This window comes from Bacteroides sp. 51 (genome assembly GCF_010500965.1).
GTDB lineage: Bacteria > Bacteroidota > Bacteroidia > Bacteroidales > Bacteroidaceae > Bacteroides.
In genome coordinates, this window is sequence record NZ_QVMI01000035.1 from 1 (window position 1) to 57671 (window position 57671).

At 45.6% G+C, this 57671-nt stretch carries 45 protein-coding genes and 1 pseudogene (1 of these 46 running past the window's edge); 35 read left to right on the forward strand and 11 right to left on the reverse strand.

Annotated elements, in window-relative coordinates; all coding sequences use genetic code 11:
• The first annotated feature begins 241 nt into the window (after positions 1-241).
• Both D0T87_RS19840 and D0T87_RS19845 read left to right on the forward strand, forming a co-directional pair.
• A complete protein-coding gene (locus D0T87_RS19840; RefSeq protein ID WP_163177342.1) occupies positions 242-1051 on the forward strand; it encodes a hypothetical protein in 810 nt (269 codons plus the stop codon).
• Positions 1052-1166: 115 nt separating this feature from the next.
• Complete coding sequence (locus tag D0T87_RS19845; protein WP_163177344.1) at positions 1167-1496, forward strand: hypothetical protein; 330 nt, start codon at positions 1167-1169, stop codon at positions 1494-1496.
• A 34-nt stretch (positions 1497-1530) separates the two neighbouring features.
• On the opposite strand, the gene D0T87_RS19850 is transcribed toward D0T87_RS19845, so the two are convergent.
• Together D0T87_RS19850 and D0T87_RS19855 are read right to left on the reverse strand one after the other, a co-directional pair.
• On the reverse strand, positions 1531-1803 hold the full coding sequence (locus tag D0T87_RS19850) for a hypothetical protein (RefSeq protein ID WP_163177346.1): 273 nt from the start codon (positions 1801-1803) through the stop codon (positions 1531-1533).
• 321 nt (positions 1804-2124) lie between these two features.
• Entirely contained in the window at positions 2125-2361 is a 237-nt protein-coding gene (locus D0T87_RS19855) for a DUF4248 domain-containing protein (RefSeq protein ID WP_163177348.1), read from the reverse strand.
• A gap of 322 nt (positions 2362-2683) precedes the next feature.
• On the opposite strand from D0T87_RS19855, the gene D0T87_RS19860 reads away from it, so the two are divergent.
• The 11 genes from D0T87_RS19860 to D0T87_RS19910 all read left to right on the forward strand — a co-directional run bounded on the left by D0T87_RS19860 (position 2684) and on the right by D0T87_RS19910 (position 15610).
• Positions 2684-3202: an HU family DNA-binding protein gene (locus tag D0T87_RS19860; RefSeq protein WP_163177350.1), complete on the forward strand. Its 519-nt coding sequence runs from the start codon at positions 2684-2686 to the stop codon at positions 3200-3202.
• Between the two features lie 112 nt (positions 3203-3314).
• Positions 3315-3497 carry a hypothetical protein gene (locus D0T87_RS19865; protein ID WP_163177352.1) on the forward strand — a complete coding sequence of 61 codons (183 nt, stop codon included), beginning with the start codon at positions 3315-3317 and terminating at the stop codon, positions 3495-3497.
• Between the two features lie 252 nt (positions 3498-3749).
• Positions 3750-7223 (forward strand): leucine-rich repeat protein, encoded by a 3474-nt coding sequence (locus D0T87_RS19870; RefSeq protein ID WP_163177354.1) that lies wholly within the window; start codon positions 3750-3752, stop codon positions 7221-7223.
• A gap of 88 nt (positions 7224-7311) precedes the next feature.
• Positions 7312-8334, forward strand: a complete 1023-nt coding sequence (gene pheS / locus D0T87_RS19875; RefSeq protein WP_163177356.1) for a phenylalanine--tRNA ligase subunit alpha — start codon at positions 7312-7314, stop codon at positions 8332-8334.
• 198 nt (positions 8335-8532) lie between these two features.
• A complete protein-coding gene (locus D0T87_RS19880) occupies positions 8533-9726 on the forward strand; it encodes an MFS transporter (protein ID WP_163177426.1) in 1194 nt (397 codons plus the stop codon).
• Positions 9727-9743: 17 nt separating this feature from the next.
• Positions 9744-10379 (forward strand): endonuclease III, encoded by a 636-nt coding sequence (nth, locus tag D0T87_RS19885; RefSeq protein WP_163177358.1) that lies wholly within the window; start codon positions 9744-9746, stop codon positions 10377-10379.
• Positions 10380-10565: 186 nt separating this feature from the next.
• Positions 10566-11825: a phosphoglycerate kinase gene (gene pgk / locus D0T87_RS19890; protein ID WP_163177360.1), complete on the forward strand. Its 1260-nt coding sequence runs from the start codon at positions 10566-10568 to the stop codon at positions 11823-11825.
• Between the two features lie 223 nt (positions 11826-12048).
• Positions 12049-12999 (forward strand): ABC transporter substrate-binding protein, encoded by a 951-nt coding sequence (locus tag D0T87_RS19895; RefSeq protein ID WP_163177362.1) that lies wholly within the window; start codon positions 12049-12051, stop codon positions 12997-12999.
• 21 nt (positions 13000-13020) lie between these two features.
• Complete coding sequence (locus D0T87_RS19900) at positions 13021-13758, forward strand: ATP-binding cassette domain-containing protein (RefSeq protein WP_163177364.1); 738 nt, start codon at positions 13021-13023, stop codon at positions 13756-13758.
• Entirely contained in the window at positions 13755-14507 is a 753-nt protein-coding gene (locus tag D0T87_RS19905; RefSeq protein WP_163177366.1) for an ABC transporter permease, read from the forward strand. The genes D0T87_RS19900 and D0T87_RS19905 overlap by 4 nt, the downstream gene beginning before the upstream one ends.
• Positions 14508-14545: 38 nt before the next feature.
• Positions 14546-15610, forward strand: a complete 1065-nt coding sequence (locus D0T87_RS19910) for a porin (protein ID WP_163177368.1) — start codon at positions 14546-14548, stop codon at positions 15608-15610.
• A gap of 214 nt (positions 15611-15824) precedes the next feature.
• On the opposite strand, the gene D0T87_RS19915 is transcribed toward D0T87_RS19910, so the two are convergent.
• Together D0T87_RS19915 and hcp are read right to left on the reverse strand one after the other, a co-directional pair.
• Positions 15825-16547 carry a phosphatase PAP2 family protein gene (locus tag D0T87_RS19915; RefSeq protein WP_163177370.1) on the reverse strand — a complete coding sequence of 241 codons (723 nt, stop codon included), beginning with the start codon at positions 16545-16547 and terminating at the stop codon, positions 15825-15827.
• 428 nt (positions 16548-16975) lie between these two features.
• Positions 16976-18622 carry a hydroxylamine reductase gene (hcp, locus tag D0T87_RS19920; protein WP_163177372.1) on the reverse strand — a complete coding sequence of 549 codons (1647 nt, stop codon included), beginning with the start codon at positions 18620-18622 and terminating at the stop codon, positions 16976-16978.
• 226 nt (positions 18623-18848) lie between these two features.
• On the opposite strand from hcp, the gene D0T87_RS19925 reads away from it, so the two are divergent.
• From D0T87_RS19925 to D0T87_RS19945, 5 genes are all read left to right on the forward strand, one after another.
• Positions 18849-19958: an efflux RND transporter periplasmic adaptor subunit gene (locus tag D0T87_RS19925; protein ID WP_163177374.1), complete on the forward strand. Its 1110-nt coding sequence runs from the start codon at positions 18849-18851 to the stop codon at positions 19956-19958.
• Between the two features lie 10 nt (positions 19959-19968).
• Positions 19969-23112 (forward strand): efflux RND transporter permease subunit, encoded by a 3144-nt coding sequence (locus D0T87_RS19930; protein ID WP_163177376.1) that lies wholly within the window; start codon positions 19969-19971, stop codon positions 23110-23112.
• Between the two features lie 400 nt (positions 23113-23512).
• On the forward strand, positions 23513-24910 hold the full coding sequence (locus D0T87_RS19935) for an efflux transporter outer membrane subunit (RefSeq protein WP_163177378.1): 1398 nt from the start codon (positions 23513-23515) through the stop codon (positions 24908-24910).
• A 272-nt stretch (positions 24911-25182) separates the two neighbouring features.
• Positions 25183-26370, forward strand: a complete 1188-nt coding sequence (locus D0T87_RS19940) for a DUF418 domain-containing protein (protein WP_163177380.1) — start codon at positions 25183-25185, stop codon at positions 26368-26370.
• Between the two features lie 13 nt (positions 26371-26383).
• Positions 26384-28579, forward strand: a complete 2196-nt coding sequence (locus D0T87_RS19945) for a tetratricopeptide repeat protein (RefSeq protein WP_239063786.1) — start codon at positions 26384-26386, stop codon at positions 28577-28579.
• A gap of 60 nt (positions 28580-28639) precedes the next feature.
• Here D0T87_RS19945 and D0T87_RS19950 read toward each other — a convergent pair whose 3' ends face one another.
• The 4 genes and pseudogenes from D0T87_RS19950 to D0T87_RS19965 form a co-directional block, all read right to left on the reverse strand.
• Entirely contained in the window at positions 28640-29251 is a 612-nt protein-coding gene (locus tag D0T87_RS19950; protein WP_163177382.1) for a Maf-like protein, read from the reverse strand.
• Between the two features lie 40 nt (positions 29252-29291).
• On the reverse strand, positions 29292-29813 hold the full coding sequence (locus D0T87_RS19955) for an HAD family hydrolase (RefSeq protein ID WP_163177384.1): 522 nt from the start codon (positions 29811-29813) through the stop codon (positions 29292-29294).
• A 102-nt stretch (positions 29814-29915) separates the two neighbouring features.
• Positions 29916-30692, reverse strand: a pseudogene (locus D0T87_RS19960) (Rossmann-like and DUF2520 domain-containing protein); the annotation flags it as partial.
• A 40-nt stretch (positions 30693-30732) separates the two neighbouring features.
• On the reverse strand, positions 30733-31269 hold the full coding sequence (locus D0T87_RS19965; protein ID WP_163177388.1) for a nitroreductase family protein: 537 nt from the start codon (positions 31267-31269) through the stop codon (positions 30733-30735).
• Between the two features lie 169 nt (positions 31270-31438).
• Between D0T87_RS19965 and D0T87_RS19970 the strand changes: the two genes are divergently transcribed.
• The 17 genes from D0T87_RS19970 to D0T87_RS20050 all read left to right on the forward strand — a co-directional run bounded on the left by D0T87_RS19970 (position 31439) and on the right by D0T87_RS20050 (position 53057).
• The gene (locus D0T87_RS19970) at positions 31439-31657 is read left to right on the forward strand and encodes a DUF4248 domain-containing protein (protein WP_163177430.1); all 219 of its coding nucleotides are present in this window, start codon (positions 31439-31441) and stop codon (positions 31655-31657) included.
• Positions 31658-31839: 182 nt separating this feature from the next.
• Positions 31840-32208 carry an AraC family transcriptional regulator gene (locus tag D0T87_RS19975; RefSeq protein WP_163177390.1) on the forward strand — a complete coding sequence of 123 codons (369 nt, stop codon included), beginning with the start codon at positions 31840-31842 and terminating at the stop codon, positions 32206-32208.
• 185 nt (positions 32209-32393) lie between these two features.
• On the forward strand, positions 32394-33377 hold the full coding sequence (locus tag D0T87_RS19980; protein ID WP_163177392.1) for a GNAT family N-acetyltransferase: 984 nt from the start codon (positions 32394-32396) through the stop codon (positions 33375-33377).
• 215 nt (positions 33378-33592) lie between these two features.
• Entirely contained in the window at positions 33593-33997 is a 405-nt protein-coding gene (mce, locus tag D0T87_RS19985; protein ID WP_163177394.1) for a methylmalonyl-CoA epimerase, read from the forward strand.
• Between the two features lie 152 nt (positions 33998-34149).
• On the forward strand, positions 34150-35703 hold the full coding sequence (locus D0T87_RS19990) for an acyl-CoA carboxylase subunit beta (protein WP_163177396.1): 1554 nt from the start codon (positions 34150-34152) through the stop codon (positions 35701-35703).
• Between the two features lie 88 nt (positions 35704-35791).
• Entirely contained in the window at positions 35792-36706 is a 915-nt protein-coding gene (locus D0T87_RS19995) for an OadG family transporter subunit (RefSeq protein WP_163177398.1), read from the forward strand.
• A 26-nt stretch (positions 36707-36732) separates the two neighbouring features.
• Complete coding sequence (locus D0T87_RS20000; RefSeq protein WP_163177400.1) at positions 36733-37164, forward strand: biotin/lipoyl-containing protein; 432 nt, start codon at positions 36733-36735, stop codon at positions 37162-37164.
• Positions 37165-37166: 2 nt separating this feature from the next.
• Complete coding sequence (locus tag D0T87_RS20005) at positions 37167-38327, forward strand: sodium ion-translocating decarboxylase subunit beta (RefSeq protein ID WP_163177402.1); 1161 nt, start codon at positions 37167-37169, stop codon at positions 38325-38327.
• Positions 38328-38569: 242 nt separating this feature from the next.
• Positions 38570-39097, forward strand: a complete 528-nt coding sequence (locus D0T87_RS20010; RefSeq protein WP_239063788.1) for an RNA polymerase sigma-70 factor — start codon at positions 38570-38572, stop codon at positions 39095-39097.
• Between the two features lie 328 nt (positions 39098-39425).
• Positions 39426-40397: a FecR family protein gene (locus D0T87_RS20015; protein ID WP_163177406.1), complete on the forward strand. Its 972-nt coding sequence runs from the start codon at positions 39426-39428 to the stop codon at positions 40395-40397.
• Between the two features lie 240 nt (positions 40398-40637).
• Positions 40638-44054, forward strand: a complete 3417-nt coding sequence (locus D0T87_RS20020) for a SusC/RagA family TonB-linked outer membrane protein (RefSeq protein WP_239063790.1) — start codon at positions 40638-40640, stop codon at positions 44052-44054.
• Positions 44055-44072: 18 nt separating this feature from the next.
• Complete coding sequence (locus tag D0T87_RS20025) at positions 44073-45659, forward strand: SusD/RagB family nutrient-binding outer membrane lipoprotein (protein WP_163177408.1); 1587 nt, start codon at positions 44073-44075, stop codon at positions 45657-45659.
• Positions 45660-45686: 27 nt separating this feature from the next.
• Positions 45687-47054, forward strand: a complete 1368-nt coding sequence (locus tag D0T87_RS20030; RefSeq protein WP_163177410.1) for a glycoside hydrolase family 18 protein — start codon at positions 45687-45689, stop codon at positions 47052-47054.
• A gap of 218 nt (positions 47055-47272) precedes the next feature.
• Positions 47273-48340, forward strand: coding sequence for a family 16 glycosylhydrolase (locus tag D0T87_RS20035; RefSeq protein WP_163177412.1), 1068 nt, complete (start codon positions 47273-47275; stop codon positions 48338-48340).
• 21 nt (positions 48341-48361) lie between these two features.
• A complete protein-coding gene (locus D0T87_RS20040; RefSeq protein ID WP_163177414.1) occupies positions 48362-49393 on the forward strand; it encodes a glycosyl hydrolase family 18 protein in 1032 nt (343 codons plus the stop codon).
• A 392-nt stretch (positions 49394-49785) separates the two neighbouring features.
• Positions 49786-51087: a tetratricopeptide repeat protein gene (locus D0T87_RS20045; RefSeq protein WP_163177416.1), complete on the forward strand. Its 1302-nt coding sequence runs from the start codon at positions 49786-49788 to the stop codon at positions 51085-51087.
• Between the two features lie 119 nt (positions 51088-51206).
• Positions 51207-53057, forward strand: a complete 1851-nt coding sequence (locus tag D0T87_RS20050; RefSeq protein WP_163177418.1) for a glycoside hydrolase family 13 protein — start codon at positions 51207-51209, stop codon at positions 53055-53057.
• Positions 53058-53138: 81 nt separating this feature from the next.
• Here the strand turns inward: D0T87_RS20050 and D0T87_RS20055 are convergent, their stop codons facing one another.
• The 3 genes in view from D0T87_RS20055 to D0T87_RS20065 are tightly spaced (at most 37 nt apart) and all read right to left on the reverse strand, a layout consistent with a single transcriptional unit that may run on beyond the window.
• Positions 53139-53912 (reverse strand): DUF3823 domain-containing protein, encoded by a 774-nt coding sequence (locus D0T87_RS20055; protein ID WP_163177420.1) that lies wholly within the window; start codon positions 53910-53912, stop codon positions 53139-53141.
• A 19-nt stretch (positions 53913-53931) separates the two neighbouring features.
• Positions 53932-56061 (reverse strand): RagB/SusD family nutrient uptake outer membrane protein, encoded by a 2130-nt coding sequence (locus D0T87_RS20060; RefSeq protein WP_239063792.1) that lies wholly within the window; start codon positions 56059-56061, stop codon positions 53932-53934.
• Between the two features lie 37 nt (positions 56062-56098).
• Positions 56099-57671, reverse strand: partial view of a TonB-dependent receptor gene (locus D0T87_RS20065; protein ID WP_163177422.1) — the 3' portion only. The gene runs 1628 nt beyond the window's last position; the window shows 1573 of its 3201 coding nt (coding positions 1629-3201); its start codon lies beyond the right edge, outside the window — the gene reads right to left on this strand; the stop codon is at positions 56099-56101.

The following is a 57671-nucleotide window of genomic DNA, read 5'->3' on the forward strand; positions in this document are numbered from 1 at the left end:
CTTCTACGCAACCAACAGGGTGTTGGCCGCAATAGGGAAAGGGCTGAGAATTAACTATGCGCATAATGCTGCTTAATTATGAAAAGTTACTTATATATTATTGTAGTATTCAAATCAAAAGTTTATCTTTGCTTAGTGTTAACTACACCGCAAAGATACTACATAAAATCACTAATACTACGAATGTGGTAGATTTTATTTCGCATTTTAGATTATTTAACAGTAAGCACTACAAAATAATATGGAAGAAAGGAAAGAAAGACTACTAAAAGCGTACGAATACCTTAGAAGTAAAGGTGTTGTTCATACCCAGAACGACGTTGCCGAACGGGTTGGCTCGAACAGAGTGAATGTTTCTAACGCATTCAGAGGGCAACCCAAGTACCTCACCGACAGGTTCCTGAGGCGATTTAATGCCGCTTTCGGAGAAATATTCAACCTGACATGGCTCGTCGACGGCGAAGGCGAAATGCTCAAAGCCGGAGTCGACAGAAACATGGAAAACAATGTGGTAGGCATAAACTTTCCTAAAAAAGCAGGAGAGTTGTATCTTGAAACCAAGAACGGAATGAAGTATTATGAGATTTCGCCGGGCAAATACAAAGTCACCGTTCCGTTGGTTCCGTACAATGCTTATGCAAGATTTGCGAACGACTGCGAACTGCAACTCGACCGCGAAGAGTGGGAAACGGCCGACTTTGAGGTTGACCAGATAGGACATGGCAACTATATGGCATTCGAGGTCAGAGGCGACAGTATGGACGATGGCACGAAGCATGGAATATCGCAGGGCGAAACCCTACTGGTACGCGAACTGGACCGCATTCATTGGATGAGCGGACTAAGATACAAGAAGTTTCCTTTTTGGGTCGTGGCGTTTGACAATTCGATACTGATAAAGGAAATCACGGATCATAATATAGAGACGGGAGATATTACGTGTCACTCGCTGAACCCATCGCCCGAGTACAGAGATTTTACCATAAATCTGGACGACATTCAGCGATTGTTTAATGTAATAAAGATCAAGCCGTTAGAGAGAGACTTCTAATCTGTAGTACATTATACAACATCATACATTCATTATATATATGGACGGATTTATATATTTCGTAGCAATTATTTTCGCTATACTGAATTTAATTTTATTCTTCAAACTCTGGGGAATGACAAACAACATAAAGAAACTCACTAAACGCTTTATGGGACAGGATCATCCCACATTGAAGGACGCAAAGGACCTGTATATTTTAGGTGAGTATGATGCTGCATTTAAAATCTATAAGACGAAGTTTGTTGAACTAATGAAGGATCAGTTCAGCACGCTGCACAACACCTATCGTTTGGACGACAAAGAAAGGGCGGAAGAATACAACAATTATTTTCAAAAGCACCAGGCTGCTTACCAGGAAAGGCTCAATAAATTGGGACCTGAGTACCAGATTGACTTTTCCCGGTATGATAGCTACCAGAAAATGAGTGATTTACACTCCTGAAACAACCGCTATTACCCACAATAAAAGGCAGTCGTTATTCGGCTGCCTTTATTGTTTCGAGTATAATCAATATATTGTTCAAATCGCGCTCCTGAAAGACTCCGTTCTTGTGCACGGGATCGTTTATTAGTTCCTGGTACACCTCGTCCAACTGCCCGAAACTCACCTCATAGCATAGCAGATTAAAGTTTATTTTGAGCGAATCAAGTTCGGGTTTCGTCAGCTGAATAGTCCTGGTTTCATTAGCCGCAGCCCGGCATAAATAGGTAGATAATTGTTTTTGTAGTATTTGAAGTGGTCGTTTCATGCGATCTAAGCTGATATGTTCAGTTTGTTTAACGGATGCAAATATAGAAATTCTTTGGTTATTTTACTGCTCGGAAACAATTAAATATTCGAATAAATTTGAGGCATCATGCATTTTGTATAGTTCGCTGTCATGTTGGCTGTCCATACGGAGGAATTTTCGCAGGATAGCACCCCGAAACAACCAGGGTAGTATGGTAGCACGCGTTGGGTAGTATGGTAGCACAACCAGGGTACTACCCTACGGTTCGTTGGGTGGTATGGTAGCACAACCAGAGTAGTACCCTGCGGTTCACGGGGTGGTATGGTGGGGCAACTTGGGTCAGATGGTATCGAAGGGTTCGCCCAGGTATTCGACAATGAGTCGCACTTGTTTCGGGGTATATTGCCGGTCGGAGGGACTGAGCTGAAGGCTATCCATCCGGGCCTTCAGTTGGGGTTGATGGTTGATCCAACGGCGCATTTTACGCAGGGCGCCTTCATCGCTCATATGCGGATTATAGAGTCGGGCAAGTTCTACTTTGAGGTATGCTTTAATTACAAATTTGTCTTCTTTCATCGGGTTTTATTTTATTAAATTAACTTCTATAAATATAAAGAATATTTCTCGACTAATCAGCGTTAAATTGCGGACAGATGTGACAACGAGAAAGGGGACGGGTTTTATTTTCCGACACCCCGCGAAAGGGCTTATAAATGAACAATCAACGGTTATCTGCGGCAATTTAAGGCAAATTAAAGTCAACAACGAACAAGTACGGTCATTCACGTCAAACCAGTTTTTCAGCGTGTCGTATCTTTGTCATAACGAAAGGGGATCGGCCGAACCATTCGGGAAACAAAGATTATTTTTATTTATTAACTAACAAATATTTTAACTTATGGCAATTGTATTTAAAAAGACATTACGCATGAATCCGGTGCAGCCTTCGGAGCCGGGCAAGTTCTATCCGCAAATCGTAAACGTAGGAAAACGGGTGAACGAGGAAACGATCATTTATGATATGAAGGAGAAGAGTTCGCTGTCGAAAGGCGATATTGAGAGTGTGATTTCGAACTTTATCGAGTCCATGCGCTCGGCTTTGTTCAGCGGGCACACGGTGTCGATCCGTCACTTCGGGTCGTTCAGCCTGTCGGCAAAGGCAGAGGGTGCGGCAACGGAAGATGAATGCACGTCGTCGAAAATCAAATCGGTGAATATTAACTTCCGTCCGGCACCGTACATCCGTCCAAGCCTCACGGCAACACGCGGGGGCGAGAAACTGGAGTTCGTCGACCTGGTAAGCTACCTTAAGGGATTGAGCATGAACGGATTAAGCTTTTCACTGGATGGCAACAACTCCGGCGGAAACAACGACGACGGCGGCGACGACGGAGAAGTTATAGACCCAGGCTTCTAGGCGGGCGGCAAGGTGCCGCTGCCAGTGGCGACAAGCCGCGCTGCGCTGACGGGGGATATCTTGTTTTCCATACTGTAGGGGTGGGCCTTGTGTCCGCCCTTGACGCTACATAATGAAACTAATAACACAGAATCTACAAGCATTATACGACGCCATGCCCGAGGAATCCCGAAAAAGCGAGCTGGCAGAGTCTATCTACCTCAGTCTCAACCAGCCCAAGGTCGTTGGCATTGGCGATGATATGGCGGTTTGTGAAGTAAAACGACATCCCCCTACCCCGTCACAGGCGAGGTAGGGGAAATCACTCACACGGAACACGATATCTCTTAATTTAGAATAATCAAATCCACCTATCGAATTAAATTTGTACCTTTGTGCACAACATATACAACTAGATTAGACCTAATGCACAACAGTATGAATAGCAAATTCTTAATCCTACCGTTACTCTTATTCTTTTTTCTACAGTTGCTCTAAAAGCGATCCCAACGAGCCAGACCCTACCCCTCCGGTAGAAAAAGGCGAGGTAACAATCAATCTTTCTAACATGACATTACCTTCTGATAATTCAGAGAGTAAAACATTCGAAATCACCAGCAATCAATCCTGGACGATCGAATTATCCAATACACGGACAACCCCCGACTGGTTAAACGTATCTCCCCTAAAAGGCGATGCAGGTACCACAACCGTAACAGTGAAAACCCAAAAAGAAAACGAACTATACGACGACCGCGACGCCATTATTCGCGTAAAATCGGGAGATATTCTTAAAACCGTAACAATCACCCAAAAGAAAAAAGAAGCCATACTACTTTCGAGAGATAAGGTAGAACTAGCACCAGACGATAAGTCCTTCAGCATTGAAGTACAAAGTAATATATCCTACGAAATAATCATTCCCGAAGAATCGGCCACCTGGATAAGCAAAAGCGCCACTCCCCCGACTCGTGGATTGTCTACCAAAACAGAATCTTTCACCGTACAGCCGCTAACTGAACAAAAGAACCGGGAAGGAAGTATTATTTTTAAGAAAGGCGATATCACTGAAACCGTCCAGGTATTTCAAACACAAAAAGATGAGTTGGTTCTTCTTAACGACCGTTTCTCCGTCTCAGATGAGGGTGAAGAGGCTTTGGTTGTTGATCTGCGAACCAATATTGAATACGAAATCACCATACCGGAAAAAGATAAATCATGGATATCTATCACCAATCCACCCTTGGTGCGTGCCATAAGAAACGACAAGATATATCTTAAAATAACGCCAAACGAGACGTATGATTCCCGTACCAGCGAACTCATAATCAAAGATAAAAACTCTGACTTATCAAAAACGCTGACCATAACCCAGGTACAGAAAGATGCATTAATCATTTCTGAAAAAGACTTCAATGTAAGCTCAGAAAAACAAGAAATTTCGATTACATTGAAAGCCAACATCACCTATGAAATAGGTATACCCGAAGACGTCAAATGGATAACACAAAAACCTTTATCCCGGGGATTGACAGAGTATAAACACATATTCGTTATTCAGGAAAACGAATCATCCCAGTCCAGACAAGCCACAGTTACATTTACAGACAAGAATACCAAAATCAGTGAAAGTGTTGTTATTACGCAAGCTTTCGAAAAAGTTCTTCTGGTAGAAAAAACATACGAACAAGTATCCATTGATGGTGGAAATGCTAACCTACAGTTTAAAAGTAGCGGCACATACAGCGTATCCATACCAGAGGATGCTACATCGTGGGTATCCAAAACCGACACCAGAGGCTTGGATTCGCACTCGGTTAATTTTATAGTCAAACCGCTAACGTCTCCTGAAGTAATGATCAGGAAAGCTGTCATTGAAATAACAAGCGGCAACAACTTGAAACATCAATTTACTATTGTACAAGCTCGCGGAACCTATGTGCACACAGCAGGTACACTGAGTGAGTTTATAACAAACACAACCAACACAAAAGAACTAACGTTATTTGGAAACATCAACGAAAAAGACCTGAAATATCTTAAAACGTTCAATGTGCTTGAATCTATTGATCTTTCGCATGTAAAACTACAAACCATTCCTTCTGATATATTCAATAGTTCCAAGTTGAGAAGCATCAAGCTACCCGAAGGATTGACACGAATTGAAGACAGAGCATTTATTGGATGCAAAGAACTTACAACAATAAACATTCCCGGGACTGTAGTATATATTGGTGCATCAGCCTTCCAGTTTTGCTCTAAATTGGAAAGCGTAAAAATACCTGCTGCTGTAGAGATACTCAAGAAAGCAACATTCAACCAATGCAGCGCATTAAACAATGTCGAATTCGAAGAATCGTCATTACTGCATACCATAGAAGATGGTTCCTACAATTCTTCCAACGATGGCGTTTTTGAACAATGCACTAATCTTTTACGAATTAAATGTCCCAAAAACCTGAAATATATAGGAATCAGTGCTTTTAGATCATCCGGAATTGCCGATATCACATTCAATCCAGGACTGAAAACAATTGCCGAATTTGCATTTTTTAAATGCAAGAGAATCGCAAAAGTCACCATTCCCGCAAGTGTTGAATCCATTCAGGGAGGTGCATTTTACGAATGCCAACTCTTAACCCATGTCGTTATCGAACAAAACTCTATGCTACGCACGTTGGGCGAGAAAAAGACATCCAATGTGCCTACCTTCGGTGTTTTTGGCAGTTGCCGCAACCTTGTATCAATTAATTTACCCGAAAAACTAACAACTATTGGAGCAAGAGCATTTCATTGGTGTGATGCATTAAAGCTAACACTTCCAGCCTCTTTGGAATATATAGGCAATGAGGCGTTTTCCAGATGCATATTTGAAACAGAACTCACACTTCCTTCCATAAAAGAAATTGGTTCATTGGCATTTGAGCAAACATCCATACCTAAATTAACCTTCCCTAGCAGCTTGGTTACTATGGGAGAATCGGTTTTCTCCGAGTGTAAAAGTCTCAAAACCGTAACCTTTGCAGACAATGGTTTATTAGAAATAATTCCAGCAGGAGCATTCTCCGAATGCACAACATTGGAAACCATCAATATACCTGCAAATATAACAACGATAGGTGGACAGGCATTGAAATCCACTTCCATTTCGAGTTTAACATTTCCGGCAAACAGTCGTCTAAGCGATATTGGGCCTGGAGCATTCCAGGGATCAAATCTCATATCTATCTCTATCCCCAATAACATCACTAAAATTGAGTACGACACATTCTGGGGCTGTAGTAAACTAAACCACATTGATTTACCGAAAGAATTATTAGAAATTAATTCAAGGGCTTTCCTGGAATGCACGAACCTTACTCAGATAGTCATTCCGGAGAAAACAAAAAAAATAGAAGATGAAGCTTTTAGCAAATGTGGAAAACTCACTCAAATTAACCTTCCTGAATCGCTGATTGAGATTGGTGCTCGGGTTTTCGAGAGTAGCGGGATTACAAGTATTCATATTCCCGACAATATAAGAATATTAAAAGGTACATTCTATGAAGCGAGAAACCTTGAAAATGTAACTTTTTCTCCTAATTCTAAACTAGAACGAATTGAATGTTACGCAATTATAAGTTATCGAGAATATGGAACATTTTCCATGTGTACATCTCTGGAAGAGATTGACTTACCCAAATCTTTAAAACATATTGGCGACCGCGCATTTGAAGCCGCTGCACTAAAAGAAATAACGATTCCGGAAAATGTTACGGAACTAGGAAGACTAAGTTTTGGAGCAAATAGTGCTTTAAAAAAGATTACACTAAATAAATCGCTCAATGAAATAAAAACTGAAGTTTTCAGGAACTGTACTTCACTTAAAGAAGTTATTGCGTTATCAGAGTTTCCTCCTATTATTTCGATATTCTCCACTTTTAAAGGAACTCCGGCAGACAAAACATTAAAAGTTCCTGCCGAATATGTTCAAGCTTATAAAACGAACCCTGACTGGACGAGAGAATTTAATAATGGTGAGAGCATCTATCCGCTAAATTAAGATCAACTTTAAGAATAAATTTCTTTATTTAGCGAAAAGACACTATCTTTGCACCACTTTTTATGCATTAAAATTAGAACTCAAGATAATGATAGCTAAAATTGAACAATTGCTACAAGAGGTAAAGGCAGCAACCGCCGCCAGCGCCGAGGAACTGGAAGCGCTACGCATTAAATACCTTAGTAAAAAAGGTGCCATTAATGACCTGATGGCCGACTTTCGCAACGTAGCAGCCGAACAGAAAAAGGAAGTTGGTATGAGACTGAACGAGCTGAAAACCGCCGCGCAGGAGAAGATCAACGTCCTCAAAGAACAATTTGAAAGCAAGGACAGCGGTAACGCCGACCTGGACCTGACACGTTCGGCATATCCGGTGAAGTTAGGCACACGCCACCCGATTACGATTGTCCGCAATGAAGCTATCGACATCTTTGCACGCCTCGGATTCAGCATTGCCGAAGGTCCCGAAATTGAAGATGACTGGCACGTGTTCTCTGCCCTGAACTTTGCAGAAGACCACCCGGCACGCGATATGCAGGACACCTTCTTTATTGAAGCCCGCCCGGATATTGTATTGCGTACGCATACTTCGTCCGTTCAGGTACGTGTGATGGAAAAAGACCCGCAACCACCGATCCGTATCATCTGTCCGGGACGTGTGTACCGCAACGAAGCCATCAGCTATCGTGCGCATGCATTCTTCCACCAGATCGAAGCGCTGTATATCGACAAGAACGTATCCTTCACCGACCTGAAACAAGTACTGTTGCAGTTCGCTAAGGAGATGTTTGGCAATGACACCAAGATCCGTCTGCGTCCGTCGTACTTCCCATTTACAGAGCCTAGCGCCGAAATGGATATCAGTTGTAATATTTGCGGTGGCAAAGGTTGCCCGTTCTGTAAACATACCGGCTGGGTAGAAATCCTGGGCTGTGGTATGGTAGACCCGAACGTGTTGGAAGCATCCGGCATCGACAGCAAAACATATACCGGCTATGCCCTCGGAATGGGTATAGAGCGTATCACCAACCTGAAATACCAGGTGAGTGACCTTCGATTGTTCTCGGAAAACGACGTTCGTTTCCTGAAAGAGTTCGAAGCAGCGCAGTAATTAAGTTGATAGTTGACAGTTGATAGTTGACAGTTGAGCCAATAATCAACTGTCAACTATCAACTGTTTTTTATTAATCACTTTGGCAATAACTCAATTATGAAACCTAAACAAGAAATTAATGATTCAGCAAATAATACAGTTAACTGTCAACCCGACAGCGTAGCCAACCCTCAACTGTCAACTGTCAACTGTCAACTGAAAGACAAACTCGTCACCCCAGGCTATTGTTTTATACTGGCAGCCAACTTTCTCCTGTTCTTTGCCTTCTACCTGATACTACCTGTCCTGCCGTTCTATCTTACTGAAGTATTCCACACAGAGTCTGGCGCTGTGGGACTCATCTTGTCGGCATATACGGTTGCTGCGCTGTGCATTCGTCCGTTCTGCGGCTTCCTGCTCGATACATTCTCCCGCAAACCGCTTTACCTGGTGGCCTATTTTATATTTACCGGCATCTTTGTGGGCTATATGTTGGCGGGAGTACTAACGATATTTATTATGTTCCGCGTGGTACACGGTCTGGCTTTCGGTATGGTAACGGTAGCCGGCAATACGATTGTGATTGATATCACCCCCTCCTCCCGCCGTGGCGAAGCCATCGGTTATTACGGATTAATGAACAATATGGCGATGAGTTTCGGACCTATGGTAGGACTGTTCATGCACGATTACTACTCGTTCCAAACGATCTTTATGTGCTCGCTGATTTCAGGAACGATCGGTTTCATCATGGCTTGCCTGGTAAAAACGCCGAAGAAAGAACCCGTTCCCCGCGAACCGATCTCACTCGACCGCTTTATATTATTAAAAGGTATACCGGCAGGGGCTTCACTCTTGTTGCTCTCCATTCCTTATGGAATGACAACGACCTACGTGGCGATGTACGCCAAAGAGATTGGCATTAGCCTGAGCAGCGGATTGTTCTTCACCTGCATGGCTGTGGGTATGGCTGTATCCCGCATGTTCTCGGGCCGGCAGGTAGACAAAGGGCGCATTACGGAATTAATCAAGTGGGGTATGTACCTGGTATGTATCTGCTATTTCCTGTTGGCCGCCTGCGGAACGCTTATTGGTTATAACCTGATGCTAACCACCGTGTTATTCTTCCTTATCGCTCTGTTGCTAGGTGTAGGATTCGGCACGATGTTCCCGGCATTCAACTCGCTGTTCGTGAACCTTGCACCGCATAACAAACGGGGAACAGCAACCTCTACTTATCTCACTTCGTGGGACTTAGGTATCGGTATCGGGCTAACAGCCGGTGGATATCTGGCGCAATACACCTCTTTTGATATGACGTATTTGTTCGGAGCCTGCCTTACGGTGGTTTCTGCCGTGCTGTTCAGCATGAAGGTGGCGCCGCATTTTCATAAATATAAATTGAGATAACAATAAACCATAAGACCATGACCAAGAAAGAACGCTACGAAAAAGTTATCGCCTGGTTTCAGCAAAACATGCCTGTAGCCGAGACGGAATTGCACTACAACAATGCCTACGAACTACTCGTGGCCGTTATCCTTTCTGCCCAGTGCACCGACAAGCGGGTGAATATGATTACTCCGCCTCTCGTTCACGACTTCCCTACCCCGGAAGCACTGGCTGCTACCACGCCCGAAGTCGTTTTCGAATACATCCGTAGCGTTTCCTACCCTAATAATAAAGCCAAGCACCTGGTAGGTATGGCCAAAATGCTGGTAGAACAGTTCAACAGCCAGGTTCCCGACACATTGGAAGACCTGATTAAGCTACCCGGCGTGGGCCGTAAAACCGCCAATGTTATCCAATCCGTGGTGTATAATAAAGCCGCCATGGCGGTTGATACGCACGTGTTCCGCGTGTCCAACCGTATTGGATTAACAAACAACTCCAAGACTCCGTTGGCCACCGAAAAGGAGTTGGTAAAGCACATTCCGGAGGAACTTATAGCCACCGCACACCACTGGTTAATCCTGCACGGACGCTACATTTGCCAGGCGCGAAAACCCAAATGTGACATCTGTGGTTTGCAAATGATGTGTAAATATTACTTAAGTAGCTAGAAGCTAGAAGTTAGTAGTAAGGTTAAATTTTCACCCATGCGGCATCGGCCCCATTAACCTAGCTCCTAACTTCTATATTCTAGCCCCTAAAAAATAATAAAATCATAGCGAAAGATAGAAATAAATAGTAACTTTGCAGTCTGTGAAATAGAATTGAATAACATATTAATAAACAATTAGCGTATTATGCAAACTATTGACAAGTACAATTTTGCCGGTAAAAGGGCATTCGTCAGAGTGGATTTTAACGTTCCATTGGACGAAAATTTCAACATTACAGATGATACCCGTATGCGTGCGGCTCTTCCTACATTGAAGAAAATCCTGAACGACGGTGGTAGCATCATTATCGGTTCTCACCTGGGCCGTCCGAAGGGTCCGACTGATAAGTTCTCGTTGAAACACATCCTGCCTCACCTGTCAGACCTGTTGGGCGTTGATGTACAGTTTGCTAACGACTGCATGAGCGAAGAGGCTGCCATGAAAGCTGCCGCACTGCAACCAGGCGAAGTTCTGTTGCTCGAAAACCTTCGTTTCTACGCCGAAGAAGAAGGCAAGCCAAGAGGTTTGGCCGATGATGCTTCGGACGAAGAAAAAGCAGCCGCTAAGAAAGCTGTTAAAGAAAGTCAGAAAGAATTCACCAAGAAATTGGCTTCATATGCAGACTGCTACGTGAACGATGCATTTGGTACCGCTCACCGTGCACACGCTTCTACCGCACTGATCGCAGCATACTTCGATGTAGACAGCAAGATGTTCGGTTACCTGATGGAAAAAGAAGTGAAAGCGGTGGATAAAGTAATGAACGACATCCAACGTCCGTTTACTGCTATCATGGGTGGTTCTAAGGTTTCTTCTAAAATCGAAATCATTGAAAACCTGTTGACTAAGGTAGACAACCTCATCATCGCAGGTGGTATGACATACACTTTTACTAAGGCAATGGGCGGACAAATCGGTCTTTCGATCTGCGAAGCAGACAAGTTGGACCTGGCTCTTGACCTGATGAAAAAGGCGAAAGAAAACAACGTGAACCTGGTATTGGCAACCGATGCTAAGATTGCCGACAGTTTCTCTAACGATGCGAACAGCAAGTTCGTTCCGGTGAACGAAATTCCCGACGGATGGGAAGGTCTTGATATCGGTCCTGACTCAGAGAAAGCGTTTGCAGAGGTAATCAAGAATTCAAAAACAATCCTTTGGAATGGTCCTACAGGGGTATTCGAATTCGATAACTTCGCACACGGCTCGCAAGCGGTTGGTGAAGCTATTGTTGAGGCTACCAAGAACGGTGCATTCTCATTGGTAGGCGGTGGCGACTCTGTGGCTTGTGTTAACAAGTTCGGTTTGGCCGATGGTGTTTCTTATGTATCTACCGGTGGTGGAGCGTTGCTCGAAGCTATCGAAGGAAAGAAACTTCCAGGTATCGCTGCAATTGAAGAGTAATTCAACATATAAATAAATAGAAAGAGGTGGTTCTTAGCAATAAGAGCTGCCTCTGTCATTGAAGAGGGTATGCCATAACATCCACCCCCTACCCCCGCCAGCGGGGGATAGGCTGCGCACCACCCGCATGGGAACTTGGGTCAAGCGCCTCGCTTGTCCCCCGCTGGCGGGGGTAGGGGGTGGATGTTACGACACACTATTTCTAATAATATCAAAGCGATCAATGAAGAAAACCATCTGTTTAATCTGCACTGCTCTTTTCCTGCTCGCATCCTGCAAAGCAAAAAAAGAGCAACACGAAATATACACCGATCTTCGGCCATTGAAACTCGGTGCCATGTCGTCTATGGACTATCTGCCTTTCGTTATTGCCGAGAAACAAGGCATTTACGATTCGCTTGGCCTCGATCTGAGCATCGTTAAATTCTTCTCTGCCAACGATCGAGACGCCGCTTTCCAATCAGGAAATATTGACGGAACGGTGATAGATTATACAGGTGCCGCACTGCAACAGGCCAATGGTATTCCCCTCGCCATAGTGATGGAAAACGACGGATACTTCCACCTGATTACCGGACGCAACAGCCAGATCGGCAGCATTGAACAACTGAAAAGCAAAAACATCGCCGTATCACGCAATACGGTTATCGAATACAGTACAGACCAGGTACTGGCCAAAGCCGGATTATCGCCCGGAGAGGTCAACAAGCCGGAGATCAATAAGATTCCCCTACGCCTGGAAATGCTGCAAAACGGGCAGATAGACGCTACGATCCTACCCGACCCATTTGCCACCATAGCCATGCACAACGGGAATAACTCGCTGATAACCACCAAAGACCTGGGCATCTCGGTTACAGGAACCATCTTTAGCCAGAAGGCGCTGACCGACAAACGCCGGGAGATTGAGGTGTTAATCCGTGGGTATAATCTTGGCGTAGAGTACATCAGGAAGCATCCGCAAAGCGAATGGAAAGACATTCTTGTAGATGATGCCGGGGTGCCGAAGTCACTGACAGATGATGTTGTTCTGCCCCAATATAAAGAAGCGAAACTGCCCTCGCCCAAAGACCTGGAATCGACATTGGTCTGGCTCAAAGAGAAGCAACTTATACCGGCGGCATACCAGGGCGAGAACCTGGTGGACACGATTAAGGGCATTAACTACAGGTAGTTCCGAAAAACAATCCCACTTGTGAGTACCGTCCGCATAGAAAACCTGCACGTCACCTTTTCCGGGAAAAACGGAAAAACGGAAGCCTTGAAGAACTTCTCTCTTGAGCTGGCCGATGGGGATATTTATTCGGTGATCGGACCCTCGGGAAGTGGGAAATCGACTTTGCTGTATGTGCTTTCGGGCATACGGACCAATTATACGGGCGAGGTACTGATCGATGGTAAACGTCCCGATCCGAAACACCAATCCATCGGACTGGTACCCCAGAACTACGGACTCTTGCCCTGGAAGCGGGTAAAAGAGAATATCTTCCTGCCGGAACGGATTAAGCGGAAACATGCCGCTACGAACTCCTCAGGCGCAAAACCGTCTTTCGGCGATACGCACGTGCAGGAGATCATCCGGACGCTCGATCTGGGCGAACTGCTCCACCGTTACCCCCACGAACTAAGCGGCGGACAGCAGCAACGGGTAGCTTTGGCACGTTCTTTCATCCAGAAGCCGGATTTGTTGTTGATGGACGAACCATTCTCCGCACTGGATGCCCTGACGGCCGAACGCAGCCGGAAACTTTTCTTTGATGTGTGGACGAAGAATCCCGTCACCACATTATTTATCACTCACAATATTGATGAGGCTGTAAGCATTGGCAAGCGTGTGCTCCTGTTAAGCCCATCGCCCGGGCAGGTTACCCATATATTAGATGCTCCAACGGCGAGTGAAGTTCGCAACCTTATAGCCGACCAATGGACATGAAACGGATACGTACCATACTCATCAATATGCTGCTGGGGGCATTGCTGGTCAACGTACTTTGGTATGCGGCGGCAAAACTGCTGAATATGAACGTATTGGTAGACCCGATCACCGTTTATTCCCACTTGGGCGAGGTGTGGCGCCGTTCGATGTCGAGCCATATGCTTGCCAGTTTGTGGCGCGTAGTGGCAGGGGTGGGCATTGCGGGAATTGCCGGACTGGGCATAGCGCTATGGATGTCGCTAAGTAAGCCTGCCGGGAAGCTGCTGGGAGCATTTGTTTATTTTACTTACCCGGTACCTAAACTGGCGCTTCTGCCTGTGGTTATGCTGTTGGCAGGGCTGGGCGATGCCACGAAAATCATTATGATTGTACTGATTATCCTGTTTCAGATTATTATCAATCTGCGCGACAGTTTGAAGAATATTCCCCGCGAGAGTTATCTTATTGTTACATCGCTCGGGGCCAGCCAGTGGGAGGCATTCCGGCACGTAACGATGCCTGCCATCCTGCCCGACCTGTTATCGACCCTGCGGGTAGCCATCGGGACGGCCATTTCGGTACTCTTCGTAACAGAAACATATGGTACCGACCGCGGCATGGGGTATTTTATTGTCGATGCCTGGATGCGGATAAATTATATAGACATGTATGCCGGAATCGTTATACTCAGCATGGCGGGGTTCTTCCTGTTTTTACTGACCGATGTGCTGGAAGCGATGCTATGCAAATGGAAATCAACGAATTAATCAACAGAATATTAACCAATTATCATTATAAAATCGAAATGAAACGTTTTTTACTTCTCACATTTATCAGCCTTACAATCTGCACTTCTTTCGCATCTGCCCAGACTCCGGAAGAGGTTAACAATCAGAAAGAGGATATCGGAACCACTGTCAATAAAGTAGTCAACACGCTAAAGGAACGCATTCATCTTATGGGATATGCCCAGCTGGGATATACGTATAACGATGCGAATGACGCTGACAATGATTTTGACATCAAACGTATTATTTTTATGGCAGAGGGTAAAATTACGGAAGATTGGTCGCTGTTCTTTATGTATAATTTCAACGGCGGGGGTACGCTGTTGGAAATGTACACGGATTACCATATTCTGCCTGGCCTGTCGGCACGTTTGGGACAGTTTAAGGTGCCTTACACCATTGAGAGTCCGCTATCGCCAACGGTGGTGGAGCTGATTGATTGCTACTCGCAGGCTACGAATTACCTGGCGGCTATCGGTCCGCATGATCCGCTTCGCGGCTCAACAACGGGACGTGATTTGGGTTTCATGCTGTATGGTAATCTTTTTAAGGATTATCTGACGTATAACGTTGGGGTTATCAATGGCCAGGGAATCAATAATAAGGACAAGAATAGCAACAAGGATTTTATCGGTAGTCTGATGGTGAATCCTACCAAATGGCTGTCGGTAGGCGGTTCTGTGGTTACGGGTAAGGGGGTTGCGATTGGTTTATCGGATGCGAACCCGGATTTACAGATTGGCGATAATTACAAGCGTGATCGCTGGTCGGTGGGTGCTGTGGTGGAAACCAAGCCGGTTAGTTTCCGCACGGAGTATCTGGGCGGTAAGGATGGCAAGGTGAAGAGCGATGGGTATTATGCTACGGCTTCGGTGCACGTTTGTCCTAAATTTGATATCGTGGCTTCGTATGATTATCTGAATAAAAATAAGGACTTGGGCATGAAGCAAACGAATTATGTAGCGGGAGTGCAGTATTGGTTCTATCCCCGTTGCCGCGTACAGGCCCAATATACATATAGCGATAAGAAGGATCTGGACAATTCAAACATGATCCAGGCACAGGTACAAGTTCGGTTCTAGCGGCGAGGCGGCGAGGCGCCGAGGCCAGGTGCGGCAAGCCGCGCTGCGCATGGTATAGAATGGGTGGCGTACAGCATACTGACTTGAAATTGCAGGGTACTACCCAAAGAGTGCCAGGGTAGTACCCAAAGAGCGCTACCATACTACCCAACGAACGCTAAGGTAGTATGGTAGCAAGCGTAGGGTAGTATGGAAGCACGCCTAACATACTACCCTACGGTGTGTTGGGTGGTAAGCTGGTGGTGAGATGCACAATCTGCTTGCTGAACAGTACAAAGAATGCAACATATCCGGCGAAGGTATAAGTAATCAGCCGTTTGCGGTAGTGGGAATACAGGTTTCCGGGAAGAATGATTTTGCTACGTTTCTTGTAGAGCACTCTATCAATATATAGTTCGTACAGGTAATATACTCCGACACCGATAATCAGTCCCATGATGGTTCCTGCCACTACATCCGAAAGGAAGTGCACGCCGAAATAAATGCGGGAATAGACCATGATCAAGGCCCAGAGGAATACAACGATGGTGTAGGGTTTGTATCGGAACAGCAAGGAAGTAAACATCGCAAAGCCGAAAGCAAAGGTGGAATGGCCGGAAATGAATCCGTATAATCCGCCTCCGGTATAGGAGCCGATGGTTTTCACATCATTCATAAAATCGGGATGGAACACGGGACGCAGACGGGCAAAGTAGGGTTTGAAAATACCGGCTACGAATAAATGGCCAATCAGTACAACGGCTATCAGGGCAACGAGAATAGGCCCCCACTCTCTTCTGGGCTTACCGTATACCAAGGCGGCAAGAAAGAAAATAATAAAAGGAATCCAAACAGACATACCGGTGTATAACCATAAAGCATTGTCGAGGAATGCGGTATGGAAGTTGTTGAGCATCAGGAATAATTCGCGTTCAATAGAAAGAAGTCGCTCTAGCATGGGTTATGTCTTTAGTTAGAATCTGATTAATCTTTAATTTATCTGATTAAATAGACCACAAAGGTAAAGTTTTCTTCCGAGCACGCATAAGGTTTTAAGCTTTTTAGGCGGGGATTAATATTTTTTTAGCGGGGAGAGAGTTGCTGTAGGGGCGGGTGTCATAAGTTAATTTCGTCACGTCATTGCGAGGGTTTACCCGAAGCAATCCAGCTCACAAAGCGTACAAACTGGATTGCTTCACTACGTTACCAATGACAATATCCACCCCCTGCCCCCGCCAGCGGGGGATACCTGCGGCATCGTATCCCCCGCTGGCGGGGGCAGGGGGTGGATATTGTCATTATCAAATAGTTCTATATTTTAATATAGTGGCGACTCGCAATGACGAAGGGGATTTACCGCCTTATGACACACCCTCTTGCCGCCCGCTATGCCAATACCCGGTTCTTGATATCCTCTTCTACCGTAGCAATGGTGCCCAGTCCGAATTTCTCGATCAATACCTTCCGTACATTCTCCGAAGCAAAGCCCGGCAAGGTAGGTCCGATATGGATATTCTTTATGCCCAGGCTAAGCAATGCAAGCAATACAATTACCGCCTTCTGTTCATACCAGGCAATGTTATAAACGATAGGCAATTCATTGACGCTCTTCAAACCGAACGCATCTTTCAGTGCCATGGCAATAACCACCAGCGAGTAACTATCATTACACTGCCCGGCATCCAGCACACGGGGAATACCATTGATATCGCCCAGAGGCAATTTATTATAACGATATTTGGCACACCCTGCCGTCAGGATCACCGTATCTTTAGGCAAAGCATTTGCAAAGTCGGTATAATACTCGCGCGACTTCATCCGCCCGTCGCAGCCCGCCATAACGATAAACTTCTTAATAGCACCCGACTTCACGGCACTCACCACCTGATCGGCCAACGCCACCACCTGATGATGCGCAAATCCGCCAACGATCTCCCCATTCTCTATTTCCTTGGGAGGCATACAACGTGTGGCATGCGCTATCAGTTCCGAGAAATCTTTCGGATTGCCATTCTTACGCGGAGGAATATGCGTTGCCCCCGGCAGTCCCGCCGAGTTGGTGGTATAAATACGATCCGTATACGTAGCCGTTTTCAATGGCGGAACAATGCAATTTGTTGTAAACAGGAATACCCCGTTGAAGGATTCAAACTCCTCGCGTTGCTTCCACCACGCATTGCCGTAGTTCCCCACAAAATGCGGATACTTCTTGAAAGCAGGATAATAATGTGCCGGCAACATTTCGCTATGCGTGTACACATCAATACCCAGTCCGGCGGTTTGTTCCAGCAACTCTTCCAGGTCTTTCAGGTCATGCCCGCTGATCAGGATACCCGGACGGTTGCGCACACCTATATCTACTTTCGTAATTTCCGGATTGCCATATGTCGTTGTATTCGCCTCATCCAACAGCGCCATAGCCTTTACGCCACCCTCACCCACGTTCAGGACGAGACTGGTCAGCTCCTCGGCCGAAATATCCCTCCGGCTCACTTCGGCCAATGCGTTTTCAAGAATCTCGTACACATCGTCGCTCTCGAATCCCAGATTCAATGCATGCTCCGTATACGCAGCCATTCCTTTCACGCCATAGATGCACATTTGTTTCAGCGAGCGGATATCCTCGTTTGCTTCCGAGAGCACACCCACCTTAGGAGCAATTTCAAAATAATCGGCCTCAGAAGGTTCAAAGATCACCTCCGGCATCTGCGGCAGTTCAATGCCCCGCTTCTTAGCCGTACCAATCAGTTCGTTTTTCTTTTTCAGAACATTGCCGATACGCTGGCCGATCGCCGCATCGTCGAAGTTAGCGTTGGTAATGGTAGCAAACAGTGCATCCAGAATCTGGCGGCTGGCTTCAACATCCGCTTTCCCTTTTTCGCGCAGTTCACGGTTCACGATCGCCATGCCCCGCACGGCATACAATAAAACATCCATTAATGCTGAAGTCTGCGCTTCCTTTCCACAAACACCTTTGAGCGTACAACCCGTACCTCTGGCCGTCTCCTGACACTGATAACAAAACATGTCCATACGTTAAGAATTTAATTTGGTTAATATAATTATTACATAGTCGTTTACTTTCGCGAACAAGGGCGGTCTTGAATTTGCCTCTACACCTTCTACAACAACGAAGTACAAAATATGTTTTGGCACAGGTAAACACTTTTACATATTTCCTGTTATATAACATGTGCTTCATTCCGATAGGATAGAAGCAACCTTCACATTGAACCTAAACTTCTAACTTTTAAACGATATGAATACGAAAAGTATGATCGCAGGAGGCATCGTCCTCCTATTGTCCGTTACTTCATGCGGGAGCAAACAAGACGCGGACAAGCAACAAGCCCCACCACCCGAATACCCTACGCAGGTGACCCATGCCCAGGACACCACCGTGTATGTTGAATACCCCACCGTTATCAAAGGACAAGAAGATATTGATATCAAACCCCGCCTGGAAGGGTTGATAGAGGCTATTTATGTGGACGAAGGCGCCGCTGTAAAGAAAGGTCAGAAATTGTTCCGGATTAACTCGCCGCAAACCGTCCAGATGCTCACCAGTGCGCAACAAGCCTTGGTTAGCGCCCAGGCACAGGTAAACACCGCCAAGCTGGATGTCGACCGGATGAGTCCGCTAGCCGAGAAAGGAATTATCAGCAGCGTTCAGCTCGATGCCCTGAAGAATACCTACCAATCGGCATTGGCCACGCAGGCGCAAGCCAAAGCACAGGTAGTCAACGCACAGGCAAGTAGCGGCTGGATGACCGTAACCAGTCCGGTAGACGGGCGCGTGGGCACTATTCCTTACCGCCAGGGTAGCCTCGTGAACACCTCCACGGCGCTGACCACCGTTGCCAACACCGAAAACATCTACGCCTATTTCTCTTTAAACGAAAAGAACCTGATGGATATGCTGAACGAACTCGGCGGGGCAACAGATGCGGAAAAGATTAAAAGCATTCCCGACGTGACACTGATCCTTGCCGATGGCACCGTTTACCCGGAGAAAGGAAAGGTAGAAACCATTGCGGGAGTCGTAAATTCATCGACCGGTTCGGCAAACTTCCGTGCCAGGTTCCCGAACAAGTCGGGTGTGTTGCGCAGCGGTACAAGCGGGAAGGTACAGATACCCCGTTCATTACAGAATGTAATTGTTATTCCGCAGAAAGCAACGTTCAACATTCAGGATAAAACCCTGGTGTTCAAAGCGCAAGGCGATTCGGTAGTGCAGAAAGTGGTCGAAGTAATCGCCATTCCCGGAGGGCAGAACTACGCCGTTACGGAAGGAATCGCCCCGGGCGAACGCATCGTGACCGACGGTGTAGCCACGCTGAACAACGGTCAGAAAATAACCATCAAATAACCCCAACCCTATGTTACGATTATTTATAAACAGGCCGGTACTATCTACCGTTATATCCATCATCATCGTGGTATTGGGGATTATCGGACTGGTCAGCCTCCCCATGGAACAGTATCCCGATATTGCTCCGCCCACCGTGCAGGTATCCGCCAATTATTCGGGTGCGAATGCCGATGTGGTGATGAACAGTGTGGTTATCCCCCTGGAAGAACAGATCAACGGTGTGGAAGGCATGACCTATATGACCTCCACCGCATCCAATACCGGTAGCGCGAATATCAGTGTATATTTTGCCAAAGGAACCGACCCCGATATTGCCGCCGTTAACGTACAGAACCTTGTAGCCGTGGCCACAGCGCAGCTACCGCAGGAAGTGACCCAGACCGGGGTAACCGTACGTAAGCAACAAAGCAGTACCATCATGATGATTGCCCTGACTTCGAGCAATCCCGATTACGACGGACAATTCATACAGAACTATGCCAACATCAATATTCTGCCGCAGATTAAGCGTGTAAAGGGTGTGGGCGATGCCAATGTTTATGGTGCCAAAGACTATTCGATGCGCATCTGGTTCAAGCCCGATGTGATGGCTACGTATGGCGTTACTCCACAGGAAGTTACCGCTGCTTTGCAGGAGCAAAACATTGAGGCTGCCCCAGGCGAGTTGGGACAAAACAGCAACCAGTCCTTCCAGTACACCCTTAAATATACCGGACGGCTGAAATCGGCCGAAGAGTTCGGCAATGTCATTATCCGTTCCAGTGGAGGGGATATCCTGAGGGTGAAAGACGTAGCCGATGTAGAGCTGGGTTCGCTGAACTATTCCGTAACTTCAAAGACAGACGGAAAGGAATCTGTTGCCATCGGCATCAGCCAGACAGCGGGTTCCAATGCACAGCAGGTAATCAACAATATTAAAGAGGAGCTTAACGAGGCCTCTAAAACTTTTCCCCCGGGATTGGAGATTACGTACATCATGGACGCCAATGAATTCCTTTCGGCATCTATCGAGAAGGTAATCCATACACTGGTCGAGGCCTTTATCCTGGTATTTATCGTTGTGTTCGTGTTCCTTCAGGACTTCCGTTCAACGCTTATTCCGGCTATTGCCGTGCCCGTGGCTATTGTGGGTACGTTCTTCTTCCTGTTGTTGTTCGGCTTCTCTATCAACCTATTGACCCTCTTTGCCCTGGTGCTTGCCATTGGTATTGTGGTGGACGACGCAATTGTGGTGGTTGAGGCCGTACACGCCAAACTCGACGCCGGAGAGAAAGACCCGCGAAAAGCAACCACGGAAGCGATGAAGGAGATTGCTCCGGCCATTATTTCCATTACCCTGGTGATGTCGGCGGTGTTTATACCGGTTAGTTTTATCGGCGGAACGAGTGGTGTATTCTACCAACAATTCGGTTTGACGCTGGCTATTTCGATTATGATCTCGGCAGTGAATGCGTTGACCCTGAGTCCGGCGCTTTGTGCGCTGTTCCTCAAACCGAAAGACGAAAACGAACGGAAGAAAAAGAACCTACTGACCCGTTTCTACGACTGGTTCAACAGGGTTTTCGATGCCCTGATTGCACGCTATAAAACCACGTTGCAATACCTCGGAAAGAAAAGCCACCGCTGGATGGTTCCACTGCTTATCCTGATATTTGTGGGGGCGCTGGCTATGTTGATGAATAAAATTCCTTCGGGATTCGTTCCGCAGGAGGATAGTGGTTCGGTATTGGGCATGGTAACGCTGGCACCGGGTTCATCGTTAGAAAGAACGGACTCGGTAATGCAGGAGGTGATCCGCATGGCAGAGGAAATTCCCGATGCCGCCCACATACTGAACATTACAGGGGTGAACTTCATGAGCGGTCTGGGTAGTTCGTACGGTACGGTGATGATTAAAATGACGCCGTGGGGCGATCGCAGCATCAAAACCGATGAGGTTGCCGCCGAGCTGACCCGAAAAACGGCATCCATCAAGAACGCCACTTTCTTGTTCATGGGCACCCCTACCCTGCAAGGCTTCGGGTTGGGTAACGGTGTATCTATGGAGATGCAGGACCGCACGGGCGGAGATATCCAGACGTTCTACGGTATTACGAATCAATTCCTTGAGGCAGTGCAGCAACGAGATGAGGTGATGATGGCGATGACTACTTTTAACCCGAACTTCCCGCAGAAACAGATCGAAGCGGATATTGCCCGCATCAAAGATGCCGGCCTTTCGTTGGGTATGATTATGACCACGCTGCAAGCGTACATCGGGAGTATGTATATATCGAACTTTAACATCTACGGCAAGCAGTTCCGTGTGATGGTGCAGGCGGCGCCGGAGTATCGCGCCAGCCTCGACAACCTGGATGGTATTTACGTGCAGACCGCCTCGGGAGAGATGGCGCCTATCACGGAGTTTATCACCGTTACGGGGGTAACCGGACCGCAATCGCTAAGCCGTTTCAATATGTACTCTTCCATGAGCTTGACGCTGATTCCTAACTTTGCCGATGGGTACAGTACGGGCGATGTGATCAACGCTGTTAAGGAAGTTTCGGAACAAACCCTGCCGCTGGGATACGGGTATGAGTTCTCGGGCATGAGCCGTGAAGAGGCCAACACGGGCAATCAGGTGATTATTATCTTTGCGCTTTGTTTGATATTTGTTTACTTGTTGTTGTCGGCGTTGTACGAAAGTTATATCCTGCCGTTGGCGGTAATCCTTTCTTTGCCGATTGGTTTGGCGGGGGTATTCATCTTTATCTTCGTGGGGCTGATGTTCGGAAGTGGTATTGTGAACAATATTTATGTGCAGATTGCACTTATTATGTTGATCGGTTTGCTGTCTAAGAATGCGATTCTGATTGTAGAGTATGCCATTCAGCGCCGGCAACAGGGTATGCATGTGGTTGAGGCGGCAATCAGTGGGGCGGTTGCACGTTTGCGCCCAATCCTGATGACGTCGTTTGCATTTATCTTCGGTTTGATGCCGTTGGCGATAGCGTCGGGAGCCGGGGCCACGGGTAACCGTTCCATCGGGCTGAGTGCCATCGGCGGTATGCTTGTGGGAACGATACTTGGGGTGCTGGTTATTCCAACGTTGTATATTATCTTCCAAACAATGCAGGATAGGTTTAGTGGTAAGCGAGACGAAAATAAATGAAGTAAAATGGGATAGGAAATGAATTAAAACTGTGCAGAAACAATCATAACTAGTTAACGTGAGTTCTATATAAGAGATAAAGTAAAAAGATGTATCTGTAAGGCTGAAAGCCTGTAATATTTAGCCTGGGGTCAGCGAGGAACGAGCGCAGCCCCAGGGGGACGAGGCGTCCCAGCCAGGAGTGCTGAAAGCACGATATATAAAGATATTTGGCTTGTATATCGCTCTTACAGAGCTCTTTGCCCGCAGTGGCTTACCGTCCTAGGGCTGCGTTCGCTCCGCTCACTGACCCTAGGCTAAGGTATAACGGACTTTCAGCCTTACAGATAGATTAGATGGATGATTTTTATATTAATTCACATTAGTTAGAAATACTCAAAACCAAATAAAAGAAACCAAAATGAAAAAGAAATCATATATCGGATGGGTATTAATAGGCGTAGCAATCAGCCTCGGCATGACCTCCTGCGGCGTTACCACCAAAACATACAAAGCCCCGGAAGTAGATACCGAAGGCCTCTACCGCGACGAGCAGTCGACCGATACCACCACCATAGCCGGCATTCCCTGGCAGGAATACTTTGCCGACCCCGCCCTGCAATCCCTCATCGAAGAGGGACTGGCAGCAAACTACGACCTGAGAATAGCCGTATCGCGCATCCGTGAAGCCGAAGCCGGACTTCAAATGGCACGGGCAGCCTTCTTTCCTACCGTCGCACTATCTGCCGTAGCCGAGCATAGTCGCGCTTCGGAAGGTTCCTCCATCTTGAAAAACCATCAAAACCAGTTCACACTCGGCGTAGCCGTGACCTGGGAAGCAGAAATATGGGGCAAGATGAGCAGTCAGTCGCGGGCAAAGTACGCACAGTTCCTGAGTAGCCACAGTTACAAAAACCTGATACAGACCTCGCTGATAGCCAACATCGCGAACTCGTATTACTCCTTGCTGGCACTGGATGAGCAATTGCAAATCACCACGGAAACCGCAAAACTCTTACAAGAAAGCGCCGACTCCATGAAGGAAATGATGGAAGCCGGAATGCTGAACGGAGCCGCCGTGCAACAGAGCCTTGGCTTGCTGTATAATACTCAGACCGGTATCCCCGACCTGGAAAGCCAAATCCGCCAACTGGAGAACTCACTCAGCGTTCTACTGGGAAGAAAACCGGGAAGCATCTCCCGTTCATCTCTGAAAGCACAGGCTGTACCCGCCGAACTGTCGCACGGAATCCCCATGCAAATGCTCGCCAACCGACCGGATGTGCAACAGGCAGAATTGGCATTCCGTGCTGCTTTCGAAGCCACAAACGTAGCCCGAGCTTCGTTCTATCCTTCCATCACCCTGAACACGGGGACAATGGCAGGTTACAGCGCAACAACCTTGTCGCAGTTCTTCGAACCCCGCAACATCATAGCGAACATTATCGGCGGACTGACCCAACCGATATTCGCCCAACGCCAGCTAACCGGAAATCTGAAAATTGCCAAAGCGCAACAGGAACAGGCTTTGTACAGCTTTGAACAGACGGTACTCTCGGCCGGGCAGGAAGTCTCGAATATCTTGTATACCTACGAATCATCCGTAAAAAAGAACACCACCCGCACCAAGCAAGTAGAGGCTTTGTCGACCGCCGTTTATTACACCCAGGAACTCCTGAGAGCCGGCGAAGCGAACTACACCGAAGTATTATCGGCACAGCAAAACCTGCTGCAAGCCCAACTTAACCAGGTTGCCGATAAACTGGAACAACTCCAGGCCACCGTCAACCTCTACCGCTCCCTCGGAGGCGGGGCGTAATGTAGATAGAACGTAATAGCTGGAGCCAAGCTTGACGAACATTGACCTTTCATTCAGCCCCAACTCTTATAGAACTCAGCCCTGACACAACCTAAATACCGCGCAGCGCGGCTTGCCGCCACTGGCCGCGGCACCTCGCCGCACGTGTTTTGGAATTAAAATGGGGTTATTGGGAGTATAAATAGCGTCCATATTCTACCTGTAAATTGAAAATAATCCTGTAATTTTGTAACATACAGATATTTTCAATTTTAAGATCAGATACAAATACTATGGAACAAGTGATTACTGAGCGCAATGCCCGCATTGACGTAGCCGACGTATTAAGAGGATTCGCCGTCATGGGCATTATTATCTTACACAGCATTGAACACTTCAACTTCTACTCCTTCCCCGCTGAAGTTCCTTTCGAATGGATGAAGTTCACCGACAAAGCCATTTGGGACGGACTGTTCTTCACTTTCGGCGGCAAAGCCTACGCCATCTTCGCCTTCCTGTTCGGATTCAGCTTCTTCATACAAGACGACAACCAGAAACGCCGCGGCAAAGACTTCCGCCTGCGCTTCATGTGGCGCATGGTACTCCTCTTTATTATCGGCCAATTCAACGCCGCATTCTTCACCGGAGAAATCCTGACCATGTACGCCCTGATCGGGATCATCGTACTCCCCCTCTGCTGCCGGTTAAGTAACAAAACCATTACTATCATCGCCATTATTCTGATTATCCAACCCTTCGACTGGGGGAAAATTATATACGCCATCACCCACCCCGACTACACCATAGGCAAAAGTCTGGCCAGTTACTACTTCAAACTAGCATTCGAAGTACAGAAAAACGGAACCTTCCTCGAAACCGTCCGGATGAACATGTACGAAGGTCAAATGGCCAACATGACCTGGGCACTCGAACACGGCCGACTGCCGCAAACCGCCGCCCTCTTCCTGTTCGGCATGCTGGCCGGACGTAAAGGCTTCTTCCTATACAGCGAGAAGAACGAACAACTCTGGCTAAAGATGCTGGGTATCGCCCTACTTTGCTTCTTCCCGCTCTACGGGCTAAACAATATGCTGCCCGACTTTGTTAGCCGTAAAGAAATACTTACTCCATTGCTGCTCATCATCAGCTCACTGCGCAACCTCAGTTTCATGGTTGTTCTGATGATCGGCGTACTGTTGGTTTTCTACCGTACCAAGAACCGTAGCTTCCTGATGAAGTTCGCCCCTTACGGGAAACTCAGTCTGACGCATTATATCGGACAATCCATCGTAGGCTCACTGTTCTTCTACCACTGGGGATTCGAACTGGGACGTTACCTCGGTATCACCTACAGTTTCATCTTTGGCATACTATTTGTAATTCTACAAATGGCTTTCACTCACTGGTGGCTGCGACGCTTCAAACACGGCCCGTTTGAGGGTATATGGCGACGGTTCACCTGGATAGGAAATAAGAATTAAAACACAATCGGCTATGATGCATATATTTTTAAAAAGGATAAAAGATCAACATCACCATATAACCAAGTTGATTGGCGAAAAGAAACTGAAAGAATCTTTCGTCGAGCTCAACGAGTTCATTGCAAAAACAAACAACTGGGACTTGCAGAATAAACTCAAAGAGATTGAAACCTCCTACAGCTATATGTTGGATTATATGCGTCAGGACATTGCAGATCCCAAACGTACGGAAATGCACCAAAAGCTGCTAAGAGACACGCTCGCGATAGCCGACAAAGCCTGCCTGTTGAACACCTCGCTCGAACCGTATCGTACATCTTACTTCAAAACACTCGACAAATTAAAAAGTGAAGATACGCAATACACACTCGATACCATTCAGATAGAACTTGAGGCTTATACTGAAAACTATGCAGTGGCAGGGCTATTAAAAAACCAAGACAGTACGGAGCAACTGAACAATGTCCGCAAGCGTCACGAAGAGATACAGTCCACCATGTTCAGTATGATATGGACATCGCAATACTGGACAGACGAAGAAGAAGCCGTAGCCAAACGCATGCTCGAATCGGTACTTATCACCGAGAATGACCTCTGCCTATTTGTCAGTGCTGTCACCCTCGGACTGCTCGAAAACTTCGACAGCAAAAAACTCATGCTCCTCTTCGATGCCTACAACCACGAAAATAACCAGATCAACCAGCGCGCCCTGGTCGGATTAGTGCTTGCATTCCAATCCTACCACACCCGCCTGCCGTTCTATCCGGAAGTTGTAGCCCGCCTCTCCCACCTGAATGAGAACGAAGCATTTGCCAAAAGCCTCAACCGGATACAGATCCAGATACTCCTCAGTAAGGATACAGACAAGATCAATAAAAAGATGCAGGAAGAGATCATCCCCGAAATGATTAAGAATGCCAACTCGCATAACCTGCGCATCAATCCCGATGAGAACGAAGAAGACTTCAATCCGGATTGGGTACAGAACATCGAGAACTCTGCTTTCGGTGATAAACTCCGTGAAATGAGCGAATTACAAATGGAAGGCGCCGACGTATATATGAGTACATTTGCTTACCACAAAGGATACCGCTTCTTCCAGACCATAAACAACTGGTTCTACCCGTTCGACAAACAGCACTCGCTCGTGGTAAGCGAACTGGGCGACGGTACAGGCAGCAACGTAATCGACCTGATTCTGGAATCGGCTTTCTTCTGCGACAGCGACAAATATTCGCTCCTCTTCACCATCATGCAGATACCTGCCTCGCACCGCGAAATGATGACCCGCCAGCTGTCCGAACAGCAGCTCGACGAACTGATGAATGAAAAGTCCGACTCAATGAAAGCGTTTTCAGGCCGTCCGGAACTCATCTCCAATCAGTATATACACAACATATACCGGTTCTTTAAACTATTTAAATTCCAACACGAATTTCTCGATATATTCGAAGAACCTATACATTTAAACGAGTACCCGGTACTCAAAGAGATAATGTATAAACCACAGTTGCTTAAAGACCTGGTGAATTTCCTTTTCCGCAAAGCTCACTATAGCGAAGCGACAGAAGTGTACAACCTTCTTTTAAAACTGGAAGATGACAACGCAGAGGTCTACCAGAAACTCGGCTATTGCCATCAGAAACAAAAACAATATGCCCAGGCATTAAGCGCATACTCGAAAGCAGATATGCTTAAACCGGACAACGTCTGGACCAACCGTCACATGGCAACCTGCTACCGGATGATGAACGACTATGCCAAAGCCACTGTCTACTACAAGAAAGTGGAACAGGTACAACCCGAAAACCGCAGCTTGCTTTACAATACAGGTAGCTGCCTGGTAGAGTTAGGGCAATTTGATGAGGCGCTACAATATTTCTTCAAACTGGATTTTATTGAACCGGACAATCTGCGGACCTGGAGAGCCATAGGCTGGTGCTCGTTTATGCTCAAGAAACTCGAACAAGCACGGAAGTTCTACGATAAGATTATCGAGAAGAATGGCGTTGCCCCCGACTATCTCAATGCCGGACACGTTGTATGGTGCCTGGGAGATATGAAGAAAGCAATGGAGTTTTATTCCAAATCATGCGAACTATCCGGCAGTAGGGCGCTATTCCTCGATGTTTTCAATAAAGACAAAGAATTCCTGCTTGAAAACGGAGTCAACACATACGATATTGCATTGATGTACGACTTGATTTAGCGGTGGCGGCAAGGTGGCGGCAAGGTGCCGCTGCCAGGTCGGGCGGTTTGCGAACCGCCCCTACAATAATCTCATCAGTTCTTTATACAGTTTTTGTATCGGTAGCCCCATGACGTTAAAGTAACTGCCATGTATTCCTTCGACGCCCACGTAGCCAATCCATTCCTGAACACCATAAGCACCGGCTTTATCCAGTGGATGATAGTTGGCGATATAATATTCTATCTCTTCTTCCGTTAAGTCCGAAAAAGAAACATCGGTAACAGCAGTGAAGCTCTTTTGCCAATCCGTAGTGGTCAGGCAAACTCCCGTTATTACATGATGAGTTTTCCCCGACAGCCGGCGTAGAATAGCTTTGGCATCTTCTTCATCTACCGGCTTACCCAACACCTCGCCATTCAGCCAAACTATCGTATCGGCAGTAATCAGCAATTCTTTAGGTTGAATGGTCGATTTATATGCCTCGGCCTTATGCCTCGCAATATAGGATGGAATCTTTTCACCATCCAAACCGGACGGATAACTCTCATCTAAATCCGGCATGAGTCTGACTTCAAAATCAATCCCCAGACCTGTCAGAAGTTCCTGTCGACGGGGAGAAGCGGACGCCAACACGACTTTATACCCCTCTGTACCCAACAGAGCCGCCAATGGATGCTGCACCTTATTCATATATAATTGTCTTTATTTTATTACTAATAACACTCCAAACTTACCAACCGAATGCATCACCGGCCATCCACTTGCCCTGAGCCTTCATCACCTGTTCCAGCACATCACGGCCACAACCCAAACCACCATCGCGGTGAGAGATGTAGGTTGAAATGGCTTTTACATCAGCAATAGCATCTTTCGGACAACAAGGCAATCCACATGCCCGCATAACCTCTATATCAGGGACATCATCGCCCATATAAAGAATTTCTTCGTCTTTCAGTCCATGCTTGTCACGAAAATCATGGTAATCATGGATCTTCACCGACGATCCCATATAAATATCTTTAATACCCAACGTTGTGAAACGTTTATGAACAGCTTCGGTCTTCCCACCGGTTATAATAGCAATATGTAATCCCTGTTTCACAGCCAGTTGCAAAGCGTAACCGTCTTTTACATTTACGGTACGCATGGGCTCCCCGCCCGGGTGCAAAGGGATTACGTCACAACTTAAAACACCATCCACATCAAAAGCCAGAGCTTTGATACGGGTTAAATCATAGTTAATGGTTGACATATTTTATATTTACGATTGAACGATTTACGATTTACGATTGATATTACTTGAATCTGGTTGCAGCACTTTACCATCCTCATCGTATCTTGCCGCTTTTGCTGCAATACTCTTTGATAGTATCTGATAAATTTCTTGCATGGCAGGTTCATCGACCAGCATCTCCAGGTGCTTACCCATTACATTCTCATCATAGCGAACGGCAGGTCCGGTCTGGGCTTCCAGCGGTGGAAGTTCGTGCACCTTACGGGCTGTCTCATCAATGAGCGGCAACATGACCTCAAACGGAAGATTGTATTTCTTCAACAAATCTGCTGTTAACACATACATATGATTCGTAAAGTTACAAGCAAACACTGCTGCCAGATGCAAACTACGACGTTGCAGGGAATCAGCCTCGAACACCTTATCCGACAATGCAGAAGCGATAGACTTCAAAAGCTCCGTATCCTCCCTTCGTCTCGCTTCAATAAAGAAAGGTATTCCTTTGAAATCAACTTCACGTTGCTTGCTGAATGTCTGCATCGGATAGAAAACGCCATAGCGCGTAGTCTCACCTTCCCAAACACGCATAGGGATACTTCCTGCCGTATGTACCAATAAAGCATCATCTTTACCTTTTACGATTTGTGGCAATAGTTCCATAAATGCCGAATCTTTAAGAGAAACGATATATAAGGAAGCCTTTGTGGTTACTTCCTCTAAACTGATGGTCCAACCGGCATTTACTTTCTCCGCCAGCCACCGGGCAGACTCCTCGGTACGGCTATATATCTGTACAATCTCAAATCCTTTCCGATAAAGGGCTTGTGCCAGATTTACCGCCAGGTTGCCGGCTCCGATAAATGCAATTGGAATCTTTTTTATATTCTGTATTGTCATATTCGAGAGTCAAATATAACTTATTTCCGCAAGTTAGCCTTTACTTTCCACCATATTTATTTATATGAATCTTTTCCCATTGCAGATGCTCCTCGTTGAACGGCTTGCGCTCCATCCCCTTATGCCCAATGGCAATAATAGAAAGCACCTGCAACTGTAGAGGAATATCCAGTACCTCATGTACATACTCCCCTGCCGGAACACCCGACGCTTGGAAGCGCTCACGAACCTGAACCCAGCAGCTACCCAGTCCGAGATCTTCGGCTTGTAGCTGAACCATAATAGAAGCAACCGCAGCATCTTCAATCCACACATCACTCACCATCGGATCGGCGGTTACTACAACAGCCAGCGCGGCACCGGCAAGAAAGTTTGCTCCATGCTCTTTGCAGTGAGAGAGTTTCTGCAAGGTTTCTTTATCATCGACTATAATAAATTGCCAGCCATTGCTACGTTTAGAAGTTGGAGACATGAGGGCAGCTTTCATCAAAGTCACTACATTTTCCTGCGAAAGCTCCTCGTCCGTAAACTTGCGCATACTGCGTCGGGAGGCGATTAATTCACTAAAACTATCCATATTAATCATGCTTTTAATCTGTGAAATACAAAGATAAGAAATATAGGTATTTAAAACGGTAAAACTGCCCAAAATTAGACAAATTCTTTCTTGTTGAGAGGGCGACAAAGTAGTATCTTTGTAATGTTAACCTTAGTAATGAATGATTGACCTAGCTCAAAACAAAATTATGACAAAATCTACTGTTAAGTTTTCTTCGTTGGCCGAAAGTTATTATCCCGGCTGTAGTACTAGCAAAAATGCAGTTCGCTGCTTGAGTCGTTCAATTAAACGGTCGCCGGCACTGCTAGCTGAGTTAAAGGCCACAGGATTTGGTCCTTACAACCATCGGGTTCTCTCTCCCCGGCAAGTACGGATAATCGCCAAATACCTTGGATCTCCGAAATAACGAATAGGTCGCAAATGAATGCTAAAGTGAAGGCTGGATGAGCAATCCGTGAGGATTGCTCATCTTTTTTGCATTCATTACATTTTTTTTGTTCGAAATTTCCTTTAAAATACCACATTATTCCGTTTTGTTTAATATATTTGCAAACAGCTTATAACCTATTTATTACAATTAAACAGATTATGGAAATTGCGTCGAACAAAAAAATGGTTGTTCAGGTGCGTAGTTTGATGACGGATACTCAGATTTACAAAGACGGTAATTTAAAACTGGACTCTGTAGCGGGCATCATTGGAGTCTCAAGCAGCACTCTGTCTAAAGCAATAAACCGTGTAACGGGAAAGAATTTCAATAACTATGTTAATGAATTCCGCGTGAAAGAAGCTATACGTTTACTTTCCGATGCGCCCGAGAACACCCGTTTTGTACATGGATTCTACAAACAGGCAGGCTTTCAGAGCCGTGCCTCTTTCTACCGGACATTTAAAAAAGTTATTGGTATTACTCCAGCCGAATACAAACGTCAAAAAGCGGCTGCAAAAAAAACATAACCGATACAAGCCTTCATCATTTAAATATAAGAAGCAACTCCCTTTACTTCTCATCACCTCCCTGTCTTTTGGAGGGGAATGAGAAGTAAAGGGAGTTCATTTTTTATAGATAACAGAAATCTTATTTATGCTTTTCTTTGTTCTATAATATATAGTATTCGCAGAAAAGTTTAAATTTGCATAGAATGCCACTAAAGCTAACCTCATATTATCACGGAAAGGATATTCCCGAACTACCGGGAAAAGATATATTTCACTCGAAGGATTTGTTTCTATTCTACGAAGCAACATCCAGCTACACGCCCATGTTTATTGTAGCAAGCAGAGAGGGGAAGCCTGTGGCCAAGCTCTTGGCTGTAATCCGTAAAAATGCCCAGCTACTCCCCTTCCCTTTCCTGAAGAGGTGCGAAGTATTCGGAACAGGCGAATGTCTGGACGACAGCATCGACAAGGAGGAGACGTTCAACTACATGCTCGAACATCTCACCACCGAAGCTCTGCGCCATGCTTCTATTATCGAGTTCCGCAACCTGGAGCATGCGTTGGATGGACATAAATACTTCCGTGCCAATAAATACTTTGCAATCAACTGGTTACGGGTACGCAATTCGCTGCATAAGATAGATAAGGTAGAAGATCAGATCAGCCCATCGCGGGTACGACAAATCAAGAAAGGGTTGAAGAACGGAGCCGAAGTATACGAAACCAATAATATGGCAGAGATATCCGAATTCTCGCGTATGCTTCATAAGATCTACTCTGCCCGGGTACGGAAATATTTCCCAACACTTGAGTTCTTTCAACTGATGAATACCTGGCTTATAAGTAAAGGATTTGCAAAGATATTTGTAGTAAAATACAAAGGCAGGATAATTGGCGGCTCCTCCACACTTTATTCGGGTGGGAATGCTTATTTATGGTTTTCCGGTGGGATGACCAAGCGTTTTGTGCCTCAGTATCCCGGAGTATTGGCGATATGGGCGGCACTGGCTGATGCTAAATTCCGGGGATGCAGCCATATGGAGTTTGTAGATGTAGGACTCCCCTTCCGGAAACACGGATTCCGTAATTTCATACTCCGCTTTGGCGGAAAACAAAGCAGTACCCGCAGGTGGTTTCGCATTCGTTGGAATTTCCTAAACAACTTCTTTATTAAGATTTACGCGTAAAGCAACTAGAAGCTAGAAGTTAGAAGCTAGTTTTTTACATCTATCAATATGGTATCATACCCTATTGACCTAGCTTCTAACTTCTAGCTTCCAGCTACTGAATTAATTGCTGAAAAATTTCTTTATTAGGCAATTAATTATTTCCTTTGTGCTGTTTTTCTATTGCAGATATATACAGAAAATACTCATTTAATATTGAACTAAAACATATTGTTATGAAGATCTCACACATTGAGCATTTGGGAATTGCTGTAAACAGCATTGAGGAAGCCCTCCCTTACTACGAAAACGTATTAGGGCTTAAATGTTACAACATCGAAACAGTGGAAGACCAGAAAGTTAGAACAGCTTTCCTGAAGGTGGGCGATACCAAAATCGAACTTCTCGAAGCCACCAGCCCCGAAAGCACTATCGCTAAGTTTATTGAAAACAAAGGTCCGGGTGTTCACCACGTTGCATTTGCCGTGGCAGATGGTGTTGCCGATGCTCTTGCCGAAGCCGAAAGCAAAGGTATCCGCCTGATCGACAAAGCTCCCCGCAAAGGTGCTGAAGGTCTGAGCATTGCTTTCCTTCACCCGAAATCGACTCAAGGTGTGTTGACAGAATTATGCGAAGCATAATTCTTATTTACGATTTACCATTTACAATTTACAATTTGCTATTCAGGCATAATAGCCAAGTATAGCAAAAGGTAAATGGCTAGATATAAATGGTAAATAGTAAATGGTAAATGGTAAATAGTAAATTTTATTAATTCTTAAATATCAAATTCATGAGTAACCAACTTGAAAAAGTAAGAGAGCTTATCGAACTCCGCGCAAAAGCTCGTTTAGGTGGTGGTGAGAAGGCTATTGAAAAACAACATGCCAAAGGAAAGTATACGGCTCGCGAACGTATAGCCCAATTACTTGACGAAGGCAGCTTCGAAGAACTGGACATGTTCGTAGAACACAGATGTACTAACTTCGGTCAAGAAAAGAAACATTTCCTGGGAGATGGTGTAGTAACCGGTTATGGTACCATCGAGGGAAGATTAGTATATGTTTTCGCTCAGGACTTCACCGTGTTCGGTGGTTCATTGTCGGAAACCATGTCGCTTAAGATCTGTAAAGTGATGGATATGGCGATGAAAATGGGTGCGCCTTGTATCGGTATCAACGACTCGGGTGGTGCTCGTATCCAGGAAGGTATCAACGCTTTGGCCGGTTATGCTGAAATCTTCCAGCGCAACATCATGGCTTCGGGTGTTATTCCTCAAATTTCCGGAATCTTCGGCCCATGTGCCGGTGGTGCGGTTTACTCTCCTGCGTTGACTGACTTTACGTTGATGACAGAAGGTACTTCTTATATGTTCCTGACTGGTCCGAAAGTAGTAAAAACGGTAACTGGTGAAGACGTAACTCAGGAAGAATTGGGTGGTGCAAGCGTACACGCCAGCAAATCGGGTGTGACTCACTTTACTGCGGCTACAGAAGAAGAAGGTTTGGCAACGATCCGTCGTTTGCTCAGCTTCCTTCCACAGAACAATCTGGAAGAAGCACCGCTGCTTAACTGTACCGACCCTATCGACCGTTTGGAAGATTCATTAAACGAAATTATTCCTGATAGTCCTAACAAACCATACGATATGTATGAAGTGATCGGCGCTATCGTTGACAACGGCGAATTCCTTGAAGTACAACAAGATTACGCTAAGAATATTATTATTGGTTTCGCCCGTTTCAATGGTCAGTCTGTTGGTGTGGTGGCTAACCAACCTAAATTCCTTGCCGGTGTATTGGACAGCAATGCTTCTCGTAAGGCTGCTCGTTTCGTACGTTTCTGCGACGCATTCAACATTCCTTTGGTTACGTTGGTTGACGTTCCCGGATTCCTTCCGGGTACAGGTCAGGAGTACAACGGTGTAATCCTTCATGGTGCTAAGTTGCTTTACGCTTATGGCGAGGCTACTGTGCCTAAGGTAACGGTTACTCTGCGTAAGTCTTATGGTGGTTCGCACATTGTGATGAGCTGTAAACAACTTCGTGGTGATATGAACTACGCATGGCCTACTTCTGAAATCGCCGTAATGGGTGGTGCAGGTGCCGTTGAGGTATTGTATGCTAAAGGCGCTGCCGAAGCAGCAGACCCGGCAGCTTTCATGGCAGAAAAAGAAGCAGAATACACCAAGTTGTTTGCTAACCCATACAATGCTGCTAAATATGGTTATATCGACGATGTTATCGAGCCAAGAAACACTCGTTTCCGTATTATCCGCGCATTGCAACAGTTGCAAACCAAGAAATTATTTAATCCTGCTAAAAAGCACGGTAATATTCCATTATAATTAGTAATGAGTAATAAGTGGTGAGTAATGAGTGCCATGCGGCATCGCTACTCAAAACTCAAAACTCAAAACTCAAAACTCAAAAAGTATGAATAAAAGAAAACTTGGGATATTTATCGCGTTAATAGCAGCGGTTTGTTTAAATATTCAGGCACAGAGTGCAAAAAGTCTGCGCATCAATGAAGTTCTTGTTATTAATGAACAGAACTTTCAGGATGACTATGGTTTGCACCAGGCATGGATTGAAATATTTAACACCTCTTTTGCATCTGTAAACCTGGGCGGCTGTTATTTAACTAACGATAAAAACAATCCAACGAAATACCCTATTCCAAAGGGAGATGTCCAGACGTTGATCAAACCTCGTCAGCATGCTCTGTTTTGGGCAGATGGACAACCTAACAAAGGTACATTCCATGTAAACTTTACGTTAGATCCAACGAAAAACAACTATCTTGCTCTGTACGACTCGAATGGGAAGACGCTGATTGACGAGGTAGAGATTCCTGCCGGTCAAATTGCCGACCATTCGTGGGCACGCAAGGAAGACGGTAGTGCAGAGTGGGTGCAAAAAGGAAGTGGTGATAATAGCTACGTAACTCCAAGCACCAACAACATGACGCTGGACAAGAACGAAAAGATCGAGAAATTCAAAGAACATGACGCCGATGGTTTCGGTATGGCTCTTACTGCCATGACTGTTGTGTTCTGCGGTTTGATCCTATTGTATCTGTCATTTAAACTTGTGGGTAATATTTCCGTTAAACTTGGCAAGCGCAATGCGATGAAAGTTCACGGTATCACAGACAAAGAAGAAGCGAAAGAACAACGCTTCGGTAAACGTTCCGGAGAAGAGTTTGCAGCTATTTCGATGGCTATGCACGAGTACTTTGACGATGTTCACGATATTGAAGATATGATTATCACGATCAATAAAGTGAAACGTACTTACTCTCCATGGAGTTCGAAGATTTACACATTGCGCGAAACTCCAAGAAAATAATTACTAACTACTTAATGATCAGAACAATGAAAGAATATAAATATAAAATTAATGGTAATCCTTACAACGTAGTTATTAAAGACGTTGAAGACAATATTGCCCATGTTGAAGTAAACGGTACACCTTACAAAGTTGAACTGGACAGACCGGCTCCGGCTGCTCCGAAAATTGTGAAACGCCCTGCGGCTGCTCCAAAAACAGAAAGCGGTGCTCCGGTAGTAGCAAATGCTCCGAAAGCAGCGAAAAAAGAAGGTGTAAAATCTCCGCTTCCAGGTGTTATCCTCGACATTAAAGTGAAAGAAGGAGACGATGTGAAGAAAGGTCAAACTGTACTTATCCTTGAAGCGATGAAGATGGAAAACAACATCAACGCGCACAAAGACGGTAAGGTTACAGCTATTAATGTTAAAAACGGAGATTCTGTTCTTGAAGGTACAGACCTCATAATCATTGAATAATTATGGGAGAATTCTTATCGTTTTTAGGAGATAACTTAGTTGCTTTCTGGGATTATACTGGTTTTGCGAATGCTACATACCAGCATATCATCATGATCCTGGTGGGGCTTCTATTTATCTATTTGGCAGTAGCCAAAGAATTTGAACCGATGCTATTGATTCCGATCGGTTTCGGTATGCTTATTGGTAATATCCCTTTCAATCTGGAAGCCGGACTTCAAGTAGGTATCTACGAAGAGGGTTCTGTTTTGAATATCCTGTATCAAGGTGTGACATCCGGTTGGTATCCGCCGCTCATTTTCCTGGGCATCGGGGCCATGACGGACTTCTCGGCACTGATCTCTAACCCTAAGTTGATGTTGATTGGTGCTGCTGCACAGTTCGGTATCTTCGGGGCGTATATCATCGCTTTACTTATTGGTTTCGAACCTAACCAGGCAGGGGCAATTGGTATTATTGGTGGTGCCGACGGACCTACGGCTATCTTCCTTTCTTCTAAACTGGCTCCTAACCTGATGGGTGCTATTGCGGTATCGGCCTATTCTTACATGGCTTTGGTACCTGTAATCCAGCCTCCTATCATGCGTCTGTTGACCAACAGCAAGGAAAGAGTAATCCGTATGAAACCTCCCCGCGTGGTATCTCACACAGAGAAGGTAATGTTCCCGATTATCGGTATGTTGCTCACTTGTTTCCTTGTACCTTCGGGTCTTCCGCTGTTGGGTATGCTGTTCTTCGGTAACCTGCTGAAAGAAAGTGGTGTAACCCGTCGTTTGGCTAACACTGCCAGCGGTCCGCTGATTGATACCATCACGATTTTGTTAGGTCTGACGGTGGGTGCTTCTACACAGGCTTCACAGTTCCTGACGTTAGACTCTATCCTGATCTTCGGTCTGGGTGCAGCTTCATTCGTCATTGCAACCGCTTCGGGTGTATTGTTCGTGAAGTTCTTCAACCTGTTCCTGAAGAAGGACAATAAGATCAATCCGCTTATCGGTAACGCCGGTGTATCTGCCGTGCCCGACTCGGCCCGTATCTCTCAGGTGATTGGTTTGGAATACGATCCAACCAACTACTTATTGATGCACGCTATGGGTCCGAACGTAGCCGGTGTAATCGGTTCGGCTGTTGCTGCTGGTATCTTACTTGGATTCCTGATCTAATTCGACGATTGTAGACTTTCCTACGAAAGTACAACAACCATACTGAAAGCGTTCCTTTGTGTTAGGAACGCTTTCTTTTTTGCATTAACATATATATTTTGGGCAAAACCATGAACTTTTGTTTTTTTTAGTTATGTTTGCATTACAGTAACCTCTGATACCCGGAAGAAGAACATATGATAGATTTGCCAACCGACGAACTTTTACGTAGGGTTTCTATTGACAATCGTAAAGCTTTTGACATGTTTTATAATATATATTATAAACAGGTTTTCCGCTTTGCCTATTATTTGCTCAAAGATACATCTGCTTGTCGTGAGGTGGTTTCCAACGTATTCTTCTCGGTATGGCGTTCCAAAGCATCGCTCACCAAAATAAAATCAATAGAAGCCTATTTATATACCACCACCCGGAACGAGGTTCAGCGATATCTACACAGGAACAACGACTACAAGAATGTTTCCATAGACGAAATACCGATCCAACTGGAAATCAACGAAGACGAAACACCCGAAAGAAAACTGATCAATGAAGAAATTGAAGCGTTTGTAGGTCAGATCATAGATGAGCTGCCCGAAAAATGCAGGGCCATCTTCCTGATGAACCGCCATGAGGGTTTGAAAAATGCAGAGATTGCCGAACGGCTGTCCATCTCCGAAAGCACGGTGCGGGTACAAATGAAGATTGCTATTGAGAAAATAACCTCGCAGGTTAAACAGCAGTTTCCCAACCTAACCTTTATTACTTTGCTTTGTATGCTTCTGGGCTAAACCAGCATACTACCATAGGAGCGCTACCATAGTACCCTAAGCTTGCTACCATAGTACCCAAAGAGTGCTACCATACTACCCAAAGAGCGCTACCATAGTACCCAACGAGCGCTACCATAGTACCCAACGAGTGCTACCATAGTATAACTGTAGGGGCGGTTCGCGAACCGCCCAATACACAAGAATACACAAGAAGCCATTTCCGGGCGGTTCGCGAACCGCCCCTACAGTAAAAAAGGACTTAACTGAATTAAAATCGAAAAAAAACCTATTTCCTTTAAACGAAAACAAAACAGCCCGACTCATCTATATAAAAGCCACTAAAACGATGGATCAAAAAGAATTAGATTTAATCAATAAAAGCTTCACTTCCGAGTTATCGGAAAGCGAACAGAAAGAACTTCGCCAGTGGAGGGAAGAAAAAGGCAATGACCACCTCTACAAGCTCATCGAAGACATTCAGCTCGACGAAAGCATTGAATGTGAAGCCGAGAACATGCGTTTCAGCATACTCGACGATATTCACCGCCGGATCGACGCCAGCAAACGACGCATATCACACTTTAAAACCATATCCATTGCCGCATCCCTTGCACTGCTGATCGGTTTCTCGGGCTTCTTTTTATATCAAAACAATTTCAATAGGGTAAATCAGATAATCACAATGAGCAACCCATCGGGAACAAAATCAGAGATCACTCTGCCCGATGGGTCGACCGTTATCCTTCACGGAAGCTCGACCATAAGCTACCCCACCGCCTTTTCCAACAAAGCCCGTAAAGTGGAACTTACCGGAGAAGCCTACTTCGATATCAGGAAAAACGAGCAAGTGCCTTTTATGGTTCACAGCGGAAAGATTAATGTTAAAGTTCTCGGTACCACATTTAATGTCGAGGCATACGACGAGGACGATTACATCTGCGTCACCCTGGCCACCGGCAAAGTCAGCCTCAGCGTTAAGGACTACGAAGGCGAACTGATCCTTGCCCCCGACCAACAAGCCGTTTACAACAAGCAGACCCAAGAAATCCTGAAACGCAACATCAATGCCGAAGAAGTAGTGGGCTGGACCAACAACCAACTTTATTTCAACTCCATGCCGTTGGACGACATCGTGCGGAAACTCGAACGCCACTTCAACGTAGAGATCGAAATATCCGTGGAAAAGCTGAAAAACATACGCTACACCGGCGAGTTTGTAGAAGACGAATCCATCGACGAGATACTTACCATGTTCTCCATGATGGACAACCGCGTCAAATACGAGCGTAAGAACAATAAAATAATCATCTATGAATAACCTTCAGAAATAACACCTACAATCTAATACGTAAACATTATGAAAGACAGCAGTTGACAGAAAAACAAAAAACCGAAAGATGCTGCAACACCTTCCGGTTTCGAGATTGGGCTTTAGCCTGATATCACCATCCTTTGAAGACTCAATAATACTAACTAAAACCGTTACAAAGTTATGAAAATAATTTCGAACGTAGTACACTTATGCCACATTCCTTTGAGGCACAGACTTCTTGTAATTATGAAATTAAGTTTAATCTTAAATCTATGCTTTGTTTTTTGCGCCTCCGCAGTAAATGTCTACTCGCAAGAAATCACTGCCGACGCAAAGATAGAAACGATGAAGGAAGTTTTCGACATCGTAAAACAAAAGAGCGACTACACGTTCTGGTACCGTAGCGAAGACGTAAACCTGGATCAGAAAGTAAAGGTCAACCCTACCCCCAGTTCCGTTATGGATCTGTTAGATTCCGCCCTGGCCGAACAAGGCCTGTCGTATAAGATTAACGGACGGTATATTATGATCTACAAGGAAGAATCCAGAGCTGTGCAACAAGCAAAAACCTATCGGATAACCGGAACTGTTCTCGACGAAACGGGAGCGGAAGTAATCGGAGCCAACATTACCGTACCCGGTACAACCCTCGGCACAATAACCAACGTAATGGGCGAATTCTCGATAGACGTGCCCGAAGGCAGAAGCCTTGAAATATCTTTCATCGGCTATATCAAGCAAACATTCAAGATCAGCAAGAACGAAAGACTGAGTGTGGTATTGAGAGAAGATGCCACAGCACTGACCGAAGTCGTTGTAACGGCACTGGGCATCAAGCGTGAAGCCAAAGCGTTGGGTTACGCCGTATCCGAAGTAAGCGGAAGCGCCATCACAGCCAGTCAGCCTATCAATGCCATGAGTGCACTTTCGGGAAAAGTGGCCGGGGTAGACATTTCCTCTACCACCGCCGGACCATCCGGTTCTACCCGTATCGTGATCCGTGGTAATGCCGAACTGTCGGGATACAATCAACCGCTTTATGTCATCGACGGTGTGCCTATGGACAACTCACAGCTCGGCGAAGCCGGCATGTGGGGAGGCTACGACATGGGCGACGGTATATCCGGCATCAACCCCGAAGACATCGAATCGCTTTCCGTACTGAAAGGCGCCTCGGCTGCCGCACTTTATGGTTCGCGGGCAACGCATGGGGTGGTACTGATCACCACAAAATCAGCCAACAAAAAGGGATTCGGTATAGATGTTACCAGTAGTGTCGACTTCGTAACCCAGCTTTCCAAGTTCGACGATTATCAAAGAGAATATGGTATGGGACGTAACGGTGAACTGCCTATCAGTTACGAAACCGGACGTGGAGCTTCACAAGCATCATGGGGAGCCAAACTGAACCCGAACATGAATACCTATATATTCAACGGCGAGCAGAAACCTTACGGAAATGTAAACGATAATATTTCAAGTTTCTTCCGTACCGGTACCACATTCAACAACTCTGTTTCTGTGACCTCGGCTTCCGACAAAGCCAGCATACGCGCCTCTGTTTCGGATATGCGCAATAACGACATCGTTCCCAAGTCGAACATGAACAGAAACTCCTTTATGATCAAAGCAGACGCGAATATCACAAGCAAATTCAGGGTTGAAACGCGTGTAAACTATATCACAGAAAAGGTAAAGAACCGTCCTGCCCTTTCCGACTCGCCTAACAACGTAGGTTTGGCTTTGATCGGTCTTGCACCCAACCTCGACCAGAAATGGCTGGCCGACGGATACAAGAATGAATATGGAGATTACGTAGACTGGAACGGCGGTAACATCTACCGTATCAACCCCTACTGGTCGCTGAACGAAATGTTCAACCGTTCGAGCAAGAACCGTATCATGGGATATATGCAGGCTAGTTACGAATTCATCCCCGGTTTAACGTTGCAAGTTCGTGGCGGTACCGACTCTTACAAGTTCCGTATCACCGAGTTCCAGGCCATCAGCACGCCTACTGCCAAACAGGGAGCCATGTCGGAGAACTCCATCGACGTTACCGAAACCAATGCCGAAGGTATCTTGCGATATACCAAAAGAATTGGTAAAGACTTCGATCTGTCCGCATTCGTTGGAGGAAATATGATGTTCTACAAACAGGAAATGTTTATGAATACAGGCGAGAACCAGGTGATTCCGGACATGTACTCCATTACAAACTATTCTGAAACCACAGTCACCTACTACAAGCCTCGCAAGCGGATTAACTCCGTATACGGAGCCGTAAACCTAGGCTATAAAGACTTCCTTTATATAGACGCTACGTTAAGAAATGACTGGACCTCTACCCTGCCTAAAGGAAATAATTCATATATGTATCCGTCTGTTTCCGGAAGCTTTATCTTTACCAACGTTTGGCCTATGTCATTCTTATCGTTCGGTAAGTTAAGAGCATCCTGGGCACAAGTGGGAGGTGATACCAATCCGTATATGTTGAACCTGAACTACGGTCTGTTATCACATACCTTCAATGGAAAACCTTTGGGAGAGATTTCCTCGACAAGTATTCCACCTGCTAATCTGAAACCAACCCGCACGTACTCGTACGAAGTCGGCGCCGACTTACGCTTCCTCAACAACCGGATGCGACTCGACATTGGTTACTATTCGCAACGCACTAAAGACCAGATTATGAACCTGCCGGTGACATCGGCCAGCGGTTTCGAAAACTCAACCGTAAACAGCGGTGAGATCCTTAACCAGGGTATTGAGCTGAGCCTGAATGTGGCTCCTATCTCGACCAAAGATTTCTATTGGGATTTTACCCTGAACTTTGCCCGCAACGTAAATGAAGTAGTAAGACTCCACGACGAGATCAGCGAATATCCGTTGGCAGAAGCACGCTGGGCCGGCGCTATGATCCAAGCCCGCGAGGGAGATGCATACGGTGTGATTATCGGTAAAAAACTACTCCGAACAGAAGCAGGTGAAGTGATTTACGGGGAAAACGGCTACCCGTTGGTAGGCGATAAACTCGAAGTACTAGGCAATGGCGTTTACGACTGGACGGGTGGTTTAGGAACCTCGCTGAGTTATAAAGGTTTCTCACTAAGCGCACTGTTCGATGTAAAATGGGGAGCAGATGTATATTCCATGAGTAGCATGATGGCCCACTCAAACGGTACGGCCAAGGCAACCCTCGAAGGTCGTAAAGAGTGGTACAACTCCGAAGAACAGCGTAAACAGCAAAATATAGAAACCGGCAGCTGGACAGCAACCGGAGGTTTCGTCGGTAAAGGAGTTGTGAATGTAGGAACAGTCGAGAACCCGAAATATGAAACAAATACCAAAGCGGTCGACCCACAAAAGTACTGGACCAACTTCCTGACTTCCGGCACGCCCGAACCGTTCATCTACGATGCTTCATTCATCAAATTGAGAGAAATGACGTTAAGCTACACCTTGAAGAAAGAATGGCTGAAGAAGACACCGTTTACCAACGTGGCGTTCACCGTCTACGGACGTAACCTGTGGACTATATACTCTGATGTACCTAACATCGACCCCGAATCTAGCTATAATAACAGCAACGGACAAGGATTTGAGTACGGTTCATTACCCTCAAGACGATCATTCGGATTTAACCTCAAGTTTAGTTTGTAACCCAAAATGAGAACGAACATGAAAAAACATAGTATCATCGTAAGAGCTCTGGCCATTCTTTTCTCAGTGGCATCCGTGACCTCTTGCAGTAATTTTGAAGATTTGAATCAGGACCCGACCAAATCAACCAATATGGACCCGAACCTGATCCTGCCGACCATACAAATGTACCTCACCAATGATTACCAGGAGTGGCACCGCCATTTCATGTATCCCGGTGGCTTTGTTCAACAATGGTGTGGCGACTGGGGAACGGTGGAATATGGTTGTCTGGGCATCAAGAGCGATGCATATATGGCCGAATTGTGGCTGCGCCGATACACCCGTTTGTCTAAAAACCTGGTCGACATTGTAGAGCGGACAAAAGACAACCCGGAAACGGCTAATATCAACGCCATCGGGCGCATTATGAGAGTCTACGTATTCAACCAACTGACCGATATGTATGGAGATATTCCTTACTTCGATGGTGGTGCAGGATACTATTCCGGTACGTTGAAACCCAAATATGATGAACAGGAAGATATTTATAACGACTTCTTCGAACAACTCGAATTAGCTAATAGTCAGTTCAATCCGAGTGGAGATGTGATTCTGTACGATCATTATTACGATGGCGATATTAATAAATGGAAGAAATTCTGTAACTCCCTCCGCCTCCGCCTGGCTATGCGCCTTGTTAAAGTAAATCCGGAGAAAGCGAAGAAAGAAGCCGAGGCTGCTATCAAAAACGGAGTAATGACAAGCAACAGCGACATCTGTCTGATTCATTTTGAGAACCTGGCAAACCCATCGGCTGGTCCGGGACGTGGTAATGGACTGGCAAACCGTTTCCGTCAGGAACCCAGAAACTTCCGTTACTCTAAAAGACTGATCGAATATATGGAGTCGACATCCGATCCGCGAATCACCATCTATGGTGGTTGTTACCTGGACGATGGAAAAGATACAGACATCACCAGCATTGTTTACGCCGCAGTAGGCAACTATACCGATATGGCACGTCCAACCGACCGCTTCGACTGGGAAGAAAGTCCCGCTGCAAGAGTACTGAAAGTGGGCGGAGAAGACATTGAAGTGGCCGGTAAGTATTTGTTGTTGCAACCTTCTAAATGGTTTATGGCTTATGATGCTCCTTATATTAATATGAGTTACGCAGAAGTAGAATTACTGGCTGCCGAAGCGAAACTACGCAACTGGGATGTACCGGGCACCGTAGCCGACCATTATGAGAAAGCGCTCCGCGCATCTGTTGAGCACATGACGGTGTATGGTGCACCTGCCGTATCCGAAGTTGCAATCAACCAATTCATACAAAAGAATGCATTGGTTGCCGGAAGTGAAATGGAACAGATTAACATGCAGTTATGGGTAGGAAACGTACTGAATCCGTTTGAGGTGTTCGCCAACTGGAGACGTACGAATATTCCTGAAATTATATTCACCAACTTTGACCCCGGACGTAACCAATCGGGTGGAAAGACTCCACGACGTTTGCTGTATCCGGTAGAAGAGCAAGTGAAAAACGGTGAGAACTACTACGAAGCCATCGCCCGCGTTCCGGGATACGACTGGACAATCGGTGTTTGGTGGGATGCACAATAAGAAACCATAACTCAAAAAAGAACGTTTATGAAATACATACATTTTATATATGCCCTGCTTATAGGATTAATCCTTGCCGGATGTAGCGACGACGACGCTAGTAATCCTACTTTTGACGATGACGAACTGCCCAAAATATACATGGAATGGGCCTCAACCTATGTATACGGACTGAACGATGTGATGAAATATACGGCTATCGTCTCCCCCGACGATAATATCACATGCCGCTGGTTGGTAGATGGTGAAGTGGTAAGTAGCGGTCTGTCGGTTGAACACCAGATTACTTCTCCCGAACCGTTTACCCTCCGGTTCGAAGTGGAACGTAACGGACTATCAAGTTATCGTACTGCACAAGTTACGGTAACCAAACCGTTCGAACCTAAACCCCACGAACGTGTAGTGATGGGTGTACTCACAACAAATGGCACTTCCGACTATGTGCAGTGGGACAACATTACCCACCTGATGTACACTTCCTTACAGGTTGAAGAAGTTTCGCCTACCCTTAAGCTGCCCGATGCTACTGCTCTGGCACGTCTGAAAACGGTGATATCATTGGCTCATAACGAGGGGGTATATGTAATTATCGACATTGCCGGACCGATGAATGTTATATCCGGAGTTGGTGGTTACAACCAGACGGCGCTGAACCAAATTGCCATTAACCCGGCATTGCGCACCCAACTCATTGCCAACATAAAGAACTTCGTCGAAGAGTACGATCTGGATGGTGTGAACATCTCCATGAATAGTGCAAACAACGATGCCGGCGGATTAACGGATCATGCACAAATCGCTGAGTTTATGAAAGAGCTGGGCGAAGCATTCCCAAGCCAGTACGAAGGCGAACGGGGTACATACTTTGTAACCGCCTCCATACCAATGGCCTGGAACAATGGCGATCAGTACGGCTACCTGGGCGGAGTGGATCGTCTGGACTGGGTAAACCTGATGCTCTTCGGAGGTACCGACCTGTCGCCTGTTCAGCATGCACCGAATTGGCAAATCGCCGATAATATTGCTAAGTTTGCGGGTAAAGGTATCCCGGCGTCCAAAGCACTTGTCGGAATCGGAGCCTTTGGTGTTAAATATGATATTCCTCCCGGAACAAGCCCGACATGGGGAAATATAGATGAATTCCTGGCCTACCCTACATACAAAGAGATCTTGGCTATGGATGCGGATGCTGCCCAAAAGGAGCACTTGCAAATGGGTAATGCCCAGATCTTCTATACAGGTCTTGGAACAGGATACGGAACAAATGTATCTTCCAAAGCGGGCGAAGCTATAGCAGCAGGTGCCAAGGGTATGTTTATCTGGACACTGGATAACGACTCGCAGGAAGCAAGTAAGTCGCTGACCAAAGCGGTTTATCAGGCCATGAACCCATAATTCCCTCATATAATCCCCGGTGCATTAACTTAACACATTAATCGACCTTTGGTCACCGGGGATTATTTTTATATTATTTTATTCAAGGGACTGTTAAAAAGCCTATGATGCTGTAGGGGCGGTTCGCGAACCACCCAAATGTGAGTCACAACTGTCTTGAGGGCGGTTCGCGAACCGCCCCTACAGATAACCCTCTCCCACTACTAACCCCAAAAACAATGAGAAAGCATACATTACTTCTCTTGTTATCGCTCATCGCCACCCTTTGCAGCTACTCATGCAGCAAAAGCGACAATGAAGACGATGGCAAGAAGATAACTTTCGCAGTTTATCAAGACGCAACGACCCCCAATTTCATTCGGTTTGAAGCATCAGACGGTAATCCCGATGCGCTTTACGAATGGATCATTCAAGACGATTCTAAACAGAAATCAAACATACCCGAACTTTCCTATTATTTTGAGGAGAAAGGAACATACACCATTGCCTTACAGTATACTCTGAACGGAAAGACACAAGTCGCCACACAAAGCGTTACCATCAGCGAAGATTCATACTATTTCCTACAGAACGAGGGCTTATGGTGGAACGATGAGTTCGGCAACCCCAGCCTGAACTACCAATACTGGAACTTTGACCAGGGAACCGGAATATGGGGAAACAATGAATGGCAAACTTATACAAGTAAATCAGAGAATGCCTTCATCCGCGATGGCAAGCTGGTACTCAAAGCCGTTAAATCGGGCGCCGGACAGAAAGTAGGCGATTACACTTCAGCCCGTGTCACCACCAAAGGAAAAAGGGAAATCTCACGCGGACGCGTAGAAGTCCGTGCCAAGCTTCCGGGAGGCGTTGGCATCTGGCCTGCAATCTGGCTGTTCGGCAACAAAGCATCTCCCTATTATTCCGAACTGGACATTATGGAGTATGTGGGTTGCGATAAAGATATTATTTATGGCGCCATTCATACCACCCAATCTCTGGAGGGTACGCAAAAAATATCTGCTTCGAAGATCGTAAAAGGTGTGGAAGACAATTTCCATGTATACGGAATGAACTGGACAGACGATAAAATAGAGTTTTATCTCGACACCCCCGATAACGTCTATCTCCGTTACCAGCCCGAAGATAAATCCAGTATGCGGGTGTGGCCTTTCGACAAAGAATTGTATCTGATTCTCAACATTGCCGTAGGTGGCGATTGGGGAGGAATGAAGGGAGTGGACGACAGCATCTTCCCTTGTGAGATGGAGATAGATTACGTTCGGATTTTCAGGAAAAAGTAAAATAACTAAAGTAGTACGACTATGAAAAAGAGTTCTATCCTTATTCTGGCTTTACTAAGCATCCTCTTCATGGGAGCATGCAGCCCGCAAAAGAAAACGATACAAGACATTGCCCAGCAACCTTACATTGTAGCCTACCTTCCGACGTGGAGAATGCCTTATACCCCCGATTGGGATAAGATTACCCATTTATGCCTGGCCTTTGGCTTTGTCAATGCCGATGGCAGTCTGCGGATGGAGGAGATCATTAAAAACAAGTACATTATCGAAGAAGCGCAAAAACATAAAGTGAGCGTCCTGCTTTCTATCGGTGGAGGCGGATCGAAGAACTTTGCCCCAGCCATACTGGATGCAGAAACCCGTACTGCATTGGTCAACAACCTCAAAAAAATCATAACCGAATACAACCTGGATGGTGTAGATGTGGATTACGAAGAATGGGAAGGCGGTCCTAACGGAGCCAGCGAAAAGGACATAGAATGCCGCACTGCCCTGGAACTCCTTTACAAGGAACTCCGCGAAGCGCTCGGATCGACTAAACTCATCACCGCTGCCGTAAATGCCGGATGGGATAACGGCGGAGGATTCGGACTATACAACTGCTTCAACGAAAGCATGCATCAGTACCTTGATTTTGTAAGCCTGATGATTTATGATGAAACCGGTCCCTGGTCGGGCGAAAGAACCGGCCCACATTCCGACTGGACTTTCTTCGAAAAAGCCATCGACCATTGGCTCAACAACCGGAAACTACCCAAAGAGAAGCTCATTGCCGGTGTTCCATTCTATGGCTATCACTTCCTATCGCCCAACGATGCCACAGGCGCTCGCGGGATACCTTACCGGGACATCCTGACTCAATACCCCGACGAAGATGCCCATTTACAAGATTCCATCGGCCTGTTGTATTATGATGGCATACCAACCATCAAACGGAAAGCAGAATACATTAAGCAGCACCAACTGGGTGGCATTATGTTCTGGGAGATTACACAAGACACGGATATTGCAGAAAAGAGTCTTCTAAACACGATATATAATGTATTGAGGTAGTAAAAATAATCAACCACTTTACGCATACCCCGTAAGTCTTCGATAGCAAAATGCTATAAAAAGGTCTATAAAAACCGGCCCCAGAACGCTTCTGAGGTCGGTTTTTGCGTTTGCTGCAAACGTCGACTTGCGTTTGCTGCAAACGCAAGGTTGTCTTTGCAGCAAACACAAATCGATGTTTGCAGCAAACGCAAATTGATGTTTCGAAGACCTGTTTTCATAAAGTAACTAATCCATACACCTATAAGATACGTCCTTAGACTTTGCCACCTGGTTACGAATCTTTCGTAAAACGTTAATCTATCTGAAACTTCTTACGAAAACTCCGTAGATTTAAACTTTTACGTTAACTTGCACCCATTAACTGAGCAATACTTTAATCAAATGCAACCATGAAACAAGTACTTATACTATTCTGTTTTTGCATCAGCCTATCAACAATGGCGCAACAGCAAGCTGGCCCCATACGGGAGGCAATGGCAAATTACGATTACGAAACCGCACTCGGACTGATATCAAAAGAAACGCCGACGCCTCAACTCACTTTCCAAAAAGCACAGGCATTGCGGGGATTAAATCGTTACCGCGAAGCGTTGGAAGCCTTTCGCGAGGTGGTGGCCGGGGAGCCGGAAAACCTCCGGGCTATTATCGAAATGGCCGAATGCTGTAAACTGTCAGGAAGATTCACCGAAGGTCTGAAAAGTTATGAGCAGGCACTTGCCCTAACGCCCGAGAATAAATATCTCCAATTGCAACGAATTAGCTTACTGTGTATCATGGAGCAATACGCACAGGCCAGAAGGTTTTGTCATGAAGTTATGGCAAACGACAGTTCTACGGCTGTTATGCGGTTAATGGCGCAGGCGCAGGAAGGCTTGATGAGGCCCGATTCTGCGCTGTATTACTACAAAACAATCGTCGAAAAAGAACCCCACGACTATTTATCGGTGGCCAAACTCGCTAACCTGCATATCAATACCAATGCGCCTCAGGAAGCAATTACAGTAACCGAAAAATATAGAGAAAAGGATAGTACCAATATATACGTAAACCGGCAGAATGCACAAGCATATTGCCTCACCAAAGATTATCGTAAAGCAATAGACCGGTACGAATATCTTGTAAACCAAGGAGATAGCACCCGCATGACAAGCTACTATCTGGGAATGTCCTACTATGCCATAGAGGACTACTACGGAGCACACGACTTCCTGCGCATAGCCTATAAATATGATCCTAAAAACATCAATGTATTATATTATCTGGGGCGGGCTTGCGCCAAAACATCCTGGAAAAAGGAAGGGGTAGCAATGCTGAATGAAGCGATCAACCTGGCCATTCCCTCCGACTCAATTATGATAAACCTGTATAATGGCCTTGCCGATTGCTGTTATTATGCTAGCATGTACAAAGAACAAGTGGAAGCCTACAAGGAGATATACAAATATAATCCGCGTAAAAAGATAATGCTATATACTATAGGAGCTGCCTATCAAGACTATCTGAAAGATAATAAAAATGCTGAAAAATATCTTGAACTGTTTCTGAAAACCAAACCAAAAGGAGAAGGTGAAGACCCCAAAATGGAAAAGGGAACATTGGTGCTGGGCGAAATGACCCATTATACCGTTGCCGAACGAAGATTGAACACCATACGTAAGGAACAATTCTTTAAGGAAGGGCAAAAAGAATAAAGAACGCCACTTTCTGAAAACGTTTGCATAAACTATACGCCAGGTAAAAGAAAGTAGAAACTGTAAATACGAAAGAATTGTTCTATATTAGTCGTAATTTATTTTATTACCCTAATATCATGAAAAAAGTATTTATTGCACTTTCTCTTTTCCTACTATCTGCCGGAAGTCTGGCAGCCCAGAATGTAAACAAGATTGATCCGCCATTCTGGTATGCCGGAATGAAGAATCCCGACCTCCAACTTATGGTTTATGGAAAGGATATAGCCGGTTCTACCGTATCCGTTAACTATCCGGGAGTAAACCTGAGCAGCACAGTCCGGCTCGAAAGCAACAACTACCTGCTGGTTTACCTATCGCTCGATAAAGACGTAAAGCCCGGCAAGTTTGACCTGACCTTTACCCAAGGCAAGAAGAAACAAGTAAAAGAATACGAAATCAAAGCCCGCGACAAGAAACCGTGCGAACGCATGGGATTCGATGCATCGGATGCTTTGTATCTCCTCATGCCCGACCGTTTCGCCAATGGCAACCCCGACAATGACCAGATTGCCGGGTTATCTCCATACAAAGTAGACCGTGATGATCCGAATGCACGTCACGGAGGCGACCTTGCAGGCATTGAGAACCATCTGGACTATTTCACCGACCTCGGAGTTACCGCCCTTTGGTTCACCCCTGTACTGGAAAACAATATGGAAGGCGGTTCCTATCACGGATACGCCACCACAGATTACTATAAAGTCGATCCCCGCTTCGGTACAAACGAAGAGTACAAATCGCTGATAGCCAAAGCACACAGCAAAGGCATCAAAATGGTGATGGACATGATCTTCAACCACTGTGGTTTTGAGCATCCCTGGATAAAGGATATGCCATCGAAAGACTGGTTCAACAATCCAGACCACGAGAATAACTTCGTGCAAACATCCTATGCTCTACCGCCGATGGTAGATCCATACGCATCCAAACAAGATTATTTCCTGATGGACGAAGGTTGGTTCGTAAAATCTATGCCCGACCTGAACCAACGGAACCCACACGTATATCGTTACTTAGTTCAAAATAGTTTCTGGTGGATCGAGTATTCTGCTATTGATGGCATCCGCATGGACACGTATCCGTACGCAGATTATACCGCCATGAGCAACTGGATGAAGGAACTGAACGACGAATATCCAAATTACAATGTTGTAGGCGAAACCTGGGTGACTGAACCCGCCTATACCGCCTGGTGGCAAAAGGATTCCAAGCTATCCGCCCCGCTCAACAGTAACCTGAAATCGGTTATGGATTTCAGCTTCTACGACAAAATCAATGTGGCAAAAGATGAGAATACCGCTCACTGGGGAGCAGGACTTAACCGTATCTACAACAACTTTGTGTATGACTTCCTCTACCCTAACCCCGAAATGGTTCTGGCATTCTACGAAAACCATGATACCGACCGCTTCCTGAAAGAAGGACAAGACCTCGATAAGCTGAAACAAGCGGTTGCCATTCTTCTCACTACCCGCCGTATCCCCCAGTTATACTACGGAACAGAGGTCATGATGAACGGAGTGAAACATAAAAGTGACGGATACGTTCGTAAGGATTTCCCCGGCGGATGGGCAGACGATTCACAGAATGCATTTACAGCAGCAAGCCGCACAGACATCCAGAACCAATGCTACAATTTCTATCGCACAGTATTAAACTGGCGTAAAGGAAATGACGTGATTGCAAAAGGAGATATGGTACAGTTTGCCCCACAATATGGCGTATATGTATATGCACGCCAGCTTGAAGGCAAAACCGTATTGGTGATGCTGAACGGCACGGATGCGGAAGTAAACCTGCCGTTGAATTACTACAAGGAAATACTTGAGGGTGTGAAACAAGGCAAGGATATTATCACAAATAAAACAGTTACGCTCGGCCAAGAGCTGAAAATGGCTGCGCGGGAAGTGTTGATTATCGAAATGTAAGTATGTCAAAAGTGAATAATTTACCATATGGGCGGTTCGCAAACCGCCCATACAGTAAAATATCTTTTTCCACACTACGAATTAAGGCACATGTATCTTCTCAATCGTTGTAAAGTTAGGCTCGCCCATACCCGGATAATTGGTTTCCGGTTTTCCGGCAGCCGTTTTACAATCCATATGAACGCGGACCCAGTAATCAATACCCGTATACTTCAAAGCAATGTTTGTACGGAATGTGATTTCCTGTCCTTCCATCTCGTTTTTCAACGCAAATGCCGTTTTATAATACTGTGTATCTGCTCCGTCCTTTACGTTTACGGTACGTGATACTCTTAACCAAGCCTCTCTTACATCGGGCATTTCATAGCCTGGCTTCTGGTTTCTTTTGAAACGAACACTACATTCCAAAAACCCATCGGCCCCAACGGTTGGCTTCTTTACCCATTCGATAGTGAGGTAAGGAGTTACCGTAAAGTCCTGCGTGGTGGTTCCGGATATTTTCAATAGTATACCGGCATCATCGGCATCCTGTTTTTCATCATCGTAGGGATAGAAATTCCCTGCGCGGGGCAACATGCGATATTCGCCCGGAAACCATTTGGTATTACGGTAAGTACCATCCTGTTGTACGGCCAATGTCTGGGCGCCGACAAAAATATTCTCATCGCCATTTGCCCAGCTAATCTCCCTTGCCCGGATGTATTTTGATCCGTGATTAACCTGTAGCGGCTGGCCGGTATGGTCATAAAGTACTCCCTGAATAGTAGCATCCGGTTCATCAAAATTGTCTATTTCGCAGGATACGGCTAATACACAGCATAAGACAAAGGCTATATATTTAGTTATTGCTTTCATAATTTATTGCAATTTTTAGTTATTGATTTCTATTCTTTTGCAGTAACGGATTGTTCTTCAACTCGGCAGAAGGAATGCCCTCATAGTAATTATTCACAGCAAATGTTACCATTCCGGCAGCTTCGTCGGCCGATTTAGCATCGTATATATACTTTCCATTTGGAATACCATTTTCGTCAACCGTTGCACCTTTGGCATACATAATTGGATATAACCCTCTTCTGAAGTAGTTGCGGATCTGTGTATCGTAAGTAAACCAACGCATCAGGTCCCAATAGATCTTACTTTCGAAAGCCAGTTCTTTGTACCTTTCTACACGTACGATCTGCAAACCTCTGGTAGGAGCTTCTACAAATGCACCCTGCCCTTTGGGTCCTTCCCTGTCCCATCTGGTGAATGCGGGATTCATGGAAAGTTCCGACGGACTGGTCAGAAGATTGGCCCCTGCACGGTCGCGCACATCATTGATACATTTGAAAGCATCGTTCAGCATATCTGTCTCGCGATAGGTGTCCACCCCATTCTGTGCCAGTTCGATGGCTGCTTCGGCACGGTTAAGTAATACTTCGGCATACCGGATTTCGATCCATGGTTGTGTAGAGGTATGGTTCACTGTTTCCGATTTGGGCAGAGTGATGTTCAAGTGTTTGCGACCGAAGAAACCGGTTACTGTATTAGAAGTATTGGTACTTCCGGTTACCCTCGGACCATCCAATCCGTTCTTGAAAAACGTCACACCGTCCGACCGCTTATAAGGATCTTTCTGGTTGGCCGATGGATCAGCAGACCAATCAAAGATGGTTCTTGCACGGAAAGGGTTCTCTTTAGGATAGGCAGCTTTATTCCATACCGATCCCGAATTAAGACCTTGTCGTTCTTTTCCGTCATCAACGGTAAACTTCTTGAACCGGTCAGTGGCAGGATCATATTCTTCTTTAATGATACCGGCACGTAAATCGAGTTTCATACCTCCTTTATATAGATTACCCGGAATCAGAATGTTTGCCCGGAGCCGGGGTTCTGCCCCATTCCATAGTTGTTGACAGTCATCGTATACAATATAATCGCCATTTTCATCAAAAGCGCTGAAGTTCCCTTTCTCATCCAATGGTAAGCCGTCGAATAGTTCGACCCAGTCGAGTGTAGGATTGTAGCGGTCACCACCCTCACTACACATACGTGGAGGAGCCATTATAGAATTAAATGAGTGTACCGACATGCTGAAATCGTACTTACGTAGCCATATAGATTCTTTGTTACCATCAGCCTTTTCCCACACTTCGGCATAATTCTCCGTTTTATCGCCATTGGCCCGGTGAAGTTCGTATTTATCACCGTCTTCAATCATTTTAGCAGCATCCCAGGCTGTTTTAAAATAGTCGTTGGCTTTAGACGAAGGTATTCCTTGCAGCAATACGCCATCCACTTCCCAATCAGTAAACTTCATAGAGCCGTAACGCGCAGTCGTTGCCGCATGAAGGGCTGCGCGGCATTTAATTGCGGCGGCTACGTACTTATTGGCACGGCCTGCTTCGCTTGTTTCGGGCAAGTCGGCAATAGCTTCATCCAGGTCTTTCAGGATAAAATCGTATGTGTCGGCATGGCTTTCACGGGCTATCCATAAAGCCTCGTCGTCATTAGGGTCTAATGACTGTGGTTCCAGAATCTTAGGCATACCTCCATATCGTTTGGCTAACTGAAAGTACACATACGCCCGGAGGAATTTAGCTTCAGCAATCCACGATTTGGATTGTTGCTCCAACTCGGGATAGTTCGGCAGATTCTTTACAAGCGTATTTGCCTTGCGAATCACCTGAAATGCACTATTCCAATAACCTCTGCGGTGGAGCGGCAAGTTGGTATTGTTTCGATTTACCATTTCACCGGTTGAGTTCCAGAAGTTCCAGATACTAATTCCGTTACCCACATAATATCCGCCTCCGATCTGGCCATCGCTGTTTGTATCGTAATGGAAATCTTCCATAGGCAAGTAATTATACATCCCCGCCATGTAAGCCTTTATTCCATTTTCATTATATATATCCTTTTCGGTGATGATGGATGTGGGTATCAAGTCTAAATCCTGACAAGACACTAACCAGCTTATTGAAAAGAGCAGTATGCCTGCTAATAAATGAACTTTTTTCATATCTTTCATTTTTTGTATATTCATGATTCAACTCTCGTTAAAAAGTGATTGAGCCACCGAAGTTATAGGTTCTGCTCAACGGATAAAGATAACCGTACGATTCGGATGGTTTCTCTGGATCTAGCCCTTTCACACCCGTGATTGTCAGCAAGTTGTAACCATTGACATAAAGTCGCATGTTCTTGATTCCTGCTTTTTCGAAGAAACTGTTTTTAGGAATCGTAACGCCTATTTCGGCACTCTTCAAACGTACATAAGCCCCACTTTGTATGTTGAATTTCGATGTTTCTTCCGCCCTCATTTTTCCATAAGGGTAATATCCTGAGATCCATTTGTTTGTTGGGTCATACGGATCTTTATCAGGATCGGCAGGGTGCCATCTGTCGAATAAGAGATCAAGTGCATTTCCGTCCCATGTAAGCGGGTTAAGCAATTGCTCACCATAACCAATGTATGACATGGCTGCGCCTTGGAACAGCAAACTTACATCAATACATTTCCATTGTCCTCCAAGCGATAAGCTGAAGTTCATAAGCGGATAGTTACGGGCTTTATTCAAGTCGGTACCCGGAAGTCCGGCACCTGCTTCGGAGTTAGTAGTAATAGCAATCGGATGCTTGTCTTGGTCGTCAATAATACCGTCGCCGTTCCAGTCTTCATAGATCGGGTCGCCGGGAAGTGAATTGGCATTACCATAAATAGAATTGGCAATATGATCGTAAGATGTAAAATGTCCGTTTTTACCTTTACCAAACCAGATATCATTCCAACGATCGATGTAATTATTGCGCCAGTTGTCGTAAGAGTTTGAATAAGGAGGCATTACCTTCTTAGTCCACATACTGCGAGTCATTTGCACAGTACCTGTTACGTTGTATCTGAAATCCTGTATCCGGTGGTTATGCCGCAACTCAATTTCAAATCCTTTGGTACGGTCGGCATTCAGGTTAGCTTCTGAAATTGCCGAGCCAAATGTAGCAGGCACTACTACACTGGGTTTATCAAGCAGACCATCGCGGTCGCGTTTGAAAAAGTCAACCGAGAAACCGAACAAGCCATGCCACAGATCGACATCAATACCCAGATTCAACATTTTGGCTGTGTACCAGGTGATGTCCATATTCGGCACACTGCGAGTGCCCAGAGCGTTGACAAAAGTTGTTCCAAATACGCTTCCACGTGGCAGGTTCACTCTGTTATGATAGTCTTGCGGATAATCATACCCTTCAACAAACTGGAATCTGGAAGCATTGTCATCTCCTAGTTTTCCCCAGCTACCTCTGATTTTCAGGTTTTGCACAAACGGGAGATTATCTTTTATAAAAGATTCTTCAGAAATACGATAGGCCAACAGCACACTTGGGAAGAAGCCCCATTGTTTGCCTTTCGGAAATTTGGAAGAACCATCATAGCGGAAAGAGAACTCACCTATATATTTACCGGCGTAGTCATAGTTAAGCCTACCCACCAATCCTCTTGAAGCGTTTTCATTCAATCCGCTTCCGGTTCCTTCCTGGTTTTCGGAGTTACCAGCAAAAAGATATGGAATTGGTATTTCGAAATACCGCTTTGCATTGAAATCATATCCTTGGTTATAGGCTTCTTCATAC

Bases quoted from the DNA above. Each gene is read 5' to 3' on its own strand.
- D0T87_RS19905 (WP_163177366.1), top strand. From the start codon at position 13,755: ATGAAACGGATACGTACCATACTCATCAATATGCTGCTGGGGGCATTG.
- D0T87_RS20010 (WP_239063788.1), top strand. From the start codon at position 38,570: ATGTTTTATAATATATATTATAAACAGGTTTTCCGCTTTGCCTATTAT.
- D0T87_RS19855 (WP_163177348.1), bottom strand. From the start codon at position 2,361: ATGAAAGAAGACAAATTTGTAATTAAAGCATACCTCAAAGTAGAACTT.
- D0T87_RS20035 (WP_163177412.1), top strand. From the start codon at position 47,273: ATGAGAAAGCATACATTACTTCTCTTGTTATCGCTCATCGCCACCCTT.
- nth (WP_163177358.1), top strand. From the start codon at position 9,744: ATGACCAAGAAAGAACGCTACGAAAAAGTTATCGCCTGGTTTCAGCAA.
- D0T87_RS19975 (WP_163177390.1), top strand. From the start codon at position 31,840: ATGGAAATTGCGTCGAACAAAAAAATGGTTGTTCAGGTGCGTAGTTTG.
- D0T87_RS19845 (WP_163177344.1), top strand. From the start codon at position 1,167: ATGACAAACAACATAAAGAAACTCACTAAACGCTTTATGGGACAGGAT.
- D0T87_RS20025 (WP_163177408.1), top strand. From the start codon at position 44,073: ATGAAAAAACATAGTATCATCGTAAGAGCTCTGGCCATTCTTTTCTCA.
- D0T87_RS19990 (WP_163177396.1), top strand. From the start codon at position 34,150: ATGAGTAACCAACTTGAAAAAGTAAGAGAGCTTATCGAACTCCGCGCA.
- D0T87_RS20030 (WP_163177410.1), top strand. From the start codon at position 45,687: ATGAAATACATACATTTTATATATGCCCTGCTTATAGGATTAATCCTT.
- D0T87_RS19895 (WP_163177362.1), top strand. From the start codon at position 12,049: ATGAAGAAAACCATCTGTTTAATCTGCACTGCTCTTTTCCTGCTCGCA.
- D0T87_RS19925 (WP_163177374.1), top strand. From the start codon at position 18,849: ATGAATACGAAAAGTATGATCGCAGGAGGCATCGTCCTCCTATTGTCC.
- D0T87_RS20020 (WP_239063790.1), top strand. From the start codon at position 40,638: ATGAAATTAAGTTTAATCTTAAATCTATGCTTTGTTTTTTGCGCCTCC.
- D0T87_RS19955 (WP_163177384.1), bottom strand. From the start codon at position 29,813: ATGTCAACCATTAACTATGATTTAACCCGTATCAAAGCTCTGGCTTTT.
- D0T87_RS20045 (WP_163177416.1), top strand. From the start codon at position 49,786: ATGAAACAAGTACTTATACTATTCTGTTTTTGCATCAGCCTATCAACA.
- pgk (WP_163177360.1), top strand. From the start codon at position 10,566: ATGCAAACTATTGACAAGTACAATTTTGCCGGTAAAAGGGCATTCGTC.
- D0T87_RS19910 (WP_163177368.1), top strand. From the start codon at position 14,546: ATGAAACGTTTTTTACTTCTCACATTTATCAGCCTTACAATCTGCACT.
- D0T87_RS19945 (WP_239063786.1), top strand. From the start codon at position 26,384: ATGATGCATATATTTTTAAAAAGGATAAAAGATCAACATCACCATATA.
- D0T87_RS19865 (WP_163177352.1), top strand. From the start codon at position 3,315: ATGAAACTAATAACACAGAATCTACAAGCATTATACGACGCCATGCCC.
- D0T87_RS19860 (WP_163177350.1), top strand. From the start codon at position 2,684: ATGGCAATTGTATTTAAAAAGACATTACGCATGAATCCGGTGCAGCCT.
- D0T87_RS20005 (WP_163177402.1), top strand. From the start codon at position 37,167: ATGGGAGAATTCTTATCGTTTTTAGGAGATAACTTAGTTGCTTTCTGG.
- D0T87_RS19915 (WP_163177370.1), bottom strand. From the start codon at position 16,547: ATGCTAGAGCGACTTCTTTCTATTGAACGCGAATTATTCCTGATGCTC.
- pheS (WP_163177356.1), top strand. From the start codon at position 7,312: ATGATAGCTAAAATTGAACAATTGCTACAAGAGGTAAAGGCAGCAACC.
- D0T87_RS19930 (WP_163177376.1), top strand. From the start codon at position 19,969: ATGTTACGATTATTTATAAACAGGCCGGTACTATCTACCGTTATATCC.
- D0T87_RS19965 (WP_163177388.1), bottom strand. From the start codon at position 31,269: ATGGATAGTTTTAGTGAATTAATCGCCTCCCGACGCAGTATGCGCAAG.
- D0T87_RS20050 (WP_163177418.1), top strand. From the start codon at position 51,207: ATGAAAAAAGTATTTATTGCACTTTCTCTTTTCCTACTATCTGCCGGA.
- D0T87_RS19970 (WP_163177430.1), top strand. From the start codon at position 31,439: ATGACAAAATCTACTGTTAAGTTTTCTTCGTTGGCCGAAAGTTATTAT.
- D0T87_RS19870 (WP_163177354.1), top strand. From the start codon at position 3,750: ATGACATTACCTTCTGATAATTCAGAGAGTAAAACATTCGAAATCACC.
- D0T87_RS20040 (WP_163177414.1), top strand. From the start codon at position 48,362: ATGAAAAAGAGTTCTATCCTTATTCTGGCTTTACTAAGCATCCTCTTC.
- D0T87_RS20060 (WP_239063792.1), bottom strand. From the start codon at position 56,061: ATGAAAAAAGTTCATTTATTAGCAGGCATACTGCTCTTTTCAATAAGC.
- hcp (WP_163177372.1), bottom strand. From the start codon at position 18,622: ATGGACATGTTTTGTTATCAGTGTCAGGAGACGGCCAGAGGTACGGGT.
- mce (WP_163177394.1), top strand. From the start codon at position 33,593: ATGAAGATCTCACACATTGAGCATTTGGGAATTGCTGTAAACAGCATT.
- D0T87_RS19950 (WP_163177382.1), bottom strand. From the start codon at position 29,251: ATGAATAAGGTGCAGCATCCATTGGCGGCTCTGTTGGGTACAGAGGGG.
- D0T87_RS20015 (WP_163177406.1), top strand. From the start codon at position 39,426: ATGGATCAAAAAGAATTAGATTTAATCAATAAAAGCTTCACTTCCGAG.
- D0T87_RS20055 (WP_163177420.1), bottom strand. From the start codon at position 53,912: ATGAAAGCAATAACTAAATATATAGCCTTTGTCTTATGCTGTGTATTA.
- D0T87_RS19935 (WP_163177378.1), top strand. From the start codon at position 23,513: ATGAAAAAGAAATCATATATCGGATGGGTATTAATAGGCGTAGCAATC.
- D0T87_RS20000 (WP_163177400.1), top strand. From the start codon at position 36,733: ATGAAAGAATATAAATATAAAATTAATGGTAATCCTTACAACGTAGTT.
- D0T87_RS19940 (WP_163177380.1), top strand. From the start codon at position 25,183: ATGGAACAAGTGATTACTGAGCGCAATGCCCGCATTGACGTAGCCGAC.
- D0T87_RS19840 (WP_163177342.1), top strand. From the start codon at position 242: ATGGAAGAAAGGAAAGAAAGACTACTAAAAGCGTACGAATACCTTAGA.
- D0T87_RS19995 (WP_163177398.1), top strand. From the start codon at position 35,792: ATGAATAAAAGAAAACTTGGGATATTTATCGCGTTAATAGCAGCGGTT.
- D0T87_RS19850 (WP_163177346.1), bottom strand. From the start codon at position 1,803: ATGAAACGACCACTTCAAATACTACAAAAACAATTATCTACCTATTTA.
- D0T87_RS19980 (WP_163177392.1), top strand. From the start codon at position 32,394: ATGCCACTAAAGCTAACCTCATATTATCACGGAAAGGATATTCCCGAA.